The following is a 57,671-nucleotide window of genomic DNA, read 5'->3' as shown; positions in this document are numbered from 1 at the left end:
CTGTTCCAGAGGGCCTACTACCGCTGGCAGGGCCTCCAGGGTGAGTTCGACCGACTCGTCGACGAGCAGGACCAGCGCGCCCGCGAGGCCGACACGCTGCGCGCCGCCATCGACGAGATCGAACTCGTCGCCCCGCAGCGCGGCGAAGACGAGTCGCTCAGCGAACGCGCCGAACGCCTCGGCAACCTCGAGGAGCTGCGCATCGCGGCCGCCCAGGCCCGGGAGTTGCTCTCGGCCGAGGAGAACCCCGACGAGATGCCCGACGCCGTCGCCCTGCTCGAGTCCGCCCGGCGCCAGCTCGAACGGGCCGGGGAGCACGACCCAGCCCTGCCGCCCCTGGCCGAGGCACTCGCGAACGCCGGCTTCCTGGTTGCCGACATCGCCGCGCAGCTCTCCAGCTACCTGGCCGGCCTCGACGCCGATGGCGCCCGCGAACTCGAGGTCGTGCAGGAGCGCCGCTCGGAGCTCACCGGCCTGGCCCGCAAGTACGCGGGCGGCCTTGACGAGGCCATCGACTTTCTCGACACCGGCAGTGCCCGTCTGCTCGAACTCGACAGCGACTCCGACCGCATCGACACGCTCCGCACCGAAACGGATGCTGCACGCCAGTCGACTGACGGCCTCGCCGACCAGCTCACCGGCATCCGTCGCGCTGCCGCAAAGGCCCTGGGTGCGGCCGTCACAGCCGAACTGGCCGCCCTGGCCATGCCGAACGCGTCGCTGCTGGTCGAGGTCGACGGCCGGGCCGAGATCACCGCCACCGGACGCGACCTCGTGAAGATTCTCCTGCGCCCGCACGCGGGGGCGGAGCCACGGTCGCTGGCGCGCGGGGCCTCCGGTGGCGAACTGTCCCGGGTGATGCTTGCGATCGAGGTCGTCATCAACGCGACCGACCCGGTGCCGACCTTCGTCTTCGACGAGGTCGACGCCGGCGTGGGCGGCGCCGCGGCGATCGAGATCGGCCGCCGGCTGGCCCGGCTCGCCGAAACCGCCCAGGTGATCGTGGTCACCCACCTTGCCCAGGTGGCCGCGTTCGCCGGCAACCACCTCAGCGTCGTCAAGGACAGCGACGGCTCCGTCACCGCCAGCAGCGTGCGCCAGCTGCACGGCGACGAGCGTGCCGCCGAAATGGCCCGCCTGCTCTCCGGCCTGCCCGATTCCGCGAGCGGACTCGAACATGCCCGGGAGCTCATGAACCTCGCCCGCGCCAACCGATAGGTCAGCCCTCAATGCTAGAGTCGAAGCCCGTGGTGGAAAATAAAAGCACGGACGAATCAGTACGCAACGACACGACACGACACATCTTTGTGACCGGTGGTGTCGTTTCTTCTTTGGGCAAGGGCCTGACGGCGGCAAGCCTCGGCAATCTCCTCACGGCCAGCGGACTCCGCGTGGTCATGCAGAAGCTCGACCCCTATCTCAACGTGGACCCCGGCACGATGAACCCGTTCCAGCACGGCGAGGTCTTCGTGACCGACGACGGTGCTGAGACCGACCTGGACATCGGGCACTACGAGCGGTTCCTCGACATCAACCTCAACCAGGCCGCGAACGTCACGACCGGTCAGGTCTACTCGCAGGTGATCGCCAAGGAACGCCGCGGCGAGTACCTCGGCGACACCGTGCAGGTCATCCCGCACATCACCGACGAGATCAAGCGCCGCATGCGCCTGCAGGCCAGCGACGAGCTGCGCCCCGACGTGATCATCTCCGAGATCGGCGGCACGGTCGGCGACATCGAGTCCCAGCCGTTCCTCGAGGCGGCACGCCAGGTGCGCCACGAACTCGGCCGCAACAACGTCTTCTTCGTGCACGTCTCGCTGGTGCCGTTCCTCGGCGCCGCGGGAGAGCAGAAGACCAAGCCCACCCAGCACTCCGTCGCCGCCCTGCGTTCCATCGGCATCCAGCCGGATGCGCTCGTGCTACGCAGCGACCGGCCCGTCTCCGACTCGAACAAACGCAAGATCGCGCTGATGTGCGACGTCGACGAAGACGCCGTGGTCAACGCGGTCGACGTGCCGAGCATCTACGAGATCCCCACCATGCTGCACGATCAGGGCCTGGACAAGTACATCACCGACCGCCTCGGCCTGCCCGTCACCAGCGTCGACTGGACCGGTTGGCAGAAGGTGCTCGACGCCGTGCGCGAGCCCCAGCACACCGTCACCATCGGACTGGTCGGCAAGTACATCGACCTGCCCGACGCCTACCTGTCGGTCACCGAAGCGCTGCGCGCCGGCGGATTCGCCAACCAGACCAGGGTCCAAGTCACCTGGATCGCCTCCGACGACTGCGAGACCGAGGAGGGCGCGAACCGCCTGCTCGGCGAGCTCGACGGCATCTGCGTTCCCGGCGGCTTCGGCGTGCGCGGCATCGAGGGCAAGCTCGGCGCCCTCAAGTTCGCCCGCGAGAACGGCGTCCCCGTGCTCGGCCTCTGCCTTGGCCTGCAGTGCATGGTCATCGAATACGCCCGCAACAAGGCCGGCCTCACCGGCGCATCCTCCTCGGAGTTCGACGAGGACACCGAGTTCCCGGTGGTCGCGACCATGGAAGAGCAGGTCGAGATCATCGCGGGCGGCGACCTGGGTGGCACCATGCGCCTGGGTCTCTACCCGGCCGTTCTGGCCGAGGGATCCATCGTGGCCGAGCTCTACGGTGCCTCCGAGGCGTCCGAACGTCACCGCCACCGCTACGAGGTCAATAACGCGTTCCGCTCTCAGATCGCGGATGCCGGACTGTGGTTCTCGGGCACCTCACCCGACCGCCACCTGGTCGAGTACGTCGAGCTGAAGCGCGAGGAGCACCCGTTCTACGTGGGCACGCAGGCGCACCCGGAGCTGCGCAGCCGGCCCAGCCACGCGCATCCGTTGTTCCGTGGCCTGATCAGCGCGGCCCTGGACCGCCAGCAGGCCAGCCGCCTGTTCGAGGTCGAAGCCAAGGAAGATGCCTGAGCCGTGACCCACCCGTCTGTGCCCGCCGCCAATGTGACCGCTTCTGTGACCGCCGAGAAGTCCGGCGAATCGGCCTCCGCCCCGCTGGCGGATGAGCCGGCCTTCGCGGCGGTCTCGGACAGCGCGATCGTTTTCGACGGCAAGGTGTGGGATGTCCGCCGCGACACCTTCGGCTATAACGGCTCCGGCATCATGCGCGAGTACCTGGACCACCCGGGCGCCGTGGCGATCCTCGCCCTCGACGAGCACAACCAGGTGCTGCTGATCAAGCAGTACCGACACCCCGTGCGCACGCGCGACTGGGAGCTGCCGGCCGGGTTGCTCGACGAAGACGGCGAGCATCCACTCGTCGGAGCGCAGCGCGAGCTGGCCGAGGAGGGCGACCTCGTCGCCACCGAGTGGAATGTTCTCGGTGAGTTCGCCACCTCGCCCGGCGGCAGCAACGAGGTCATCCGCATCTACCTGGCGCGCGGCCTCGCCGCGGCTCCGGAGGTCTTCGAGCGTACCGAGGAGGAAGCCGACATCGAGGTGCGCTGGGTGCCGCTTGATGACTGCGTCGATGCCGTGCTGGCCCGCCGGGTGCAGAACCCGTCGCTGGTGATCGGGGTGCTCGCCGCCCAGGCAGCCCGCGCGCGTGGCTGGAGCACCCTCGGGGCGGCGGATGAGCCGTGGCCGCGGCATCCGGTCAATTGGGACCACACGGTGTGACCGGTTGGCCTCGTCTGGTGGTGTGAGCGGTGCGGCTGGTGTTCCTGCTGGCCGGGGCGTCACGGGTGTGGGCGGTCCGCCTGCTCCGGGAGTTGCCGGTGGGGTCGTCGCGGCGGCCGTGGACTCGTATCTGCGGCACGTCGCGATCGAGCGCGGTCTGAGCACCAATACGGTGTCCGCCTACCGGCGTGACCTGGCCATCTACAGCCGGTGGCTTGCCGCGGTCGGGTTGACCGGACTCGCCGACGTCACCCGGCAGCACATCTCCGACTACGTGCGGTTCTTGGGATCCCGCGAGGAGTCGCCGCTGACCGCGGCGTCGATCGCGCGCATCCTCTCGACCGTGCGCGGGTTTCACCGATTTCTGCTCGAGGAGGGCGTGGTCGACACGGATGTCGCCCACGAGTCCAAGCCGCCCAAGCTCGGCACCCGGCTGCCCAAGGCCATTTCGATCGAGCAGGTCACGCTGTTGCTCGCGGCGACCGACGGCGACGAGGTGCACAACCTGCGCGACAAGGCGCTGCTCGAGCTGCTCTACGCCACGGGCGCCCGCGTCTCGGAGGTGGTCAACCTCAATGTGGACGATGTGCTCGACCCCGAGGTGGTGCGCCTCACCGGCAAGGGCGACAAGCAGCGCATCGTGCCGGTCGGCAGTTACGCGCGCGCGGCCATCGACACGTTCCTGGTGCGGGGGAGACCGCTGCTCTCCGCCCGTGGACCGGCGACGCCGGCCCTGTTCCTGGGCCTTCGCGGCAAGAGGCTCAGCCGGCAGAACGCGTGGTTGATCATCCGTGCCGCGGCCGAACGCGCCGGCCTCGAGGGGCACGTCTCGCCGCACACGCTGCGGCACGCCTTCGCGACGCACCTGCTCGAAGGCGGGGCCGATGTGCGCGTGGTGCAGGAGTTGCTCGGCCACTCCTCGGTGGCCACCACCCAGATCTACACGCTCGTCACCGCGGATACCCTGCGCGACATGTACACGACGGCGCATCCGCGGGCGCGGGTGTCCCGTTCCGTCCCCCCGGTGGTTGAGTCACCCCGCGGTGAAGGTTGAGCCCCCGCCGGTCCTGGACGAGCTCAACCCCGCCTGACTGTTCCCGTTTCGGACAACTGTTGCCCGTGTACCGGCAACAACTGTCCGGAACGGCAACAGTGGCGGCCGGCGCCGCCGCGCGCCGCTGACGTTTGAGCTTTCCGGGACATTTTGTTCGAGCGGCCACCGAAGGCTGCGTCTCGCGTTTTCTCCGAAGTTACGTGACGACGGATGCCGAGAGCCGCCCACGCTCGCGGCTGCGGCGGCCCCGCCGGTGGTTGAGCCTGCCGAAACCCGGTGACCTGGCCGTCGAACCCGCCCGTCGGCATCCGTCACCGTCGCTAGCTTCGGAGTTTTTCGGAACCCGCCGGTCGAGCGGCCACCGAATGCGGCGTGTCGCGATTATCCCCGAGGTACGTGACGCCGGCTGCCGAGAGCCGCCCCCGCTCTGGGCTGCGGCGGCCCCGCCGGTCCGGGATGCGTAGCCTAACCCCGCCTAACTGTTGCCGTTCCGGACAACTGTTGCCCGCGTACCGGCAACAATTGTCCGGAACGGCAACAGTTGCGGCCGGGTCCGCCGCGCGGGGCATCCGTCACCCGCGTCGCCACCCGCGTCGTCACCCGCGTCGCCACCCGCGTCGCCACCCGCGTCGTCACCCGGGTCGCCACCCGCGTCGTCACCCGTCGGCGTCTCGGCGCCCTCCCTGGCATAACTCCTGCAATTTGGCTGCCGGGAGCCGGTTCCACCGTGTTTTCGGGCCTATTCTGCAGGATTTGCAGGAGTTATGCACGAGGGGCTACACACCAGGCCGGCGGCTGACCAGCGGAAGCCAGCGCAGACCCCGCAGACGGGCGCGGGTCGGTGCGGCCGACCTCAGAGCAGGCGCAGCCCCGACGCAGTGATGATCGGCTCGCGCTGCCCGCCGGAGTGCACGATGTGGCCACCGCCCTCGTCGACGGTGAGCTGGCTCGCGTGGCAGCGCAGGGCAGCCGTGACCGTCGCGAGGTGCGCCGACAGGTCGAACCACTCGGCAGCACCCGCACCACGCGCATCCGAAGTAGCACCATCCACCCCCACCTGCACCACCTCGGCAAACGCGACCCCCGCCGCCCGGCTGCCGGCCAGCGCCGCTTCATGCATGCGCACGTGATCCGGATGCCCGTACCCGCCACCGTTGTCGTAGCTGATCACGAGGGCAGGCCGAAGCTGCCCGATCAGCGCGGCCACATCCGCGGTCACTTCGGCCAGGGGCGCCCGCACCAGGGCGTCGCCGTCGATGTCGTCGGCCGGCCCGGCCAGCCCCGGACGAATCCAGGTCATGCCCGAGTCCCGGTACGCGCGCGGCGCGAGGCCCGCGGCGCGCGCGGGCGGCGTGCCCAGCCAGAACCGATCCGCGAAACCGATGCCGAGGGCCGCCGCGGCGCAGGCGAGCTCCCGCTCGCGTTCCCGGGTGAGCGCATCCGTGCCCTCGAGCACCGACAGCGGCCCGCGCACGACCTCGCCTTGCTCGCCGCGCGTGGCGGTCAGCAACGACACCCGGATGCCCCGGGCCGCCATTTCCGCAATCAGCGCACCCGTCGCAATGGTTTCGTCATCGGGATGAGCGTGCACGAACAGAACAGTGGGAACACAGTCCAGCAGACTCACGCGCTGAGCAGCGAGGGGCGGCGGTCGCCGGCACCGGGGCGCACCAGCGACCGGTACACGGTCACGAGGCCTTCTGCCGACCGCGGCCAGTCCAGGTGCTCGGCCCGCTCGCGCGCGGCGAGCGAGAGACGCCGGGCGAACGCGGGGTTCGAGAGAATCTGCGTGAGTGCGCCGGCCCAGACCTTCGGATCGCGCGAGTCCAGCACCACGCCGGTGTCGCCGTCGAGCACCGCCTCGCGCAGTCCGCCGGCCGCCGCGGCGACGACGGGAACACCGCTCGCGGCCGCTTCCAGCGCCACGAGCCCATACGTTTCGGAGTGCGAGGGTACGAGCACGACGCGGGCGCCGCTCAGCAGCAAAGCCAGGTCCACGCGGGACTGCGGACCCACGAAACGCACGTTGCGCTCGATTCCGTGCCGGGCCGCGAGGGACCGAAGTTCGTCGATATAGCCGTCGTAGTCGGCTGACGCGTCTCCGGCGATCACGAGTTCGGGCCGGATCGGCTCCGGCACGGCCGCGATCGCCTCGATCGCGAGGTCGAGGCCCTTCAACGGCTGCAGGCGCCCCGCGACGACCGCGTACCCGCGGATGTCGATCGGTCCAGAAAGCTCGGCAGCCCCAGCCGCGGCGGCACCGACACTCCGGATGTCCGTGGGCCGGAACAGAATCCCGTCCACCCCCGGCAGCACGATCGAGATGCGCTCGGGCGCACCGCCGAGCCGCTGCACGATGGTGTCGCCCTCGGACTCGCTGATTGCGACCAGGGCATCCGACTCCTGCGCCAGCCAGGCCTCGCCGGCCATACGCCCGGGGGACTCGGGGCGTTCGCCAGCCGACAACGGCGTCGACGCGTCGGCCGCGATGCTGTGGAAGCTCTGCACGTGCGGGATGCCCCGGCGGCGCGCGAGCGGGAGCGCCGCCATACCCGAGAACCAATGGTGCGAGTGGATGACGTCGTAGGGTCCCAGCGCATCCATCTGCACGCGGAACGCCTCGATGAACTCCTCGTGGTCGCCCTTCGGCACGGGACGGGCCGGTCCGGCCTCGAGAAAGCGGAGCGTCACCCCGGGGCTCAACTGCATCGTCTCCGACACGGGGGAGGAGCGACGGGTGAGGATATCGACGTGGTGGCCGGCGGAGGCGAGAGCCTCCGCCTGGTGCCGCACGACCACGTTCATGCCCCCGGCGTCGCCCGAGCCCGGCTCAGCTCCCGGGGACGTGTGCAGGCAAACGAGCGCGATTCGGAGGGGCGTAAATGGTTGAGGCACCTGAAAACCTTAACGCAAGAGCCTGTGACTCACCCGGTTCCACAGATCAGAGACCGATCACGGACCGATCACGGACAGATGACAGGCCGAGACACGCCGGATTCACGCGGCAGACCTGCGGTTTTCGGCGATCCGTGCCGCAACATGCCCGATCCGATCGCTACAGTGGGGACAGTGACAGGTGTAAGACGGATCGAGGGCATCTCAGTGGCGCGCAAGCAGGATGACCGGACACGACTTTCCGGTTTAGACGAGGTACCGGTCGGTGCGACCGGTCGACCCAAGCGCGACTTCGACGAACCCGCGGTTCTGCCCAGTCATGGCCCGGCGCGCATCATTTCGCTGTGCAACCAGAAGGGCGGCGTCGGCAAGACGACGACCACCATCAACCTGGGTGCCGCCCTCGCCGGCTACGGCCGCCGCGTGCTGGCCATCGACTTCGACCCGCAAGGCGCCCTCTCCGCCGGTCTCGGTGTGCCCACCCACGACGTCACCACCATCTACGACCTGCTGCTGAGCGGCTCGGTCAGCCCGCACGACGCCATCCAGAAGACGTCGGTGCACAACCTCGACATCATCCCGGCCAACATCGACCTGTCCGCCGCGGAGGTGCACCTCGTCAACGAGGTCGCCCGCGAGCAGATCCTGGCCCGCGTGCTGCGCAAGATCTCCGGCGACTACGACGTCATCCTGATCGACTGCCAGCCGTCGCTGGGCATCCTCACCGTCAACGCGCTCACGGCCAGCCACGGCGTGCTCATTCCGCTCGAGTGCGAGTTTTTCGCCCTCCGCGGTGTGGCGCTCCTGATCGAGACCATCGACAAGGTGCGTGACCGGCTCAACCCGGCCATCGAACTCGACGGCATCCTGGCGACCATGTTCGACTCCCGCACCCTGCACTCCCGCGAGGTGCTCGAGAGGGTCGTCGACGCGTTCGGCGACAGTGTGCTCGAGACGGTCATCGGCCGCACGGTCAAGTTCCCCGACGCGAGCGTCGCCGGCGTCCCGATCACCGAATTCGCACCCGAGCACGCGGCCGCCAAGGCCTACAAGCAGGCGGCGCGGGAACTGATCCAGCGTGGCGCCGTCGCCTGACGCGGACGCACCGAAGTCGTTTTCGGTCGCCCTCGGCAACTTTGAGGGTCCGTTCGACCTGCTCCTGTCCCTGATCGGCAAGCACGAACTCGACATCACCGAGATCTCCCTGAGCCGGGTCACCGACGAGTTCATCGCCTACCTGCGCGGCCTCGACCAGGACGAAGAGCTCGATCAGGCCACCGAATTCCTGGTGGTCGCAGCCACCCTGCTCGACCTCAAGGTCGTCGGGCTGCTGCCGCAGGGTGAGCTTGTCGACGCCGAAGACGTGGCTCTGCTCGAGGCCCGCGACCTGCTGTTCGCCCGGCTACTGCAGTACCGGGCCTTCAAGAGCGCGAGCGCCTGGTTCCAGGGCCGGCTCGACACCGAGTCCACCCGGCACGTGCGGGCGGTGCGGCTGGAGGAGAAATTCCGCCGCCAGACTCCCGAGCTGGTCTGGACTCTCTCCCTCGGCGACTTCGCCGCCCTGGCCGCCCTCGCACTCACCCCGCGGGTTCTGCCCGGCGTGGGGCTCGACCACCTGCACGCGCCGCTGGTCAGCATCCGTGAACAGGCGGCCTACGTGGTACGGATGCTGCGCGCCGCCGACACGCTCACGTTCCGCGAGCTGATCGTGGGCGCCGAGGTGAAGGGCGTCGTGATCGCCCGTTTCCTGGCCGTGCTCGAGCTGTACCGCCTCGACGCCATCTCTTTCGACCAGCTCGTGCCGCTCGGCGACCTCAGCCTGCACTGGAGTGCCGAGACCTGGACCGATGACACCCTCGCCAACCTCGGAGCCGACTATGAGCATTGACACGACTATGAGCAGTGACACGACTATGAGCAGTGACACGACTATGAGCAGTGACACGACTATGAGCAGTGACACCGCCCCCGCAGCAGAGAACACAGAAAACACAGAGGGCACGGATGCCCCGCGCCCCCCGCTCGAGCGCACCCTCGAGGCCATCCTGATGGTCGCCGACGAACCGCAGGGGCTGCTGCAGCTCGCGGCGGCCGTCGACGCCACGCTGGGCGAGGTGCGCGCATCCGTCGCCCGGCTCGTGGCCGACTTCGACGGCCTCGCCGGCACCGTGCGCCGCGGCTTCGAGCTGCGCGAGGTGGCCGGCGGCTGGCGCATCTACGTGCGGCCCGAGCACGATGTGACCGTGGCCGACTTCGTGGTCACCCAGAACCCGAGCCGGCTTTCGCAGGCGGCCCTGGAGACTCTCGCCGTGATCGCCTACAAGCAACCGATCAGCCGCGGGGCTGTAGCCTCGATTCGTGCCGTTAATGTGGATTCGGTCGTGCGCACACTGCTCGGCCGCGGTCTGATCACCGAAGCGTTCACCGACAGTGAGACCGGTGCGATCAATTACGGCACCACAGACCTTCTGCTAGCCCAGCTCGGAATCAACTCGCTCGACGAGTTGCCATACCTATCGCCGTTGCTCAATGACGGCGCGAACGGATTTGAGGAATTGCCATGACAACCGACAACCAGGGGATTCAGGGGACACCCACCAATCTCGAGGCCGCCGCCGACGGCGTGCGCCTGCAGAAGGTCATGGCCTCCGCGGGCGTCGCGTCCCGACGGGTCTCCGAGGAGATGATCGCCGCCGGCCGCGTGCGCGTGAACGGCAAGGTCGTCACCGAACTGGGCCGCCGGATCCACCCCGACTCCGACCTGATCATGGTCGACAACGTCGCCGTGCAGCTGGACACCAGCCGCCGCTACGTGATGCTGAACAAGCCCGTCGGCGTCGTCTCGTCGATGCAGGACGAGAGTGGACGCCCCGACCTGCGCGAGTTCACCGACCAGTTCGAGGAGCGCCTGTTCAACGTGGGCCGCCTCGACGCGATGACGAGCGGCCTGCTGATCCTGACCAACGACGGCGATCTCGCGCACGTGCTCGCGCATCCGTCGTTCGGGGTCTTGAAGACCTACATCGCCAAGGTCGAGGGCCGCGTGTCGGCGCAGACCATCCAGCTGCTGCAGAGCGGCATCGAACTCGACGACGGGCCCATCTCCGCCGACAAGGCGCGCATCCTGACCAGCCCTCCCGGCGACGGCTTCAGCCTGGTCGAGCTCACCCTGCACTCCGGCCGCAACCGCATCGTGCGCCGCATGATGGAGTCCGTCGGCCACCCCGTCGTCGACCTCGTGCGCCGCCAGTTCGGCCCGCTGCACCTCGGCACGCTGCGCGTGGGCGCCGTGCGCGACCTGACCAAGGTCGAACTCGGGCAGCTGCTCACCGTGTCGCGGGCCGAAACCAAGATCTAGGCCCAGGTCAGGAGTCCCAGTGGTTGAATCTCGCCTGATCGGGCCCGTGCGCGTCGTGGGCGCCGGCCTGCTCGGCACCAGCATCGGCCTGGGCCTCCGCGCGCGCGGCATCGACGTCATCCTCGCCGACGCGTCGCCGACCAACCTCAGCATCGCCGTCGACTACGGCGCCGGCCGCGCCGCCACTGCCGGCGACCTGCCGCAGCTAATCGTGGTGTGCGTGCCGCCCGACGTGACGGCCGAGATCGTCGCGCGCGAGCTGGCCGCCCACCCGCAGGCGATCGTGACGGATGTGGCGAGCGTCAAGCTCGCCCCGCTGCAGGAGTTGCGCGCGCTGGGGGCCGACGTGTCCCGCTACATCGGCGGTCACCCGATGGCCGGCCGCGAACGCGGGGGACCCCTCGCCGGCCGCGCCGACCTCTTCGTCGGCCGCCCCTGGGTGGTGGCCGCGCACGACGCGATCAGCTACCAGCAGGCCACCGCGATCGACGACCTGATCCTCGACCTCGGCGCGATCCTGGTCGAGATGAGCCCCGAGGAGCACGATAGTGCGGTGGCGCTCATCTCCCATGTGCCGCAGGTCGTCTCCACGATCATGGCGCGCCGGTTGACGGATGCCGCCGGCTCGGCCCTGAACCTCGCCGGCCAGGGTCTGCGCGACGTGACCCGCGTCGCGGCCAGCGACCCCGAGCTGTGGGTGCAGATCCTCGGCGCGAACGCCGAACCCGTGCGGGACATCCTGCTTGCCTACCGCGACGACCTCGACCGCTTCATCGACGCCTTGGAAGCCCCCGCCGCACCGGGCGCGCGCCGCAAGGTGGCCGAGGAGCTCGCCGGCGGCAACGCCGGGGTGGCCCGCCTGCCCGGCAAGCACGGCCAGGACCGCCGTTTCGTGTCGCTGAGCGTGATGGTCGACGACACCCCCGGGCAGCTGGCCCGCCTCCTCAACGAGGTCGGCGAGGTCGGGGTCAACCTCGAAGACCTCCGCCTCGAGCACTCGCCGGGCGCCCAACTGGGCCTGGCCGAAATTTCTGTACTCCCTGAGGCCGTTGGTCGCCTCACCGAAGAGCTGGCCGCCCGCGGCTGGCGGATTGCTGGTTAATCATGGGTCGTCACTCAAGCCCCCACATCGTCGCCATCGACGGGCCGGCCGGCAGCGGCAAGTCCAGCGTGAGCCGTGCCGCCGCCCGCCGCATCGGTTTCGACTACCTCGACACCGGCGCCGCCTACCGGGCCTTTGCCTGGTTCGTGGCCGACCGGGGCATCGACCCGGCCGACACCGACGCGGTCGTCGCCGCCCTGGCCGACTTCGACTATTCCATCGGCATCGCGCCGGATGAGTACTTCGTGCGGGTCGGCGAAACGGATGTCACCGACTCCATTCGTGAACCGGCCGTCTCTGCCGTCGTCTCCGCTATCGCCAGCATCCCGGAGGTGCGCACGCACCTCACCGAACTGTTCCGCACCATCGCCGCTCAGTCCCAGCGCACCGGAATCGTGATCGAAGGCCGGGACATCACCACCGTGGTGGCCCCCAAGGCCGAGATCCGCATACTGCTCACGGCTTCCGAGGAGGCTAGAATGGCTAGGCGCTCTGCGGAAATATCGACCCAATCGGCTGAAACCGTGGCGGAGCAGCTGCGATCGAGGGATCGCGCTGACTCACAGGTTGTCGAATTCATGAGCGCCGCAGACGGTGTGACCACCGTCGACTCCACCCATCTCGACTTCGAACAGACCATTGACGCGGTCCTCGACGTCATCAATACCTACCGCGAGGCCATCGCATGACCAACAACAACGACTTCGACGACACGATCCCCGACCCCGACACCGAACTGGTGACGCGCCTGGACGATCTCGACGACGACCTGGTGACGCAGCGCGCCGCCGCCCTCCGCACCGGATTGAACGAGTACGACCTCGCGGACGAGGACTTCGACGTTCTTGACACGGTGACGGAAGACCCCGACGCCATCCAGTACCTGCCGGCCCTGCCGGTCATCGCCATCGTCGGCCGCCCGAACGTGGGCAAGTCCGCGCTCGTGAACCGCATCCTCGGCCGCCGCGAGGCCGTCGTGGAGGACACCCCCGGGGTGACCCGCGACCGCGTCACCTACAAGGGTGAATGGCACGAACGCCGCTTCAGTCTCGTCGACACAGGCGGCTGGGAGCCCGACGCCAAGGGCATCGACGCATCCGTCGCCGCCCAAGCCGAACTGGCCATCGAACTCTGCGACGTCGTCATGTTCGTCGTCGACGCCAACGTGGGACCGACCTCCACCGACGAGGCCGTCGTGCGCCTGCTGCGCAAGGCCGGCAAGCCCGTCTTCCTTGTCGCCAACAAGGTCGACGACATCCGCCAGGAGCCTGAGGCCGCGAGCCTCTGGGCGCTCGGCCTCGGCCAGCCCTGGCCCGTCTCGGCCCTGCACGGCCGCGGCGTCGCCGACCTGCTCGACGCGATCCTCGAGGAACTCCCCGAAATCTCCGCCGTCGCCAAACAGGAAGTCGGCGGACCACGCCGCGTCGCGATCCTCGGCCGACCGAACGTGGGCAAGTCGAGTCTTCTGAACAAGGTCGTCGGCGAGGAGCGCGTTGTTGTCAACGAGCTAGCCGGAACCACGCGCGACCCCGTCGACGAGCAGGTCGAGCTCGGCGGCAGGGTGTGGCGCTTTGTCGACACGGCCGGCATCCGTCGTCGCGTGCACCTTTCGCAGGGCGCCGACTTCTACGCCTCACTGCGCACCAGCGCCGCCCTGGAAAAGGCCGAGGTGGCCGTGGTCCTGATCGACGTGACCGAGGTGATCAGCGAGCAGGACGTGCGCGTGATCGACCTGGTGCTCGAATCCGGTCGCGCCCTCGTGCTGGCCTTCAACAAGTGGGACCAGATCGACGACGACCGTCGCCGCTACCTGGAACGTGAGATCGAGCAGGACCTGGCGCACGTTTCCTGGGCGCCGCGGGTGAACATCTCGGCCAAGACCGGCCGCCACATGGAGAAGCTCGTTCCGGCCCTCGAGACCGCTCTCGAAGCCTGGGACACCCGCATCGCCACCGGCAAGTTCAACGCGTTCCTCGCCGAGCTGGCCGCGTCGCACCCGCACCCCGTGCGCAGCGGCAAGCAGCCCCGCATCCTGTTCGGCACCCAGGCCTCCAGCCGCCCGCCGACCTTCGTCATCTTCACCACCGGGTTCCTCGACCCGGGCTACCGTCGCTACATCCAGCGTCGTCTGCGCGAGGTCTACGGCTTCGAGGGAAGCCCGATCAACATCAGCATGCGCGTGCGCGAGAAGCGCAAGCGCTAGCCGCTCCGCGCGTCACAAGGCCCCGACCGGGAGATGTCTCATCTCCCGGTCGGGGCCTTTTCGGTCGTCTGAACCACCAGCTCCATCACGACCCGGCCTTTCCGCACCCGCGCCGCGGGCCTGGGCGACAGCCGCGCACAGCCGCGCCGCCGCAACTCCGCGCCGCCGATTCCGACCCGCACCACGATGCACGTGACCGGCCACACGGATGCGTCGTCAGGCTTCTGCCGTCTGCCCTCGGTGACCACCTTCGCCCGTTGCAGCCGCGAATACGCCGGCTTCGGCTCGACCGCGCACCAACCGACCGGTTCTCCGTCGAGAAACGCGATGACGCCCGGCCCGGGCGCGCTGGCCTGCACCTGCTCCCGCAGCATCCCGGCGCATGCTTGCGCTGTGGCCTTCTGGAACTCCCGGTTCGGTAGCTTGAAGTACTGGCACCAGCATCGTGCCTAGTCGCCGCGGGCGGCGAACACCTGGCTCACGTCTTCCCGCAACACGGATGCGGCGGCTTCGACCCTGGTCTCGCTGTCTGCCGGCATTCACTCACGCTCCGCCCGCGCCGTCGCTGTGCCACTGCGTCGGTCGCCCGTGCTCGGTCAGCACCGCGACTTTCCCACCGCGGCCCCAGACGGTGCGCGAGTGGTTCCCAGACGCGGTAGGATATTCAAGTTGTCTCCCGCTGATTCTGTTCGTTGGAATCGTCGCAAGAGCGGCGGGCTGTGGCGCAGCTTGGTAGCGCACTTGACTGGGGGTCAAGGGGTCGCAGGTTCAAATCCTGTCAGCCCGACCAAAGGGCCGTTCGCGAAACTCTTCACGAAACGGTCCGGTCGAAACAAAAAGAAATCGCTCCTGAGGCTTCTCAGGAGCGATTTCTGGTGTAAGGCGTTCTCGCGTCCGATTCTGGTCGCGATTCTTGAATTGTGAGCGGGATTTCGGTTGTTCAGTCTGTCTTCGGGCGTTTTCACGCGCGGCGGATTGTCTCGGATGCTGGGTGGTTGCCCTCTCGGGCAGTATCGGTGGCCGCCTGGGTGGCTATCTCCTCAGGGGTGGCCCGCCGGTCCCGTCGACTGAGCCTGGTGGTTTCGCTTTGTCTGGGCGGAGAACTCCGGGCGGGTAGGTGTCCGTGTAGGGGTTATGCCATTCGCGATCTCGGCGTCGCACCAGGGCGACCGCGGGTTCGCCACGGGACTCGCTCTTCGCTTCGGCTTTGATCTTGTCGCTGATGAACGCTGCGATCTTGCGGAGGTTGAAGTTTGTGAGCAGCATCGTCACGATGATCTGGGCAGCTCCGAGTCCGCGCACCCGGCGTCGTCCCGCGGTTTCGATGTCTTCGGTTCCGCCGGCTTTGACTTGTGCGTTGAGGGATTCAATGGAGTTGCGGGCGTGGGTGTGGAACTCAGACCACTTCTCGGTTCCATATTCAAATGCCTGATTGTTTCGGCGGTTCTTCGCGGTGTCGAAGGAGACGGAGTGTTGCTGGCAGATCTTGTCTGCGAAGTCAGGTACGTCGTCCGGGTCGACACCGGGGCGCTCCTTGTCAGTGACGGTTTTCAGGAGTTCTCGGAGCGGGCAGGTCACCGTCGGGCTCGGGCCGAGCGCAGGACACCGCAACACGACTCGTCCTTTCGCATCGGGTTTCTCTTTCTGGTGAAGCTGGAATGCTTTGCGGCTCTTGATCCGGGCTTGATAGGTTTCTGTGTCGATGATTCCGTTTTTGAGGTCTATCGTCGCCTCCTGAAGGGGCTTGGGGGTTCCAGGACAGTATGTTCCGCCTTCAATGTAGTCAGCGCCGTGGTCTCCTCCTTGGATCCCAAGGCGGTCGATGCGGTAGTCCGTTGAAGGTGTGTAGCCTTCGGCGAACGCGGGGTCATGGAGGCGAGCTTGAAGCGCGTTCGCAAAGTAGTCCTTATCGGCGTCGCAGACTCCGGGTTCTAGCCCGGTGGATGCTGTGGTGCCACGCATCAGGGAGACCGCTTCTTCAGCGACGTTGATGTTCGGCAGGCTGAGAGTTGCCGCCACTGCGAGTCCGGGGAAGCGGTGCTTACCGGGGGTTTCTGCATCTACTCGGACGGCGATGTTGGCTTCCCAGCCCCATTTGTAGTTTGTTTCGGCTTTGCCTTTCGTGGGGGCGGTGGGGTCCGTTTGGCCTTTGGGGGTGTCCGTTCGTGGTCCGGTGCGGACATGCCAGCCTGCGAAAGCATCGACAGGACCGGGTTTCAGTGATCGTTTGTCGACGACTTTCGCCTCGTCTGCCACGCGTTTGGACAGAGTATTGCGCGAGTATCCCTTTGTAGTTGGGGTTTCGATGTAGGTCTGGTCCAATGAGATGTCGACCTTCTTTGAGGCACGTCGAATGCTTCGTGGCTGTTCATCGAAGGTCATTTTGAGGAACAATCTAGTGAATTCGTCGAGTCGGGCTTTCCGTTTTTCGGCTAGTTCAGCATCGTGTGCTGCGATGATCTCCTGGATTTCGGTGTAGGTCTTCGACTTGCGACGTTCCTGCGGGAACGGGTCCATCAGGTCGTTAATGCGGTGGAAGGCCCTGCACGTGTTGGCGTACCAGCGATTCTTTTCCGCGACGTGACCGACGAATCCGGTCATGGGGCGCTCGAGTCCGAGGAGTTCACCTGACGCGTCGCTGAGCCGGTACATGAACAGGTCCCGCAGCGAAGTCAGAAAAACGGCGGAGTTATCTTTGGCCAGCAGCATTATCCCGGTGAGAAGCGCCCGTTCCGAGATGAGGGACGGACGACCGCCGATGCTGAAGGGGGTCGCGTCTTCGTCGCTCCAGTCCTGCAGTCGCTTGAGGATACCGGTCTTCCGAACCCGGCTCTCCGCGAGTTTCACGGTGTCGTCGTCAATGAGCTGGTGGATCCGACCGCGGCCCATGACCTCGGCCTGCGTCATCCCGCCAAGATCAGGGTCGTATCCGTTGAATCCGTAGTCGATGTTGCCGGTGCTCATCGGGCGACCTCTTCGCCGATGATGAGGCCGACGTAGTCAGCGACGTCGAGGGGGCGAGCGTGCTCGAGGTGGTCGTGGAGGCTGGTGCTCGTGCTGAAACCGGCAATGGCCATGAGTATCGGCAGAGGGAGCCCGTTGTCGATCTGGGCGACAACCCAGGTTGAACGAAGCCGCGACACCGTGGCCCGAACCTTGCAGGGATGATCGGTCAGGAAGGTTTGAATAGCGCGGGGCCGGTACTCCTCGAAACGGTAGGCGCGGAAAATGTATTCGTCAGCCTCCGTGCGCCCGGCCAGGCTGCGCAACAGCGTGCGGCTCCACGGGTTCCGAACCGGAACCTGGCGCGCGTGCCTGCCGGGGATGTTCACGAAGACTCGGCCGTCGATAACATCGACGTCGCCAATACGCATGTCGATGATCTCGTCCGTGCGCAGTCCAGCACCGCCGGCGAGTCCGAGGAGCGCCTGCGCGTTTTGTCGTTTCAATGATGTGGTGAGGCTCGCCGCCCAGCTGTGCATGGACGCGACCTCAGCGCCGGTGAACGGGCGGCGGCTGGGATTGCGATGCAGTGAAGGGAGACGTGTGACGTCGGTGTCGGCCAGGGTTTCGGCAATGGTTCCGAGCTGGCGCACGAGACCCCACCGGTGGGCTTTGGAATGCTTGGGAAGACGTTCCTGCAGATACCGGTAGATGAGGTTCTGCGTGTACACGCGCTCGACGGTGAGCGTAGTGCCCGTTGAGGTCCACACCCAGGCGTTGAACCGGGCCGACATCGTCATCAGCCGCCGCACGGTCTCGAAGGTGCGGGGTTGCATCCGGATGGCGTTCACGATCGTGAACTCACGCACCGCGTCCCATTGCACATGCGAGAGCTGCGGCCGGTAGCGGATGATGACGTGCCACACGTGGTCGGGAAGCTCTGGGTCCAGGGCGCGGAGGTGGGCGTAGGCCTGGGAGTCGGTGAGGAATTTGTCGTTGAGTCGGTTTTTTGTAGTCACCCAGAGTGTGTGTGCGGCGGATTTTCGGGGCCAGCAGCGGATTTCTCTGAATCGCACCATTCTCGATCACCGCAGCGCAACCAAAGCCCTGATCAGAGCTTTTTAGTGAGTGATTCGCGAAAAGGTGGGATTACCCCCGTTCTGGGGGTAAATATGGCTAGTTTGTCGAGGGCTGCCAGGTTTTTCAGCCCTGAGATCCGCAGTAGTTCCTGGGGTGGCGTGCCGCCGCGAAGGTGGTCGAGCAGCCATGTGGCGCGCATGCGACTGGGGCGCACATCCAGGTCGGTGCGGGCTCGAAGTAGGAAGTCCGTGACCTGGCCGGAGGTCGCGCTGAGTCGACGGGGCGGAAAAGCCAATCGTTGGGTTGGAGGTCCTCGAGGATCCGGCGGAGAGGGCGTTCCCAGTCGGGACGAAGGGGGACGACCCGGGGCCGGCTCTCCCACACGATCACCTGAATGCCACCGGTCCTGATGTCGAGGTCCTGGACGCGAACACCGAGGAGCTCCCGCGAGGCCAGGCCGGCCCCGAGGCCGAGGGCGAGGAGGGCAATCGCGTCTCGGCGCCGATGTTCGGTTCCCTGCGATGTAGCCCAGCTGTTGAGCGCCGCGACCTCTGGGGCCGAATAGGGTTTCGTGGGTGCCGACCGGGAGATCGGCCGGTGACTGCGGTTGAGATCGGCGGGGTTCAGGTTTTCGATCATCAGCCAGAGCGTTGCCCGGTGAGTGGCTCTGCTGCCTTTGGTGTATCTCGTCATTGCCAGATGGATGAATTCTTCGACGGTGGCCCGGCGGAAAATGCGTTTCCGTTCAAGTGGCGTGCCGCGGCTCTGCCAACACCACAAGACGAACCCGACGGCAGCGGGGTAGAGCGAGCGCTCCTCGCGACCCGTTGCTGCTGCGGTGTCGGTCACGGCGGAGGTGATGAACTCGCCAATGACGTCCCAGTAGGGCAGCGCGTTGATGGGCCGGTAGTCGTAGGGCGGCTTCTGGTAGTCGGTCATCGCCGGATCAACGTCTTCGGCACGGAATCAATGCGGACAACGGGGGTGGATTCGCGGGTCGTCAACCACACGCCCGGCACATTCAAGTTGATCAGCAACACCATGGGCCGACCGATGTGACACTGGACAACCTCGAGTAAATCGATGTCGTCGCCGTCCTGGCGCAGGCGATGGGGCGATTGAACCCCGGGACTGGTCACACGTCGAAGTAGCCGTCGGTCGAGGTCGAGCCAGTAGCGAGTGGCGGAGGCCGTCGTTACGACGTAACAGCCGGTTGCGTCATCCGTCAAAGTATCCACGCTGTGCTCCTTCCGGGCCCGACTAGCCCATTTCGCCGATCACTCCGCGGGTGCGGGTGCGGGTGCGATGCTCTGGATCGTGGTGGACAGCTGCCAGTAGTTCTCGACGAAGGCCGACTCGTCATCCTCGGGATTCATCAACCAGTAGCCCCGTGCGCCGACCCCGCAGCGCACGATCTCACGGAGCGGCCGCGTCCGATCGTTCACGGTTCGACTGGCACCTTCGCCGGGGACTCGGGTGACCGTCATCGCGTCCAGATCGAATCGATACGTGGAACTCAGCGTCGTCACAATCCAGCGGCCGCCCTCGGCACCGGTCAACTCCTCCGTCCGTTCGCTGGCCATCACTTGGGGCGATCTGCCGGTTGAGCGGGCACAGGTTCAATGCGCACGACGGTGCTGGAACGTTGCCAGTAGTACTCAACGGTCTCAATGTCGGGGCCTTCGGGGTTTAGGAGCCAGTAGCCGAGCTTTCCAACCCTGCACTCCACGATCTCCCTCAGCGGGCGAGTGGGCCCATTATCCGTGGGGACGGACGAGGGATCGGGAAACCGAAACCTGTCGATGGTCATGGCGTCCAGGTCGATCCGATAGGTCGAGTCCTCAGTCGTGATGAGCCAGCATCCGCCTTCGATACCCCACAGGAAATCCGGTCCACTCGCCCCGCAGTCGCCTGCAGCGCCTTCAGCCATGTCAACCATGCCGCACCCCGTTTCTCTCGGACCGGGTGTCCATTTGTCGGACCTCTCGGGCCTGCTTGAAGGTCAACGCTACGAAAGCTGCCGATTTCAATCAGCCGACTCAGCGACAAACCCGACCAGCCCCGTGGTGAAAGGTAGGACACACGGGAGTCTTCAGCGGCTTCAGCAATAGGCTGCGAGGCAAATAGCCACGTGGAGGTGGACCATGGCCGGAGCAGAGCGTCCCGGGGAACCGGACACCTCGGGGGTTTCCGAGCCCGGTGTGTGGCGGCTCAGGCGTGCCATGGCGGCGAGCCCGGATGTGGTTTCGCCGCAGCTCGCGCGCAGCCTGCAGGCGACAGAGAACATGTGGCGCAGTATCGCCGCAGAGTTTGGGTTGCTGACCAGCGGGCAAGTCGCCGAACGTTTGGGAGCCAGCCCGTCAAACCGGACGCTGGCGGCCAGACGACGCGCTGCGCATCAGATCGCCGGCGTCGTCCGTCGGAACGCCGTCGTGTATCCGGGTTTCCAACTCGATCGGACCCACGGAACGATCATCCCGATGATGGCGCGGCTCATCGAACTGGCGGCGGCAAATGGTTGGTCCGAAGAGAATTTGCTGCTATGGCTGTGCTCTCCGACGACGGCATTTGACGCGGAGGACCGTCCCGTCGATCATCTTGAGCAACCGGATGCAGTGTTGCGTGCGGCCAAGAATCAGTTCGAGGCCCGGTGGTGACGGTGTTGAGGCTGCCCGTGCAAACCACGGGCTTTCGGCGACCCCATACAAGAAGTCGCTCCTGAGCATCCTCAGGAGCGACTTCTTGGATTCGGCTACGTCGTAGGCGCAGCACCTTCCTCACGGGTGCACCGGGCTGCCCGCTGACGGTTTCCGCGACGCGCGTTCGTGGTTGTTTCTAACACCACTGTGTTCGAGGCCTGATCCTGGATTTCAACGCGTAAGTACGCGGCGATTGTGCGCAGGTTGTAGTTGGTGAGCAAGATCGTCACGAAGACTTGGGCAGCAGCGAACCCGCGCACAGTCCGGCGGGAGGCGTCGTCGAGACTCTCGAAAACAGGGTTTTTGACACCGGCGTTCAGGCTTTCAACGGAGTTCCGTGAGTGAGTATGAAATTCCTGCCACTCCGGGCTCCCATACGTGAAGGCCTGACGCTCACGCAGACCGTCGTATTTGTCAAAGGTCACGGACTTCTGGGTGCAGATCTTGTCGGGAAAGTTCGGAAGGTCGTCCTCGTCGACGCGAGGGCGGTTCGAGCGGACGTTGCCTCCTGGAATGTCGCGCAGTGGGCAAGTGACGGCCGGGCTGGCCCCGACGGCGGGGCACATCATGCGGACCCGGCCCTGGTCATCGGCCTTGCCCTTGGGACGAAGCTCGAAGCGAACGCGTTCCTGAATGCGACGTTGAAATGTCTCTGCGTCGATGGTGCCGTTGACGTGATCCCTGGACGCGTCTTGGAGTCTCGTGGGCATGCTGGGGCAGTAGGCCTTGCCTTCGATGAAGGTTGATCCGAAATGGCCGCCTTGCACTCCGAGTCGCTCGACGCGGTAAGCGGTCGACGGTGTGAACCCGAGGTTGAACGTGGGTTCGTGGAGGCGTTCGACAGGAGAGTTGGCGAAGTAGGCCTTGTCGGCATCCGTGATGCCGGGTGCGAGGCCGGTGCTGAGGGCAGAACGCATCAGCGAAACGGCTTCTTCGGCCACCCCGATGTTGGGCATGCTCAGGGTTGCACTGATCGCCAGCTTGGGGAATCGGAATTCCCCGGGGGATTCCGAGTCGACGCGCACGGCGATGTTGGCAGCCCAGCCCCAGCGGAAGTCGCTCCTGCCGTTGTGAGCCCTGCCCAACCACCATCCGGCGAACACGTCGACAGGTGCTGGCTGACGGAGCAGAGGATCGGTGCCAATTTCGTCCGCAACCTTCTGGGCCAGGGTCTTTTTTGAGAACCCGCCGGTGGTGGGCGACGCGATGAATGTCTGCTCGATGGCGAGGTCGATGCGGCTGGTGGCCTGGCGGAGGTGCCGCGGCTGCTGCATGAATGTCATGTGCAGGAACCCCTCCGTGAATTCGTCCAGACGGGCTTTCATCTTCTTCTCGCGGTCGGAGTCGTGCGCATCCAGAACGGCCTGGACCTCCGTGTAGGTGGACGAAGTGTTCCGTTCCTGCGGGAAGGGATCCATCAGGCTGAGCATGCGGTGGAAGGCACGGTGGGTGCGGTCCATCCAGCGCTTCACCTCTCGAGCGTGACCTACGAAACCAGGTGCCGGCTCGGAGAGGCGCAGAAGCGTGCGGGACTCGGCGGGCAGCCGGTGTTGAAAGACCTGTGCGAGGGAGCTGATCTGGAGCGGACCGTGTTCGCTGGCGAGCAGGAGAAACCCAACCAGGATGGCGTGGTCAGAGATGAGGGGGAGTCGTGCGCGGGCGCCGGTGACGTGAGCATCTTCGTTTCGCCACGCATCCAGCTTGTCGAGAATGCCGGTCTGGAGAACCCGGGAGTGGGCCAGAGCGACCTGCTGCGTAGTGAAGACATGGTCTGTGCGACCGCCGGAGTGGATTTCGGATGCGCTCATGCCGCCGCAATCGGTGGTGTCCGGTGTGCTGGAGTCAGCTGTCATGGTTGCCCGCAGCTTGGAGAGACGGTTGTTGTCGGAGTTGAGGTTGTCGGTGAATCGGTTGTTTGTCATAAAACATATGTGTGCGGCGGATTTCGGGCCCTGAGCAGAATTCGGCCATATTCGTCATCGTCCAACCCCCTGCCTGAAGGTAATGCCTGATCAATTGCAGAAAAAGAATTTCAAAAGAAATTCTGAGATTGTCGGATCCGTCGATATTGGAACGCCTCGCACCACAACCGTAGGAAGAATTCGCGGATCAATCCGCCGATTCATGGACGAAGTTCCATGAGTCTGCGACCGACCGCGCACCTTGGGGCTGCCCCGCGCATGACCTCGTCGAGGCCGCCACCCCGGTGGCCACGACGGGCTACCGATGAACGGCACGAATTCCCAAGAGAACCTGTACGCCAAAGCCGAGGCGCTCTGGCTGAAAGATCCAGATCCGGACCCACGCTCGGCCTGCTACGCGGAAGCCGACAAGAACAGTGCACACCGCGACGCTTCCCGACCGACCACAGCCAAACGCCCAGCCAACTGGGTCTCAGCGCTGTATGGCTACGAAGACTACTGGCGTGAAAACGGGCGAACCCCGCGCGAGCGCACCCGAAACCTTGCCACCCCCCCCGCGGAAGAACGGCGCCGGGGCGAGTGGGCCCGATACCAGCGCCGCTTCGAAGACAAACTCTGCCGATACCAGCTCCTTCGGCTAGACGTCTCACCGGCATTCAAGTGGGATCCCCACGACCAGGCATGGCAGGAAAACTTCGACGCTTGCGTCCAACACGTCGACCTGACCGGGAAACTGCCGTACCTCAACGGTGCAGACAAGGTGGAGTTCGCGCTGGCCCGATGGCTGGGCCGGCAGCTCCGACAGTTGCAGATGGGGACACAGCCCGAGAGCCGGGCCGCACAGCTCACTGTGCTCATGGCCCTGCAGAACACCGGATCCGGACTCCGCCACTCCCGCTGAGAGCGGGACACTCGAAAGACCGACTCGTCGACAACGGATGCCCGGCGTGCACCCCACAAGGAACACCGCACCATAATTTGGTCACATGGCCGTTCACGAACCAGAGTCCCGAAGCGGGTGTCTCACGCTCGGTGATCGCCGAGCGTGGGACAAGACAGCGAGGGCGCTGTGATGACAGCGACAGGGTCGGGCGCACTGTCCGCCACCAGTCGCATCGGCTTCCTCGGCGACACCCACGGTGACATGCAACACGTGCTGGCCGTGGCGAAAACGATGTCAGACCGAGGGATCGAACTCTTGGTGGTCCTGGGTGATTTCGGTTTTCTGTGGCCGGGGCGCAACTGGGGTATCGATATTGACAAGCTGAGCCGGCGCCTCAAGATGACGGCCCAGACCCTCGCGTTCGTTGACGGCAATCACGAGGACTTCGACCTCCTCTACAAGTTCCCGGTGGCCGATGACGGGCTGCGCTGGATCCGACCGAACATCGTCCACATCCCGCGTGGTTACAGGACCGTGCTCGCAAGCGGCGCCACCCTTGCTGCCCTCGGCGGCGCCAACTCGGTCGACATCGGCCACCGAGTCTTGGGGCGTTCCGTCTGGGTGGAAGAGTCGATCACCAACGCTGACCTCACCAAGCTCGGCCCTGACCATGCCGACGTGCTCATCGGACACGATGCGCCTTTGGACCTCCCGTCCCTAGACGCGTGGCTGGCGGCAACAAACCACGGGTGGCCACCAGCCGGCCTCAAGTACTCCGCCGAAGGACGAGCCATGTTCCATCGCGGGTTCCAGCAGGCACGGCCCCGGCTCTACCTCGCCGCCACTACCACCGGCACATCGATGAACTGGTCACCTACGGCCCCGGCGACCTGGAATTCCAGACACGTGTCGTGATCCTGGACCAAGGCGGATCAGCATCCGGGGTCAGTCAAGCCATCCTCGACGTGCGCACCCTTGGACTGGAATTCATGACCCGGGATGGTGGCAAAGAAGGACGCACGGACTGAAAGCGGATGCGCCCGAGGATGGCGGAGGCCGCCGCCGGCACTCCGAGGCCGGGTATGTCACACCTGTGGAATTGGAGATGCAACACTCATCACAGGCCGCAGAGATCCAACTCGCCGCTCAACCCGTGTCCACTCTCCGGGTCAAGGCCACGGCCACAGGTCATGGAGAGTCGAGATGCGTGACTATCTACAGCAATGCTGGTGGCACCCCATTGTTCGATTTGAAGCAACACAGGGCAAAAGGATTCCCTACAATCGTCATCTCCTTGAATAGAGACCGCGCCGCCGGCGTTGTTGGTATGGCCTCCGGCGCTGCGCTCGGCGCAGGCTACGAACTTCGCGGCAGTAGGGTTGTTCAGAGATACGCGCGGGGCGGGCCGCGGGAGCAAGGGGTAAGTGGATGGCGCTCGAGATAGCTGGAGGTGGCTCAAGCGCCGTCGCCTCGTCGTCGCATGCGGCGTGTGCGCGTTTTCGTGGCACGGATCCGCTGATCACAGGAATGACGCGCAGGAATCTCGCGAAGGCTGTCGGATTTGCTGACGCGTCGGGATCAATTCCGCAAGCGCGGTGGATGCGCGCGATGACGTTCGAGCGACTCGTGCGCAACGAGGACTTCGCGGGGAAGATCGCGACGCGGACTGTCGGTGCGCTCGAGCTCGGCCGGCCGGCTGAGGTCGTAACTGTAGACGCGCACATGAACGTCGACACCACGGCACGGGTGCTCGAAGCCGCCCACGATCGGGCGATCAGAAAGGGTGCCGCGACCCTCGTATTTCAGCTGGCGGTGCCGTTTGTCGGCTTCGAGGACACGCGCGCCACCGATGTGAAACCTGACTTCGCGGTGGTGGCTCCCGCGGTCCATGACCGAAACGTGTCGTGGCTAGTCATGGGCGACGCGAAAGACTACGAGCGGGTGCGGTCGCGCATCGACGACGCACGCATGCTGAAGGGATTCCTCCAGGTCGCGGTTGGTGCAGAGTCGGCGCGGGCTTGGTCGCGCCTGCCCGCAGGCATGGCTGTGCACACGTTCGGCGTACTCGCCGTGCCCCGGAACGCGTTCCTCCAGCCCGAGCCGGTAGTCGAGAACCTGCACGATCACCGCGAAGAGGTCAACCTCCGAATAGAGGAGCGTCGGCGCGAGGCCGAATTGTCGGGCCACACGCCCGACCAGGGCGTGACCTCGCTCGTGCAGCACCTCGAGGCCACCTTCGACCCGGCAGCATGCACGACCTGCACCCTCTTCTCTTACTGCCGTGACGAACTGCGTCGCTCGAACAATCCTGGCGACCTGTTGATCGAGCTCGGCATTGGCCGCGGCATGCGCCGCCATGCGCTCGGCCTCGTCGACGGCGTCACCGAGGTCGGCCCCGTGCCGGCATCGACAGTTGCGAGCATCGCGGCCACCCTCACGGGCCTTGCTCAGTTGACAGGGCAGCGCCGTGTCGACCAAGCAGGCATGCCAGGCATGGTCAGCGTCGTGCTCGCGAAATCGGATGCGGCGTCGCTTGGCGTTCACGGCATCGGCGTGCAGCGAGTCACGGCCGACGGGCGCGAGGAGTGGGAGTACACAACCTTCGACGATCCACAGTCGCCCGAAACGCGCCGGCTCGTCATGCGGCGCGTCGGCAGCGCGCTGAACCGCGCGATGCGCGACCAGCGCAAGGAGGCACACGGGGGAGCACCCGATGCCGTTCACCTTGTCGTGCCCGACAATGTCACGGCGGATGTACTCGTATCGATTGCCGACAATCTCGCGGGCGTCGAGCTGAGCCGCCTGCGCTGGCAGCGGGACAAAGACCAGGGGCGCCCTGCGCTGACTTACGACGGGGAGCCAGCAACTGTGCCTCGCCCAATCTCTGAGGTCGAGCGCACCGCCATCGCCCTTCTACTCGAGGACGACCGTTCCCGCGCGTTTAAACTGCGCTCTCCGGTCATTGACGTGCGTGCCGTGCTGGCGCGCCACATCGTCGTCGGCGGACCCCTGGCAAGCGCTGGTCGTCTTGACTACCTCGTCGGTTGGGCCGAGGCACACGAAAGCGCCCCGATCGATCATCGCGCTTTTGCTGACGAGATCGAGGACTCGGCGCACACTCCGGGCGCTCGACTGGCGAACGCGACATCCGACGCGATCCACGAGGCGCTCGTCGGTAGCCGAGGCAAGCCGAGCGACGCTCCAGTTGCCGACCCTGAGCTATATGTGAGCCTCGTGACTGAGGAGCTGCGGTACAAGGCGAAGATCCTCGATCGGGCGCTCGACGCACTAGAGGGCCTCCCGTCATCGACATTGCGTGCGGCGTACCGCGCGATCGAGTCGGATGCGCAGGAGGTGTGGCGTCGGCGCCTCACCCTGCACGCGTCGGATCTCGTGCGCTTCGGCCGCACGTACCGACCGTGGCGCAACTCACTTGTGCCAATGATTGAGAGCGACGGCACGTGCGCCTCGCAGCTTCTCGCGCTGTCCAATCCGCAGGCCGCGAATGACCTCGCGTCCGACGCCGGAAATCGGTTCCTAGCGTTCGCCAAGGTCGTTTCCGCGGATCCGCTGGTGTTCGACGTTGACTCACGGCGCATCGTCGACGGTTCGCGGGTGGCGCTGCTCACCCGCAACGACCAAGCGTGTACAGAGACGCCCGGCGTTTGGGCCGACACGAGCCCGGGGGGATCATTCAAGATCAACGGGCTCGCGATAGGCGCGCTCGAATGTATCGATAAGGACATCCCGCAGCGACTGCTCTGGGAACCGCAGACCGTGCCGCTCCTCGAAGAGGGCGATGAGCTGGTGATCGCTGACTTCGCGTGGTTCTCCGACCTCAAGGGTAATGGGGTGCTGTCAGTGAAGAAGCCACAGTCCGACAAGACGTCGGCGCCTAAGTCTGACTGCTTGCCCGAGTCCTACGGCGACGACTCGCAGGCGCACAGGTGGTGCTGCCGCCCGCATGAGGACCGCGAGGCGGAGTACTCGGATCAGCTCGCCGAAAAGCGAGCGCGGGGTGAGTTGAACCCCGAGACCTGGCCGCCGGTGCGCGACGGCGACGCGTTCGAGGTATCGGCGGCCGGAGCAGTGGCGGGCAACCCGTTCGAGCTTCCTCCGGAAAACGCGCCCGACGATCAGACGATGGATGACCTGGAGTGACTGTCATGCAGGACGGGACTAGCCACTTTCGGGATCCGCTCGTCGTCGCTTCGAGCCAGGTCCATCATGAGGACGCGGCAGTACTCAACGACCGCGTCTCCGACGAGGCCAGCGTCGAACTCGCCGACATGCTTTCAGGAGCATCGCCCATGGAGCGCTTGCTGCTGAAGGCAGCCGCGGGCGCAGGCAAGTCATACGCACTGAAGCGGCTCGTCGTCGAAGCGACCCAGCATTCGCATGGCCACAGGATCGCGATCACGGCGTTTACGAACAAGCAGGTGCGTGCGCTTGCCGTCTCGCTGGGCGAGTCGCTCGGTAGGGACGCCGTTGCACTGCTTACGAGCAAGGCAGCGTTCGCTGAGACACCGGGCAATGTGCTCAACGCGGCGACGGTCGTTACGTCAACGAAGGATTTGCCGAGCGATGTCAAGGCCGTGGTCGCCACGGTCGCACGCTTCGGGTCGCTGGGCGAACTGAAGCGACTGCGCGACCACTTCGGTCCCGGTGCGAACGGAACAGCACCATTCGACGTGCTGTTCGTCGATGAGGCGTGGCAGATTGCGCATCACCTGTTCGACAAAGTCACGAAGCTCGCGCCGTTGTGGGTGGGCGTGGGTGACGTCGGGCAGCTGCCGCCACTCGAAATCGGCGAGAACCCGTGGAGAGGCGACCCCGGCTACAATCCGTACCGCGCGTGGCCGACCGACTATGACGACGCGCGCACGTGGGCTCGCGAGTTGCCGGCAGTATGGCGTCCGGCCTGGGGACACCTTGCCCTCTGGCGCGCGTTCTATCCCGAGTGGTCGTCCCTCGATTGCGTCGCGGGACCGGGTGACCGGACGATTGACGTCGGTTCGATGGAGGACGGCGTTGCTGAAATTTGGCGTCAGGTGGGTACAGGCGTGCCTACCCTGCTCGAGGTCGCCGGGCTGCCCGATTCCGAAGCCGCCGACATCGACCTGCCGCTCATGGGTTTCGTCGAGGCGCTGGTCGACGAGTTCTTTGCTAGCGAGGCGTCGCTCGTCTCGGCAGTGTACGACAACGACGTGCCGGGCCGCCCGACGGGCGCGTGGGCGACGACGCGCCCGCGAGGGGAGCAGCCAGATCCACTTGTCACGATCCTTGCGACGCGCAACCAGTCGGTCGACGATGCCACAGAGGTGGTCGATCGACTGCAGCGGAAGTACGACTTGACCGACAGGGACATTGTCGCGTCAACGGTCGACTCTTGGCAGGGCCAGACGAGCGGTATCACGATCGCAGTGCACCCGCTGAACGGGGCGAACGAGCTCGACGCGTTCAACTCGGCGTTTGGCCGCCTTGCCGTTGCGTGCACGAGGGCGACCCACGGCCTCCTCATGGTGGCGCGGCCAGGGCTGGACGAGCTTCTCGCGAATGCTCCCGCACGACCGGGTACGCCGTTCGGCGAGCCTGGCACGCGCCAACTTCCTCGGCAAACCCACGCGCGTATCCTCGCGACGTTCGCGCGAGGGGTTATCGACGTGTCGGATGACGAGTGACCGCCAAGATGGATGAATCGAACTTTGTGCCCAATCCCGATGAAGGAGTGCCGTGTCCCGCCTGAATGATCTGCTGAGGCGGCTCGAGACCGTCGATCGCGCGCTCGGCCAAGACTTGAAACGCGAGGTCGACGCCCTCACCGACCGCCGCGCGTTCGGTCTCAACTTCGAGCGCCACGCGCCAGAAGCAGTCGAGCTTCCCGGCCGCCCCGTTCGCCGCACAGATAAGGTGCGAATCCTTGCGCCGCGCGGCTCGAAGGTAAGCATTGGTGACCAGCGGTTGTGGCGCGTCGTGGCAATCGCGAAGGACTTCGCGGGCACGCGCACGGGAACGCTCGAGCTCATAGAGGACGAGACGGAGACGACCGAGGCGCTCGTCGATGACCTAGTTGTGGTCGCCGAAATCCGCGACGCAATCTACCCCGGGCTCGTCTCGACCGGAAAGGTGGAGCGCGGCGGCGATAAGCCGTACCACGCCGTCATCAACGCCGAGAACTACCACGCGCTCCAGACGCTGCTCTTCACCCACCGCGCGAAGGTCGACGCAATCTACATCGACCCTCCCTACAACACCGGCGCGAAGGACTGGAAATACAACAACGATTATGTCGAGGGAGAGGATCTCTACCGGCACTCGAAGTGGCTCGCGTTCATGGAACGCCGGCTCAAGATTGCGAAAGAGCTACTAAACCCAGCCGACTCAGTTCTCATCGTGACTATCGATGAGAAGGAGTATCTCCGGCTGGGGCTGCTGCTGGAACAGACGTTCTCCGACGCGCGGATTCAAATGGTGTCCGCGCGAATCAATCCCTCGGGGGTGGCGCGCGGCGGCGAGTTCCGCCGAAGCGACGAGTACATCTATACCGTCCGAATCGGCGAGAGTGTTGTCGAGCCCGTGGTACTTGGCCCAGAGTGGGAGATTGAACAGAGGCGCGGAGCGAACGAGGACCTGGCGTGGAACAAGCTTCGCCGTACTGGTACAAACACCGCTCGGACCGATAGGCCCAACCTGTTCTACCCCTTGTTCATTCGGTCGAGCGATCGCCAACTCGTCGGTGTCGGTGAGCCCCTGCCGCTCGATGCTAGTCTCGAGACCGTTTCAGGGCCGGAGGGCACAACAAGTGTGTGGCCGATTCGAGCCGACGGTTCTGAGGGGAACTGGCAGATTGGACCGGCTAGCGTCCGCACCGCCCACCAGCGCGGCTTCGTTCGGATTGGCAATCCGAATGTCCGCGGCTATGCGGTCTACTACCTCAAGGCGGGCGAACAGCAGAAAGTGAATTCTGGATACTTCAACGTAACTGGCCACCGGCCCGATGGGTCTGTGATGGTGGCTCGCGGCGAAGGAGCAGATAGCGGGGTGGTGCCCACGACACAGTGGGTGGTGACGGGTCATGATGCGGCTACGCACGGTTCGCGTATGCTCCTCTCTATGATCCCGGGTCGGAAGTTTCCGTTCCCCAAAGCGTTGTATGCGGTCGAGGATGCTCTTCGATTCTTCGTCTCGAAGAAGCCCAATGCCGTGATCCTCGACTTCTTTTCCGGCTCAGGTACCACCGCTCACGCGGTGATGCGCCTGAATAAGCAGGATGCGGGACGACGCCGCTCGATCAGCGTCACTAACAACGAGGTCGCAGCCGACGAACAAAGGCGTCTGCGGGCAGCGGGCCTTCGACCCGGGGATCCCGAGTGGGAGAAGTGGGGAATCTGTGACTACATCACAAAGCCCCGCGTCGCAGCGGCGATCACCGGGAAGACGCCGGATGGCGATCCGATCAAGGGCGACTACAGGTTCACTGACGAATTCCCGATGGCGGACGGCTTCAATGAGAACGTGGAGTTCTTCACCCTCACTTACCAGGCGCCACTGCGTGTTTCATCGAATCGCGAGTTCGCACAGGTTGCGCCATTGCTGTGGCTGCGAGCCGGTTCGGAGGGGCGAAGGATTGAGGACATCACGGCGGGCTGGGATGTTGCCGACACCTACGGTGTACTCGCAGACCTGAACCAGTCGGGCGCATTCCTCGAAGCCGCCGCTGGGAAGACCAAATTCCGGACGGCCTTCATTGTGACCGACGAGGATCGCCTGTTCGAGGCGGTCGTGCGCGAGCTGCCCGATAACGTTGAGCCGGTGCGTCTGTACGAGGCTTACTTGCACAACTTTGAGATAGAGACACGCCGGAGCACGCTATGAAGTTCACGCTGAAGGACTACCAGGAGGATGCAGTCGACGACGTTCTCAACACGCTCGAGCGTGCCCGCGCGGCGTGGGTGAGGGACGGCGACGAGACCTCGATCGCGCTCACAGCTCCGACCGGTGCAGGGAAGACGGTCATGGCTGCTGCAGTGATTGAGGCGCTGTTCTTCGGCTCGGAAAAGTTCGACGTCGAGCCCGACGAGGGCGCGGTCGTACTGTGGTTCTCAGACGACCCAAACCTCAACGAGCAAACGCGAATGCGTCTCATGGATGCGTCCGAGAAGTTCACGTCGTCCGATCTCATCGTGATCGAGCCGCCGTTCGCGCAGCCTAAGCTCGACCCGGGGCGCGTTTACTTCCTCAACACGCAGAAGCTGTCGAAGAACTCAAAGCTCACCCGCGGCCACGTGGCCGACGAGAGCCAGCTCGACCTGACCGAAGTCCGTACCCCCGACCTGCAGGGATACACGATTTGGGAGACGATCGCTAACACGATCGCCGACGAGGACCGCACGCTGTACCTCGTGCTCGACGAGGCGCACCGTGGGTTCAACACGAACACCAGCCGCGACAAAACCACGCTCGTGCGACGCCTCGTGCAGGGTCATGCCGGGTACCCACCGATCCCAATCGTTTGGGGCATTTCGGCGACCATTGAGCACTTCCGTACTGCGATGACAGAGGCCGACGCGTCGAAAGACCGTCGCGCATTCCCGCCCGTTATGGTGGATCCTACGCGCGTGCAGGAGTCGGGTCTTGTTAAGGACATCGTCAGCCTCGACATCCCCAACGAGGCGGGCAACTTCGACACCACGCTTGTCAAGCTCGCGGCGCAGAAGCTGGTGGCCTCGTCCGGGCGATGGGCCGAATACTCGAGGGACCAGGGCTTCACCGAGAAGGTCGTCCCGTTGCTTGTACTGCAGACACCGAACACCCCGGACCCTGACGAGATTGGTCGCGCACTCGACGTTATCGCCGAGGTGATGCCCGAGCTGCACAGCGGCAACGTCAGCCACGTGTTCGGTGAGCATTCCAGACAGCACTTCGGCCGCTGGGCCGTCGAGTGGATCGAGCCGCAACGCGTGCAGGAGGCGTCCGCCGTGCGCGTGCTTATAGCAAAAGACGCGATCTCGACAGGGTGGGACTGCCCGCGTGCCGAGGTCATGTTGTCATTCCGTCCCGCGAAGGACAACACGCACATCACGCAGCTTCTAGGTCGGATGGTGCGCAGCCCGCTCGCGCGCCGCGTTCCCGGTGACGAGGCGCTTAATGCAGTGGAATGCATCCTGCCGTTCTTCGACCGCACCACAGCCGGTAAGGTCGTGCGGTATCTCACAGGACAGCTCGACGAGATGCCAGGTACCGGTGGCACCAAAAAAATCCTTCTTGATGGTCGTGAGCTGCGCTCCAACCCCGCGATCCCTGAGGCTGTGTGGGAGCTATGGGACACCCTTCCCACGCAGACCCTCCCGAAGCGCGGTGCCCGTCCCGTCAAGCGTCTTGTGGCTCTCGCACAGTCGCTCGCGATGGACGGCGTGCACCCACGAGCCCTCGCCGTTGCCGAACGTGAGATGCACCTGGTACTCGACACGTATGCTACGCGCTATGGCAGCCTGCTCGACGAGCAGATCGACGAGGTGTTGCGCGTCCAGCTGCAGCAGATTCTTGGTACCTCGACGTCGACCAAGCTCACGTACCGCGACTTCTCCATGCGCGCGGACGATCGGGCGATCCGGTCGGCGTTCGAGGATGCGAAGAAAGCGTTCGGTGCCGACATCGCCCATTCCTACGTGAACTATCTCGCGGGAGAGGGCGAAGACGACGAACTGCGCGACGCCTACGTACGCACGGCCGCGCTCGCCATGATCAAGGAGATCCGCGAGAAGGTCGACCAGGAGTCGACCGAGCTGGTTGACCGCTGGTTCGCGCGGCACCGCGTTGCGATCAAGGCATTGCCCGACGTGCGCCAGCAGGACTATGAGGACATCCGCGCGATGACCACGGATCCACAGCGCGGGGAGCTCGGCCGACCTCGGTCACGCTTGGAAGACTTCATGGTTCTCGAAGCCGACGACCAGCTAGCCGACGCCCCACTTATTGGCCTGCACCTTATGTCTGACGCCGACGGGATGTTCCCGATGTCGTCGCTCAATGCGTGGGAGAAGAAGGTCGTGCTCGCCGAGCTCGCCGTGCCGGGTGCGGTCGGGTGGTACCGCAACCCGCCGCGGTCCGCATTCGACTCACTGGGCATCGCCTACCGCGACGCACAAGGCAACTGGCGCACGATGTATCCCGACTTCGTGTTCTTCCATAAGGTCGGCGGCGAGGTCAAGGCGTCCATCGTCGACCCGCACGGCACCCACCTCGACGACGCCGTCCTCAAGCTAAAGGCACTCGCGGAGTTCGCGCAGGAGTACGGCGACGCGTTTCACCGGGTAGAGGCTGTCGCTGCGGTCGGGAATGCAATGAAGGTGCTTGACATGACGATCCCCGCGGTGCGCGACGGGGTGCTTCACGACGACAAGTCCGCGATCGATTTCTACAAGGCCGACTTCGCGATCGAGTATGGCGTGTGAATTGTGAGGGGCCGGACGGCCCTCGCCGGCCCGTCACCGCTGCGGTGCGGCCGAGCATATGTTTCGCACGTCGCACTCGCGGCATTTGCGGCGGCCCGGCTTCGGCTCGAAGTCGCGCCGGCGCAGGCTGTCGAGCGTCGCGATAATCTGAGTCTCAGCTTTCGTGACGGCGTCTTTGTCGATAGGAACGTCGAAGCGCCGCTCGGCTCCGAGGTCGTGTATGAAGGCGGCGCCAACGTCGAGCCCCTCGCGGCGGCCGGCTTCGGAGTAGATCTGCAGTTGTAGAGGGTCGATCTGCCCGCCCGTGGACGTCTTGTAGTCAACAATCGCGAGGCGACCGACCTGACCGCCCTGGTTGTCGTAGATCACGTCGGCCCGGCCAGAGATCACGGCCCCGTCGATATACAGTTCGAACGGACGCTCGGTCGCCCATGTCCGCAGCAACTCCGTCGAGTGGTCGTTCACGTAGCGCATCACGAGTTTGCGTGCTTTCTCGCGCATCTCTTTGTGACCGGCTTTGTTGGCGTAGGGCAGGAAGAATTCGGAATCGAGCAGCTGGTCGACCTGATGCGCCGTGGGTACTGTGCCCGTTGCCTGCGTTCGCTCGGCCAGTACGCGCATTGTGTGGTGTACTGCGTTGCCATAGCCCATTTCCGGCTGGATCGCCGGCATGAAGCCAAGCTCGTTCTTTAGCAGGTAACTGCGCGGGCACGACTCGAACGTCGCGAGCTCGCTGTAAGTTATAGCCAGGTCAGCTCCGGACAAGAATCCCTTGCTCGTCGCCGAGGTCGGGGTCCCTGCCGTGTCGTAGGCGTTCACGACCTCTGCGTAGTAAGGCGATGCAGCGCGGTTCTTTCCGCCGTTGAGGCGAGAGAAGCTCGACAACAGCACCGCGTCGCGGGCACGCGTGATTGCGACGTAGAACAGGCGGCGCTCGTCGGCGTCGGTGCCCTCATAACGCTGCTCGTCGAAGCGGCCGAGCAATTCCTCGGGCCAAACCTGGGCGCGTCCGCTCATGCTTGACGGGAAACGCGTCTTCACTAGTGACGGCAGGAACACGACAGGCCACTCCAGACCTTTCGATCCGTGAATAGTGCCCAGCGCGACACCGTCGTCGAGGTGGCCCTCCTCGCCAGCGAAGTCGTCGTAGTTGCTTACCGCGTAGTTCGTTAGCAGGATCGCGAGATTCTTGTAGAACCACAGACCGCCGCTGCGTCCGCCGACTTGCTCGCCAGGCTTGGCTTGATCCCTCCGAGACCGCCAGCTGACGCCCTCGTAGTCGGCGAGCACGGTCGTGAACCGGGCGATCGTGCCAAGGCGATTGCGGGTGAGTTCATCGGACAGGTCCCACTTCTTAACGCCGAGCATCCCCATCAGCTCGTAGAAGTCGCGCACGAGACTCTCGTTGAACGAGCTCGCCAGAGCTTTTTGCTTCCAACCCTCGAGGTGCGCCGAGAGCTTCGGGCGCGTCTCGTCGGGGAGGTCGAACGCGGCGGTGTAGTCGTCGACCAGCCGCTCCAGGGTGATCCGCTGCCGCTGCCCGTACTTTGCTGTGGTCCAGTCGATGTCGCTGATCCACGCGTAAGTTGCACCGAACACTTGGGGTTCGGACTGTGCGAACAGGCCCGAACGACCGCCCGCTTGCACGGGGATTCCGGCCTTCGCTAGGGCGTCCATCAGTGCGGGGTACGCTGCCCGACCGCGTACGAGCATCGCCATGTCGCGGTATGGGAGGCCTTTCGTGTGGAGGTCCACGATCTGGCGGGCGATCTCGTCTGCCGCGTCGTGCTCGCTGCCCGGGTCGCGTGAGAGAGCGACACTCGATCCGTCGGCCTCGCGGAACGGCAGCATCTGTTTGGCGATGCGGCCGGGTATCGTCTGCGCGAACAGGTTCGCGACCTCGACGATGCCGGGGCGCGAACGGCGGTTCGTGAGGAGCTTGAACTGAGCAACGGCTGGGTACCGGTCGGCAAACGTAACGATGTTCGCGACCGACGAGCCACGCCACTGGTAGATCGCCTGGTCATCGTCGCCCACGACAACGACGTCGGCGGTGCCATGCGGCTTCGCGAGCAGCTCAACTAGCTTCTCCTGCGCGGGGTTAACGTCCTGGTATTCGTCGACGATGAGGTGGCGCAGGGGAGCAGTGACCGCTGCCAGGACCGTCGGATCGGCAAGCGCTTCAACCGCGCGCACAATCTGCGTGCCGAACGACATGAACTGAAAGCGGTCGAGCGTCGCGTAGTACGCATGCACAGCGGTTTGGAAATCACTCGCCGGTAGCGACTCGACGTCAATTAGCTCGTTCTCGATCACGTCAATGCCGCGCTGGAACGTCCCGATGCTCTTGAAGGTTCCGTCATTCGGTGTCAGGTCGTTGATGCCGATGAACCGGCACTCCTGGTAGACAAAGTTTGTTAGTTGGCTCGCGTCGAGCGGCGTGTACGTCTCGTAGCGCGGCACGTGCGTCTGCAGCATGCGGAAACAATAAGCGTGGATCGTACCGACAAACAGGCGACCCAGTTGATCCGTTGCCTCGGCGCCCATCCGGGCGGTAACGCGCTCGCGGATACGCTCCTTCAGCTCGGAGGCAGCCTTCTCGGTGAATGTGAACGCCACGATCGACTCGGGAGCCTCGCCGTCGGCGAGCAGCGACGCCACGCGCTGCGAAACGACCTCGGTCTTGCCAGACCCGGCCGCCGCGATGATCTGGATGTGGCTGCCTCGATGTGCGACCGCCTTCGCGGCGTCGCCTTCAAGCTGCGGGATATCAGAGCTTGTCACCGAGGGACCTTGAGTGACAGGGGCGATTCGAAGGCCGGGCAGGATGGGTGTAGGCAGGGGAATGGCGAGGGTCGCTGCCTTGGCAAGCGGGGAGACCGCGGTGAATGGCTTCGGAATCTGAATTATCGCCGTCTTGGCAGGCGGCACCCACTTGAACTTCACTGCCACCCCTGCTCGTCGGTCTGGGGTCAGCCTATCGTCGAGGTCGAGCATTCCCCGTCGCCCCCACCGTCAGGTTTACGACGAACGAGTTTGAGAATTCAGCCTCCTCCGGCAGGCGCAGGTGGTAGCCGATCCGGTGCGGTCCGCACCGCAGGGTGAAGCGCCGCGTGATGATGCTATGCTCCGTGCGCTTGGCCGACGAGCGGTCGGCCAGGCAGGCCAGACCCGTCGCCCGGTAACGGCACACACGTCGCGATCCAGATGCGGGTGTTGCTTGCGGCGACGCCGACCGGTTTTGTCCGGCAATCGGTTCGCTGTCTGGTCCTTCAGCGTCGACTTAGCCCGTTGGGACACTGTTGGTCAGGCTGCCTTTGGGAATGACCTCTTTGAGGACGACTGGGAGCGCCTCAGAGAATGTCAGGGACGGATGCTGCGCATGGGTATGACGATGCCACCGAGACGGATGGCGTGGCTGCCCGTCTATCATCCAGACGGTGAGGCCAAGAAAGTCGATCTCAGTCTGGAGCCACGCCAACTGATCCCGGAAATGGTACCGAGCGGCACCTGATGGCTCCTGACAGCCATAGGCCAGAATCACCGCATCAGCGGTTTTGAGGGCTGCGGTCAGTTCCGAGCGGGCAGCGATCCATCCCTCGGGTTCGACGCCGGCGATGGTTATGCCGCGAGTGCGATAGGTGGAGATGGAGAACACGTTGGCGATGGAGACTGTTGAGTGGCCGAGCGTCTCCTTTGCCAGTTGCACTCGTTGGAGCGTGCGCGCCCCGCTCGTGGTCGGAGGGTTCGAGAGGATCACCAGGAGGTGACCATCCCGAAGTGGAGGAGTTGGGAGCATCGCTTATCGAACCCTTATGGGGTCGACTGCGGTCTCGCGGGTCCTGTGGCCGACCTGAGCCAGCGTCTCTCCCAGAATGTCGCATTGCCTCCCAAGACTTACTCGAAGGTTGTTCACAGTCTGTCGATCCAGGTGTCTTCCTCGCGGTCTGCCCAAGCGTTGCCTGTGCGTTCGGTTCCCAGGGCACGAGTCCGCTCTGCGAGCCCGAGAATGAGCTGCTGTGCGTGCGAAGCCTGCAACTCGTCGGGGGAGCGCACCCGTTGGGCAGTGAGCTGAAAGACGACCTCGAATTGCGCTCGCGCGTCCAGCACTCCGAGGCATTTAAATGCCTCGCGAATCGTGCTGCGTTGCTCTGATGAGATCATTAGGGGCATGGCTGCCGAGACCGCGGGAGGGCCGCCAAGGTCAAACAGCGAAAGTTCATCGGGCATGTGAATGGTTCCTCTGGAGGACTGGGCATTTGCGAATTGATGTCAAGACGAACTTCAACGGTACCCCGGGGAAGCAGGTCGCCCTCGGCCACGAACTGGAGACTTCCTGCCGCTATCGGCCAGGCAGCGGCAGGAAGGCACTAAGCGAGAGTGCGAGACGCTCCGTCGATCTACCGCACGCCCGGGATTTCGCCGAACTGGGCCTCAAACAGACGCGCCCAGGTGTGCGCCGCAGCCATGTCGAGCCCAAAGATGGGTGCACCCACGAGCGCGCCGGGCAACCGGTAGATGGCCACACCGTTCTTCGTGCCCAGGTAGTCGACACCAGCTCCGACGCGGGCCCTGAGGGCGACGAGGACCGAGTGGGCATTGCGCTTCGTGCTCCGGGTGGCGAATGGGACGTGTGTCAGCCCGGTGTCCGCGCTCGCCGCAGCACTCTGAAGGTCTGCGAGCAGTCGCACCATTTCCTCAGGGACGAGATCCGTGTCCCCGAGCCACAGCTGTTCGATTACCTCGGTGCCCGTCATTCCGTCCCGCAGCTGCGCGAACGTTTCGTAACCGTCGATGCTCCAGACCTCGACCGTGACGCCGACGGGCATGGAGGGCTGCAGCATCCCGGTCAGGTGCTGGGCGATGTCGGCCGGACACGTCTCTGCGTCAAAGAGGTCAGCGATTTTCGCTGAGATCGAGGTGGGCTAGCGGGGTGGTCGTGTTCTTCATGGTGCTCCAGGGGTGTGAGCGGCTCGAGCAGGATGATACGACTCTTCGTGATGAAGCTCACCCGGTCGATCGAGACGTGGAATAGAGGACCGGCTGGTCGCTCCACCGAGTACATGCGCGGGATGGGGTCGCCGGCGCGCGGGGATTTCAGTGGCGGGCTGCCGGCCGAGCCGCAAGGCGTCCCGGTGATGATGTGCGACGAGGCTTCGGAGGCTATAACGGGGGTGGGTGGCCGGTCGCTGGCCCGGTTGATCCGGGAAGGTGCCTGTCCCGGGGAGTGCGCCGGGGCTTGTCATATGAGCCCTTATCGGCACAACTTCGCCTTCATTCCACTCGAATTGAGGGGTCGGCGGGTAAGTCTTAGCCGAGTTCGCACAACGCTTGAAATCGGTCACTCCCGATCGGAATCTCCGCATTGATCTCCCGGGACCACGAGGAGTGGGCGTGCGACCAGTTCTTGACGGTGACCGGTCCGTTTTGGGTGAAGATCCTTGCTTTCAACGGGTATGTGGAGGGCCACGTTCCAACTGTTACAACGAGGTCGCCGGCAAGCTCGCCGCTCGGGGCGCCACCGCTCCATGTGCACGTGTATCGACCGCCGGGGAACGCGTTCACATTGCTCAGAATAAAGACAGCGGCGATAGTGATGGCGACCCACACCCAGGGCCGCTTGAGGAACGGTTTTAGGGGCGCATTCGTCGCAGATTGGACAGACATGGGGTTCCTCGCGGTCAGTGGGTGGACGTACGTAGGTTGGTGATTCTCGCGGGCGAGATCAGCACAACGGCGAGCACTACTCGTAGATCGATATCAGACTTGGGTCTTCGAGTTCGATCTGGGCGACCCCGTTGTACACGGTAATGAGGCCCGACGTGCAAAGCCGCGAACCGTACGCGATGGGTTCGAGTCCACCGACATCCCAGACGACGATCTGGAAGCGCTGTGGATCGGGGTAGTCGAGCCCGAGGTTGAGGAAGAGATCGTCATCGGAGTAGCCGTTCCCAGCGAGCGGTCCGCAAACGCGCTGCTCGGTTCCGGCGTAGCCGACCGCCTCGTTCCAGGCGATTCCGCCGCCGGGCTGTTCGACCGGCGCGGGCGCAGCGGCTGCAGCGCTTCCGCTTGTGCAAAGTCCGTCGGCGCGCAGCAGGTCGATGGCTTCCAGCACGAGGTACTGGTTGAGTTCGTCGCAGGAGTCAGGTCCAAGCGTCCCCTGTGCTGAGACTCTCGCCGAGGTGTAATCGACGAGGATGTTGTATTCGTGCGAGCAGTTCTCGGTTAGCCATTGAAACTTCGAGTCGGTCGCGCCAGAGGTGTCATCGATACGCACGCTCTGCAGAGCGCTCGCAAGTACCTCGTCGCAGTCGGGCATCTGGTTTGACTGGTTACTGCTTCCGTAGCTGCAGCCAGTGAGGAGGAACGCCGATGTAAGAATGCCGACGGCAATCCATCGCGCAGCGCGCAGAGTCTGGGCCACGGCTCTCCTTGGTTCGGCTTTGGACGTTTCCAATAGGAGACTAGGCCCTCGGACGTGGCCGGCAGTGGCCGAGACGTACCCCCGTTCTGGCGGCAGACCGACTTCGCCACACGCCGACTTCTGGGGCATCGACTGAGTCGAAAGGCGACACCGGGCGGACGCTCGATTTCAGGAGACTGCCCTGGTGCCGGCCATGATCATAAAGATCGCGGCCATCGGAACCGGCGGAACGGCGGCGGCAGCGAACTAAGGGACCCTGTCCTATACGCCCTCGGCCTCTCCATGCGAAAGGCCACACTCGGGCCGGTTCTGGATTGGCCTGCTTTCCTGCACGCCAGCAGAGAGGCCTGTCGTGACGTAGTACATCGCGCCGAGGGACACTTCATCGATAGACGTGGATACGGTCGTTTCCAGACCGGATGCACAGGCGTCGCCGGTCATCAGGGTGAAGTTGGCGCACCAGGTCTATTCACCCGTGCAGTAACTCCTCTGAGCCATATTGAGATGCACGGCATCAGATATGACAGCGGACACACCCCAGTTCTGGGGCGACCCGCACTCGAAAGGTTGAGACTGACCGAACGTCCAGGAAGCTCCTGTTCACCGCCGGAAGGAGACTCACCACGGCGTCCACGGATTTCGGGAAACGTCTCTCGTGACCGCAACTAACCCGCCCTGCGGGGGCATGGAGCTAGATTGACGGCGACAGCACCGTCGGAGCAGCGACGCTCGATCTACTTCGCAGCTTCTCGGTCGTGCTCGCCGTCGGAAGGTTTTGTGCCTCCTCCGCGATCACACGGCCACAGCCGACGAACTGCGGCGAGTCAAAACCGCCATTAACCTACGCTAACCTAACCCGAGAGGGGTCGGTAGGGGCGACAAATCAGGCAGTGTCGTCTCGAAAAAAATGGGGGAACAAGCCAGATGAGAGCACTATTCGTTGGGCTGGTGGTAACCGACCACTATGACGGCGGTGGTCACACTGACCATGACACACCGTCCGTTATCGAGGCACTGTTTCGAGAGGGGATAACTGCCGTCCCAACGGTGTGGCACGATGAACGTACCGATTGGTCCTCTTTCGACGCAATAGTCATTCGTTCGCCTTGGGACTATTCCAATCGATCGTCAGAGTTCGATGATTGGTTGCAACGCGTGGCCATGCAGACTCGCGTCTTTAACAATCCAGAGCTCATCAGATGGAACTTGAACAAGCGCTACCTCGATGAACTTCATTCATGCGGTATCCCGATAATTCAGACCTCGTACTGCACGGACCTTCGTGAGGTAATAACCTCTGTTCACTCGCTCTCGTCCTCCTGGCAGGTTATCAAGCCCTCAATCTCAGCCGGCTCGCGAAACACGGGGCTTTTCCGTAAGGAAGATGACGCACTATTCGGCCTCGCTCAGCGCATCCTCGATGCTGGCAAGGAAGTCATGATCCAACCTGAGGTTGCGTCGCTCTCTGCCGGACGAGAAAAGGCGTTGTTCTATTTCGGCGGACGGTTCTCACATGCCATCACGAAGGGAGCGCTACTCGCTCGCGGCGGTGGTTTTCTGAGTGGCTCCTATCAAGAGACTCCACGATCCGCGAGCGCCGAGACGGAGGAACTCGCCCTTGGGGACCTATCAATGGCAGCCATTCGCGAGATGAGTCGCAGACATGAATGGGCAAGCGACGGCGCAAACCCTCCTGTTTACGCGAGATTCGACGTGGTTATTGATGAACAGCAGGGTCCGCTACTGATCGAGGCTGAACTGTTCGAGCCATCTCTTTACGTGCACGACAACCCACAGGCTGCGCGTCAATACGCAAAGGCAGTAGCGGACCAACTAGTACGTGTGAGTCCGTGAATGGTTCAGAATCACTCGGATTTCGCGAACGCCGAACCTCACCACCTCGTGCACTACATGCTGCTTGCCAATCCTCCGGTCTATCTGGGTACCGCCGTAGATTCAGCGATAGGGTCGCCGCTCTATGGGATGGGTCGCACGACAACGCGTGAAATCCCCAGCGCACGCAGTTTTGAGGCTGCGTGGACATCAATGGTAGGCGGCGGTATGCCCGACGCAGCCGTAAGTCAGGGTCGCGGGTACTAGATGCGCACGGATGCCAGACTCGTAATCGAAGCGATGGAAACTTCCATGTGCCCCGAGGTGATCACCTGGGTAAATGACAAGACAACACACTTCCACTGGACAGGGAACACATGGGCATACCCAGTTGGAACCGCAGATTTCGAATCGCACGTAGTGACGATTCAGGCAGATCCTGACCAAAGCGCTTTCGCGTTGCGTGACCCGCAGAGCCAGCGTTTGATTGGCTACTTCGAGATCGGAAGTATCGACGTGGCCAATCACTTTGGTCGTCTCGAGCGGTTCCTGATCGGCCCCCAAACCGCGAGGGGGCGAGGGCTGGGTCAGGCTGCGATGCGCGTTATTGAAGACCAGTTCTTTGAAGACGCACGCTTTCATCGCTTCGAGCTCGTCGTGGCGACTGACAATTTGCCCGCGATTGCGTGCTATCAGAGAGCAGGATTTCAAGTTGAGGGCTTTTTAAGAGAGTCCCGGAGTTTTGGAGACGAATGGCGGTCGGTGCTGATCATGGGCATGTTGCGCAGTGAATGGGAGGCGTCGCGCTGATGGAAGGTGCAGCAACTTGGGCAATTACCGGAATCACGACACTCACTGCCATCCTCGGCGTTGTGTTCGCGTGGCCGAGTTTCTCCGACTGGCATCGTCAGCGGCGTACTGAAGCTGAACCTGTCCATAACTTCGAGTCGACCTCGGCACTTGCGATGATGCAAGCGCGGCAAACGATCCGGGTCGGGTGCATTCCATTTCCACCCTTAATCAGCTATTCCCGATCAGCAGGAGGAGCCGCGGGGTTATACGCAACGGCGTTTGACGACATCGGAGTCCGCAACGGGCTCACCATTGAGTACGTGCCCGTCAGAAATGACGACGCGATGCGGCAGCTCAATGAAGGGAAGATCGATGTGGTGGCATGTCTCCTGGAGACTCCGGAGCGCGCCCGCAATGCCTCCTTCACCGCACGAATTCACCAGATGGCAATTTGCGGTGTAGTTCGTCGTGACTCAACGAAGATCAAAACCCGGGCAGACCTGCGAAGGGCAGACGTGAGGGCGATTGTCGTTGAAGGCGAGATCGGCGCTGAAGTGGCACGAACTCATCTCGGCATGTCAGCGGATAATGGTCGACTGCAAGAGATAGTCACGAATGATGTCTCGTCAATTTTTGCCCAGGTGATGTCGCGTCATGCTGATGTCGCCATCACCGACGGCGTAACTTGTGCCGACTATCTCTCCGGGAACGAGGACGCACAAGACTTGCTGATGATCCGCTTTATGGAAGATCCTCTCTGGCTTGTCCCGTGCGGTCTGATGATCAAACACGAGGTCGATGATTCCCTGTCGTTATGGCTGGACGAACAAGTTCGGGTCTCTCTCCGCGCTCCACTAGCTGAAGCAGCCAATCTCGCTTTGCTAGATCGATATCGCAACCTGCTGCGCGAAATGTGACTGGTAGTGCAGACCATCTGGCCAGGCGGCCCGCTGGGTACTGAACGAACCAGGGCAGACGTGGGATGGAGGACCGGCTGGTCGCTCCACCGACAACATGCACGGGATGGGTTTGCCGGCGTGCGGGAATTTCATTCGCGGGCTGCCGTCCGAGCCGCAAGGCGTCGTGGTGATGATGTGCGATGAGGCTCCGACGATGGTGGGTGGCCGGTCGCTGTCCCGGTTGATCCGGGAACGCAGCTTGTCCCGGCAACCACACCATGGCACGTCCTGCACTCGCACCCACGCGAGGCGGCGAATCTGTGTGACCTTCGCCCTGATGGCAGGGTCGTCGGGTTTTCTCAGACCGCGGTGATGGGTAAGAGATCAAGCTGCCCACTAATGTCGGTGCTCGCCGATAGCATTCTGAAGAGCCGTACCTGACGGCAACGGAAGGACGGTGGACGGTGACTGAACCAGACAGCGGCGACCCGTCCCGACTGAGCTTGTACGCCCACTTGCACACCGAGCAGACGGAGCAGTACCGCCGGATCATGCGGCTGCTCTCCGGTGACATCATCACCCGGGAGATGAGCGCCGCTGAGATCGCGTCCGAGCTGACGATGAGCGGGTTCTCGATCACCGAAGATGAGGTTGAAGCGCGCTGCACCCAGTTGAAGGGGTGGGGCAACGTCATCCCCTCCGTCCGCAACTACCGGGTGACGACGATCGCGGAACTGCGCCGCGCGAAATCCCGCTACCAAGCCTCCAAGCTCGGCACGCGGGTCACCTCCCAGTCTGACGCGATCGTCAGCGCCACCGACGGTGCCAAAGAGGTCGCCCGGGAGCTCATGGGGGTGATCGCGGAGCAGCTGACCCGGCTGCTTGAGGAGAGCGCCGGTGGGAACAACCCGGACCTGATCGCGGCCGCGGTCACCACCACGTTTAACTCCCACCGGGAGTTCCGGGACAGCCTGCGAGACTTCACCGCGTACCTCGCCGGGATTCTGTCCCGGTACGACATCGTCGGCGACGAATACCTGGCGTTGAAAACCACGCTGATGCGCTACATCGACATCCTCGGCACCGACGTCCGGCAGCACGCCCCACGCATCTCCGCGCTCCTGACCCAGCTGCAGCCGCAGATCCCTGGCGTCCTGGAAACCCTCGCCCTCTGGCAGACGCTGACAGCGAAGGACACCGAACTCAGCCAGGGCCGCACCGAGTCCGACTGGGTTTGGCTTGGCGAATGGTACGCCGCTGACGGGGAGACATCCGGGCCGGTGGCGTTCCGGGCGGCCACAGAGCAGGCCCTCGGGCAGCTGTTGGTGAACGCGAAACGCATCGTCACGGACGCCGGTTCGGGTCATTCCCGGCGCGATGACCTGCTCCGGCTCGCCACACGATTCCACGTCACCGAGGAGGAGGACGCGCACCGGCTGTTTGCGGACTCGTTCGGGGTGTACTCCTGGCGGCATCTGCTGCTCGGCGATGATGAGAACGTCCCGCCGTCCGCGAACACCTCCTGGTGGAACGCCCCAAATGTGGAAGTGCCCGTCACGCTCCGGGAGCGCGGCGACCGGTCAGCGCGCGGCCGCACCGCCACCATCCGGGATGCGGTCCTGGAAACGCAGCTGGCGTACCAGGAGGAGATCATGCAAATGCAACGCCGGAAGCTGGCGGCGGCGGAGCTGATCGCGGCCGGCACCCTCGACGGGGTGCGCCTCTCCTCCGGGGCGCAAGAGCTGCTGCACACCCAGCTGACGTTGCTCGACCAGTCCACGGACACGTCGGAGAACCTGGAGGCGCGGTTCCGCCTCAGCCGGGAGCCGATTGCCGGGGTGAGCACCATCCTGTTCGAGGAAGGGGTGCTCACCGTGCACGGGCATCGGCTGAGCGTCACCTCGGCGCAGGGCCAGGTCAGGGAGGAAGCGGCCGGATGAGCGACGCGGTCGGTTACGAAATCCGGGATGCCGCCCGGCATTTGGAACGGCACACGTTCCTCACCCAAGCTCTCCACCCGGACGTCTTCCTGCTGGTGCGCCGTCATTCCGCGGAACTGAAACGACGGTTCGGGGAGACGCTCGGGTACCGGCTAGTGGTGGAATCCACGTTCGCCCGGCTGCTGAAACCGCCGCTGCCCGACACCTCTCCGGTCCGTGCGCTGCACGGCTCTGCCGGCCCGGTCGGCCCGCGCGTGTACCAGTACGTGTGCCTGCTCGCGGCAGCGCTGCAAGCCCCGGGGGCGGCTAACCAATGGCTGATCTCCGCGCTGGTCGCGCAGGTGCGCTCCGACGCTGCGACGGCCGGGATTGTCACCGGGGACTCGTCCACGGAACGCCGTGACCTGGTGACGGCGGTGACCCTCCTCGCCGGATTCGGGGTGGTGGAGGAGACCGACGGCTCAGCGACCGCGTGGGGCGCCGGTCGGGACCCGGAAGTGCTGCTGAGCGTGGACCAGACGGCGTTGTCGTACCTGCTCGCCAACCCGCTCATCGGGGAGGCTCGGGCCGACCGCCCCGCTCGCACCCTCGCCCGCCGGCTGGTGGAGGACCCCATCCTGGACCGTGCCCTCCTCACCGATGAGGAAGAGCGGTTTTGGTCGCGGGACCGCGGGACGTTGGAGCAGCAGCTAGAGGAGCTGTTCGGGTTGCATTTGGAGGTGCGCCGGGAAGGCGCCCTCGCCTGGGATTTCGCTGATGACGCCACCGACGAACCGTTTCCCGGGGCCGGGGTGCCGCGTCAATTGGCGTTGATGTTCGTCACCGAACTGGTCGGGACCTGCCAGCCCGGCAGCGGCGGCGCGGTCACCGTCACCGTCGAGACGGTCGACCAGATCATCACGGAGATCCTCGACACGCACCGCGGGCATCTGCGGTCCGACTTCGAGCCGTCCGACCCGGCCGCCCCCGCCCGGGCGACAGCCGCGGTCATCAGCATCCTCCGCGCGGTCGGGCTGCTCACCGTCGGCCCGGGCACCGTCACTGTGCATCCGGCGGCCGCGCGGTACGGCGCGACGGTCACCCGTCGGGCCGCTCCACCGAAAACAGTGGATGCCGGGGCGGGCTCCGCGGACCTCTGCTTGTTCGACGCCCTGGAAGAGGAATCATGAACAACGCCATCGTCACCGACCTCGCGGCGACCGCCAGAGCGCCGGAGTTCGAGGACCGCTTCCGACTGGCACGCGCCGGGATCGTCAACGTCCACAAGTTCGCGAACGTCGAGTTCCCGTGCGCCGGCGGCCGGGTCGTGTTCCGGGGCCCGAACGGGTCAGGGAAATCCCGGGGCATGGACATGCTGTTCCCGTTCCTGCTGACCGGAGATCGCCGCCGGATGGGTTCCGGCTCCTCCGGGGCGGTGACCGTCGACTCGCTGATGCGGGTGATGCTCGGCAAGGACAGCAACCGGGTCGGGTATGTGTGGGCGGAGTACGTGAACGGGGACGGCGACTACCGCACTGTCGGCGCGTACTTCAAGTACTCCCGGAACACCAGCACCTCCGACGTGCACTTCTTCATCACTGGGCTGCGGGTCGGGCATGAGCTGCACCTTATGGATGACACCCGTCACCCGCTGTCCCGGGCGCAGCTCGGGGAACTCGTCGGCCCGCACAACATCACCCAGCAGAGCACGGAACACGGGAATCGGGTCGCCCAGGAACTGTTCGGGGTCACCGATGACGCCGGCCGGGCCCGGCTGGCGGCCGCGTTCGGCGTCATGTACAACCTCCGCTCCCCGGATTTCGGCGCGAAGTACCGGGCGAAGGACGTCACCCGGCTGTTGACAGATTCGCTGCCGTCGATGCCGGATGCCACCATCCGCTCCGCCGGCCTGTCGCTGGATAACCTGCAGGACACCCGGGAGCAGCAGCACGACATCGAGGAGGCATCCCGGCACGCCTCCGAGACGTTGAAGGAGTACCGCGGGTACGTCACCACCGTCCTGCTCAGCGAAGCCCAGGGGTTGACGGTGGCTGTGGCGTCGGCGGAAGCCGCGGCCGCGGCGGAGCAGAACGCCCGGGACCTGGAAGGCGCCGCGCAAGCCCGGTGGCAGCAGAAGACGAGGGAAGCCAGCGAGCTCAAAGAGCAAATCTCCGACCTCAGCGCTCAGAAGTCGGCGTTGGAGAAGTCTCCGGCGTATAAGAGCGCGCTGGCGTTCGTGGACCGCCGAAGCATGGTCGCGGCGTTTCAAGGCACAGCGGCTTCCGAGCTTGGCTCCTGGTGGCGCCTGTCCGCTGGTGTGGACGCGGCGGTAGGACGGGCGATGGCCGCAGCCGGCACGGCGGCGGAGACCGGCGACAACCTGGCCGAGGCTGTCCGGGCGGCCGGTGCCTGCGCGGTTGACGCGGGACTCTCGCACACGTTTCCGGCCGTGTCCGTCATCGTGACGTCTGGGCCCACCCGCCCGGTCACCGTCCGGCGAACAGTGGAGGACGAGCCTGTTGACCACGTGTCCGGCGGCACCCCGGCGGTCACCATCACCCCGGCTGACCTCGACACGGTCACCGACAAGCACACGGTGCTCCGCACCGCCGCGAACACCAAACACGGTGTCGCCGAGGCACGTCTGGAAACCGCCCAGCACCTGATCCACGATGAACGTGCCGTGGAGTCGCTCGAGCGGGACACCCTGAAAGCGGAGCGCGCGGCCCACGTTGCCCGGGACGCCGCGCTGGCTGCGGCGACGCAGGCAGAAGCCGCCCGGGACACCCTGAGCGTCGCGTGGGCCGGGTGGGCGCGGCACCCGGCCACAGGCATCCTGTTCGGTGACGTGGACTGGGCGGCGACGAACCTGGCCAGCATCCTCGCCGACGGCACCCTCCCACCCGTGCACGAGCTGGACGGGGTCGCGGAGAGCGTCGCCGCCGACGCCTTCGACCGCGTGGCCGTCACCGCCCAGCAGGTTCGGGACCGCCGCTCTGCGTTCACCGTCGAGCAGAAGGTACTCACCGCGGATCAGGATGCCCTGGTGGACCACCGGACACCCACGCCAGAGCGGCAACCGTGGGTGACCGTGGTCGACGGACCCTCGTTCTGGGAGACGGTGGACTTCCGCCCTGGCGTGCCCGAGCGGACGCAGGATGCGGTGGAGAGCGCGCTTCGTGCCTCCGGGATTCTCACCGCCACCGTCACCGAGGACGGCGTGCAGCCGGTGATCGGGGAGCTTCTCGTGTCCGCGCGCGGGACGGCAGCCGCACGCCCGCTCAGCGAAATTTTGACCGCTGACCCGGCCGCCCCGGGGGTCGCGCAGATCCTGGATCGGCTCGGGTTCAACGACCCCGCCCACCCGGTGAGCGTCCACGAGGACGGGTCCTGGCGCACCGGCCTCCTCGCCGGACGTTCCCCGGTCACCCCCGCCCGGCACATCGGCGCCACCGCCCAGGAGCGCGCGCGGGTCACCCAGCTCGAACAGATCAGTATCCGGCTTGGTGAACTCGCCGACCTCCTCATCGTGTGCGATATTGATGCCGCGTCAGCCGCCGCGTTGCGGACGGCGATGCGCGCCCAGGTGAGCGCCGCCCCAACCGCAGCCGCGGTCATCCGGGCGGACGCGGCCAACAGCTCGGCGGCGACTGCGGCAGATGCCCTGTGGTCGGCCGCCGTCGCCGCCAGCGCCGAATCGCTCCTGGCTCGGACAGCCTGGGATGACCGGGAGGCCGTCCACCGCCGCGCCTGCCAGCACTCTGGGCTCCCCGCCACGGAGCCGGCCCTGCGGGGGTGCGTCCAACAGTTGCGCACCACCGTCGGCTCTTGCGACACGGCCATCGCCCTCACCGGGACGCTCACCCGTCAGCTGCGGGCGTTTGAGGCGGCGACCGGCGCTGCCGGCGCTGCGATCACCGCCGCCGACAGCCAGCTTCTGCTCGCCGAGCAGTCAGGGGAGCGGTGGCGCGCCGAAGCGGCCGTCATCCGCAAGCTCGAAGCGACCATCGGAGTGAGCGCCGAACAGGTCATGGCCGAACTCGGCACTGTCGACGCCCAACTTGGGACGGCGACCACGATGAAAGCCAAGACCGACAGTGAAGCGTTGGAGGCGGCAACCAAACGCGGTGCCGCGGTCACGGTCGTCGACAACGCCTCCGACCGGGCCGTTGCCATGGCCGAGAACGCTGCTGACGCGGCCGGCCACGTGCACGCCATCCTTCGCCTCCCTGGGGTCACCGACGCGGTTTCCGTGGCGGGCACCCCTGACCAGGCGGCCCCGGCGGAGCTGCTGGCGTGGCTTCGGGCGAGCATCGCCCGGCAGCGCACCGTGTCCCTGGACGATGTGCATGCGGCTGTGGACACCCTCCGCGACCATGTAACCCAGATGTTCGACGTGCACCGGACTACCACCCACGGTGTCCTGCTCGTGGAGCTGACCGGCGGGGAAGGCACCCACGCCCTGCCTGCCGCCGCTGCGGACCTAGCCCGGCGCGCGGAGACCGGCCGGCAGGCGATCATCCAGTCGGAGGCGGAGGTGTTCTCCCGGTTCATCGTCGACGGTGTGGCCAATGACATGCGGAGGGTCATCCGCCTAGCTCGCGACACCATCCGGGATACCTCCGAACTGGTGTCGCAGCACCGCACCAGCAACGGAATCGGGGTGCGACTCCGGTTCGTCGGCAAAGACGATGTCACCGACGCGGTGAACCGCATCCGCGATCTGGTGGCGATCCCCGATCAGGTGCGCTCGGCCGCCGAGAACGAGGAGCTTTCCACCCTGCTCCGGCAGACCGTCGAGGACGCTTACAACGTCAACCGCGCCGAAGGGTACGGGAAAGCGCTCACGGACAGCCTCGACTACCGCAACTGGTACATCGTCGAACCGATTGTGCTGGGGCCGAACGACAAGCAGGAGCGCACGTTGAAAGGCGCGAAACTCTCCGAAGGGGAGCTGCGCTACGTCACCTACCTGGCGTTGATGTCCGCGCTCGACTCGCACCTGAGCGCGCTGCCTCCGATCGCACCCCGCCTGATCCTCCTCGACGACGCGTATGCGATGGTGGATGATCATGGGCGGCGCATCCTCACCTCTATCCTCGTGGAACGGGACATCGACTTCATGATGACCGGATTTGACCTCTGGCTGCACTATGCGAACCTCGACTCGTTAGATGAGTACGAGATCCGGTCCACCGGTGAGGAGTCACCGACAACCGCGGTCCGCTACCACTGGGACGGGCAACGCCACCGTCTCCGGGAGGTGTGATGGACGCGATCCCGGAGCCACTGCTCAACTATCTGTCGAATCCATCGCTCACCGGTTTCTGGGCGGTGGTCAGGAAGAGGTTGGAAGCCAACCGGTTATCGGCGACGGGTGTGGTGACCGTGGACGTGGATGCGGACGGCGCCGACAGGCTGAGCGGCCTGCTGCGCGCGACGGACGTCCGCCCCGGCCGCATCCGAGTGGGACTGGGCGCCCTCGACATGGCGTTACGGCGGTCCGCGCCGCAGGCGAACCTCGCCGATGTGACCGCTGCCGTCACCGGGTCCTCGCTCACCGACCGCCGGCAGGCCAGGGAGGACCGGACAGCGTCCACGGCGGAGCTCCTGTCCGCCCTCGACCAGGCGGCCGGTCTCGTGTTCACGCCGGTCCAAGCGCACGCTTTCGTGGAGGGGGTCCGCCGGTCCGGGATCCTCACCAAGATCGGACCGTTGGCGGTGGACGCGATCGCCGGGTTCAAGATCGGGTGGGGTGAACTCGCCCGCGCGCTCGTGTTCGATGACCCGGACATCGGATCCAGTCCGGTGTTCGGGCTGGGGGAGTTGGCGACCACGGCCACCGGGACAGCGCACGGGTTCGATGAGGGGAAGCCGGCCGCCCGCCTCATGGTCCGGGCGCTGGCCGTGAAGTTCGAGGAGCCGCCACCGGTCTCCGGTGAGGACACCCGCCGCCTGTGGGAGCGTGCCGGGGTCGCCACCGATGACGTGTCCGGGACGGCGATGACCTGGGGACTCCGCCCGCCCGGGGGCTCCCGGTGGGCGGTGATGATGCGGGAGCGCGCCGACCTCGGCCTGGTCACGCACCTGACGACGCAGGAGCTGCGAACTGCCGGCGACCTGACGTTGGCCGAACTGGGCTCCGAGGTGTTCGCGTGCGAGAACCCGCAGATCCTCTCCGCTGCCGCGCGCTCGGCTGTCGGCGCCCCGCTGGTGTGCCTGTCTGGGCAAGGGTCCGCCGCCGGCTGGCAGGTGCTCCGCGCACTGATCCGCGGCGGGGCGACGGTGCGCTACCACGGTGACTTCGACTGGCCGGGGATCCTGATCACCGGCCGGGTGCTTTCCGCCGGCGGGGTGCCGTGGCGGATGGGCGCTGACGACTACACGGCCGCGGCGACCACCGGGCCGTTCGAGCCGTTGGACGGTGCCCGACGGCCGACCCCGTGGGACGAGCAGCTGTCCGGGGTGATGGAACGGACGAACGCCGCCGTCCACGAGGAAGCTGTCGTCAACATCCTGCTCGGCGATCTGCTGGCCTAACTCGAGTGATCCCGTCGCGGGAAAGAACGCCTCTCACCACCGTGAATATGCGCTGTTAATCGCGGTGCGTGCGCGGGGGAGCCGGAAGGGGACCCCGCACACGATTCCGTCGTTGTTAACAGTCGTCTGCACATCGGCGCTGCTGACCGATTGCAGGCTGACCCCGTGCAGTGTCGCCGTGGTTGTCGGACAGTGCGTGGAATCCGAATCTCAACGCCGACCGTATAGTTGCGAAGCTATACGGTCGCGGCCTGGGCGACACTCAGGGCTGGGAACCCGCGGCATGGACTGGCGGGTTTCTGACCTTCGGACAGATGCGCCCTCATCGGCTTGCTCCGGTGAGCTGTCTTACCGGCCGGTGGAGACGACAGCCCCGCTCGGTTCGCTACGTAGCTGTGTGGCGTGGCCCGATGACAGCGCTTTGAAATTAAGGCGGCTTCCGCCTTCGAAGTTGTCGGTTCCAGGAGCGTCGCCCTTCTCAGGTTGCCTGTGTCAGTTGAAGGTCAATTGGGTCGTGGACACAACCCGAGTCGAAGATGTTGAGCTCCCTGAGCTGCCCTGCGGCTGTTGATGCATCTGGGGTGAAGATCACGACGGCAAGAGTGTGCTGTGCGCGCGAGCAGCCCACATAAAGCAGGCGGCGAGTGCGGTCGATTGTGCTCTCGAGGCCGGCAGCGATGTTTTCGCGGTCCTTGTCGGAGAGCTCCTGGAGACCGAGAAGCTTGTTGTAAGAGAACATGTTCCCGGCGGCGGCGTCATCTTCCAGAAGTACAAGCACACGACCGAACTCAGCCCCCTTCACCCCCTGATGCGTGGCGTAGACCGAATGCTCGTCCAAGTAGCTTTGGTAGGAGAGAAGCTCTCGTGCTGGGACTTCCAAGAACCGGGCGATTGCATCACTTTCTGGGCGGACGCTGGTGGTCGGATCGGACGCATCACCGATGCTAGACGTTTGGCTGATGAGCGACTCATACTCCTTGAACCTCTCGTCGAGCGCGAGCAGCCCGGTTCTGGTTGCATGCTGGAGAACGGTCCGCACGGTCGCGTCGCTGTCTGGTCGCAACATCTCCGCAACCAATTCAGCGGCCGCGGAGAGTGCCTTGAGTACAGAATTTGGGTTCTGGCTCGCACCGATGTCGAGAATGAGAGGGCTCTGCGCACGGATGAGCTGAATCTGCGGGAACTTCTGTCTCGCCCACACAGATTGGGCGAGCGGGGTTAGGTAATCCACGAATGGAAGAATTGTCCAGGCAGTGCCTTCGGCGATGCCGGTCTTAAGAGCGTCCGTACTCTTATCGTGGTGGGAGGAGAAGAGGGTCTCGAAGCCGAGCCGTCGAGCGGCCAGACGGTGCTCAATGACAAGGATCCGCACATCGGGGGATCGGTGATCCTCGCTCCACTCCGGATCGTGGGTATTCGTTGCGAGCCATTCTCGAACCCTAGTTAGGTGGCTGTTACGCTCCTCATCGATCGGGAGCACGAACAGATGCGCTTCGCCTGGCACATATTCGTCTGAGTCGCCGTTTCGTATGCGTCGACCGCCCTTCTGGATGAGTGCACCAGCGACTTCGCGTCGAATGTTGTTGATGACCGAGAGCACAGCAGTGGGGCAGCGGAAGTTTTCAGGTTTGTCGATCTGTTCCCATCCGGACTCCAGAGTGATGTCGCCAGCACCTGTCGCGTAGATCTGTTGCATGGGGTCGCCGAAGAATCCAATGCAGAGGTCGCAGGATGGATCGGTCGACAGCTCTTTTAGCGCTGCTACCACCTGGGGGAATGTGTCTTGGCTTTCGTCCACGAAGATGAACGGGTACCGCTGCGCGAGCAGCTTCCGGAGCAGGGGTTTCTCGAGGATGAGTTGCGGAACCATCTTGATGATGTCGTCGTGACCGAGGATTCCCCTGTCGTAACGGCTGCCAACACCGTAGGTGAACAAAGTCACAGTGTTCAGAGCAGCCTTGTTCCTTTCCAGACGCTCAATCTCAAGCCTGTTCTTCTCGATCGTCTTCGCCTGGGTGCGGGGTTTGGCGTTGTGCTCGTGTAGGGCAGCGATCTTCTCGTCGATACGGTGTTCTACCCACGTCGACACATCTCGCTTGAAAGGTTTGATCACCGTCCAGAGGAAACTATGGATCGTGGACACATGGAAAAGGGGATCCTCTTCGATCTCGCCGTGGATCTCGCCGGCAGCCACTTCGGTGTAGGTGATGCAGGCGACTTGTTGTCCGTTCTTTCTGAGCTCCGCACCGTTCGTTTCACGAAGGTGGGCGAGCGCTTTGACGAGTGAGGTGGTTTTCCCGGACCCGGCGCCAGCGTTCATAACGAAGCAAGTTGCGGTAGGGCGTGCGAGAACCTCGCGGAGCTTGATGTCTGCGTCCGTATCGGGACTGTCGATTCGGCCAGTCATGGCACAAGGACCTGTTCGGTCGCGGGCGTGGTGGATGAAGGGTTGATCGTGGCGTCAAGCCAGGTGAGCCCTTCGACGATGTAGCTGGGGGACTGCCACTCCTCTGACGACAGCATGAGGTCCAGGGCGAATTCGGTCTTCTTGAAACTGGAGCTCTTCACTCGATCGTGGATTTTCCCAACGATGTCGGTCAACGTGGCTGTCGTGTGATCGAATCGTGCGGGCAAGAGCGACCGTAGACGTTGCTTGTCGCTCAGTAACCATTCCAGGTTCTCGTACGCGAACGTCTCCTCGAACGTGCGCCCGGTCGCCAGGATGGTGGTCCCGTCTTTGGTGACATTGCTGGAAGTCTGGTAGGCAACACGGAGAAGTGTCGGATTGTCTGTTCCGAGGGAGAACTCCTTGGCGGTGTCGTTGAGGCCAAGGAGTTCTTTGACCGTGTTCTTCCGGGGGTGCCAGTCTCGCAGGGTTGCGTTCGAGGTCACCGCCAAGGGAGTATCTGCGGGGCACGACGTGCCTGGTGTTACCCCAGACTGCCCGTCGTCCTCGACGCTCTCCTTCGCGGTGTCGATGTCGGAACCCTCGGACGCAGCCGAGGGGGTGACACTGTCGAGGTCGGTGATCACCAGAGTGGGGAGACCGAGCAGAGCGAGGAGGGGATCGAACTTGTGGGCAAACGCGCCGCCGACCTCAAGAATTGTGAGGTAGTTGGACGTCAATGAACGTTGGCTCTTTTCGATGATCGAGGGCAGCAGAAGGCGCTCCACGTTTCCCTCCACGAGGATCACCGCGTCCGCGAAGAAGAGATCACAGTGTGTGAGCTTCATATACCGCTCGAGGAAGTTCTTCGTGTTCTTTTCGAGAGTGTTCAGCTTTGAAACGTCGCGAACCTGAGACTCGTGTCTTCCCGTGGAGGATTGGACGCGTCGGAAGTACCTGATTGGAGTGAAGCGACTTTCGTTGATGACATGAGCCGAGTGTGTTGTTACCACGAGTTGGGTGGTAAGGCCGCTGTCATCCGAGATGATTTCTTGCATCTTGCTGATGAAGACCTGTTGGAGTTGAGCGTGAAGGTGCGCTTCAGGTTCCTCAACGATCACCAAGTGGACAGGTGTTCTCTCGTCCTGGGCGACCCACTGCTGGTGGAAGTCCAGCATCTTGATGACCATGTAGATCAGATTCTTGAATCCAAGCCCGTTGTACTTCTCCGGGAGGTGGATCCCAACTTGATCCCCTTCCGCGCGGGGGAGCGAATACTGGAGGGACGTGTCTTGCGCCATGATCTGGTCCGCCGTGAAGCTGGACCTGATGACGAGCTCGGGATCTTCGATCCCTGGATAGCCCAGTGCGTTCAGGCTACTGAGGGTGGATTCGAACACCTGCGCGAGGTGGTCGTTGAAGCTTGCCTCTGACACATGCAGAGCCTGGAGGACGCTGGTGTCTGTCTCGAACTTGTCGAGGTTGCGTTGGTAGAACTGGCTGAGGCTCCTAGACAGGTCCTTCGTGCGTGAGTTGGCCTCAGAGTCGGAGAGAAACCGTTGGGCATCCAGATAATCAAGCGTTAGCAATCCGTCAAGGGTTGCGGCCGCCTCACCCTTCAAGTTGGGCAAGTGGTGTGCGATCGGCGAGCACTTGGACTGCTCTCCGTCGGTGATTCTGTGCTCGAGAACGAAGTAGGCCAGTTCGTATTCGGAGTGCAGTTTCTTCTCGAGGTACTCCTGGAGACTGCTGGGCCAGGGGTGATATGACTGTTCCGCTTTCAGCCCTGCCGCTATCTTCGCATCGCGATATCGGGAGAGTAACTCTGCGTCATTGCGAGGTCGATACTGCAAGCGAATCCCGACGGGCTGATCATTCCAGTCGAGACTGGGTAGGAGATCCACAACCCGGTAGAGCTCATTCTCCGTCACGTCGAACCACAAGTCGAGGGTGATTGCGGGGAGTGGTGGTTCCTGACCCGGCTCCGACACTGCGATCTTCCTCAGGGCTTCCAGGCAGCTCGCGCTGAAATCAAAGACGGTGAGGCCCTTGGCGCGACCATTCACCAGCAGGCGAAGGACACTGGCGGCGGATGTCTTGCCGCTATTGTTCGCGCCGACGAAAATAGTTGTACCGGTCTCAAGATCGATTGAAACGTTCTTCAGTCGACGGAAGTTGCTGATTTGCACTGTCTTCAGTTGCACGGATGCCCCCATTGCTCTGCCATCCCCCCGTGTCGCGCAGAGTGCCCGATGGTGTTCCGCCGATGGCCTTGTCCGATTGTCTCAGACCTAGAGAAGCCTCCGTCCGCCCAGTTCAGGACGCATCGGTTGGCACCGGTGTACCTGCGGCCCGCCGCTTCGGCGTTGAACGGATTATCCAGTTCGGAGGTTTCGGTAGGCTCGTAGCTGTGGATCTGGACTGACCGGAGGCTCGCTGAAACCCGAGTTGACATCAGGATCGCGGAGATCCATCGAGATCGTTCGGAGGAAGTGACTGCGGCGATCCCATCTTCCCGGCACGGGCCGGGATCGGCGGGTTTCGGACAAGCGGGAACTGGACTTATCCGAAAGGGTCCTAATCCTTCACGGAACTGAGCCTTGGCGAGGGCCGCAGCTGTGATGAT

Annotated in this window: 42 protein-coding genes, 1 tRNA gene and 1 pseudogene (1 of these 44 running past the window's edge); 26 read left to right on the top strand and 18 right to left on the bottom strand. The window is 64.6% G+C overall.

Translation table 11 applies throughout. The annotated features are described in order from the left end of the window. The 4 genes from recN to xerD all read left to right on the top strand — a co-directional run. Positions 1 to 1,218, top strand: partial view of a DNA repair protein RecN gene (gene recN / locus CXY82_RS05505; RefSeq protein WP_104170028.1) — the 3' portion only. 480 nt of this gene lie to the left of the window's left edge; the window shows 1,218 of its 1,698 coding nt (coding positions 481-1,698); its start codon lies off the left edge, out of view; the stop codon is at positions 1,216 to 1,218. Positions 1,219 to 1,229: 11 nt separating this feature from the next. Then, positions 1,230 to 2,951 (top strand): CTP synthase, encoded by a 1,722-nt coding sequence (locus CXY82_RS05500; protein WP_104170027.1) that lies wholly within the window; start codon positions 1,230 to 1,232, stop codon positions 2,949 to 2,951. A gap of 84 nt (positions 2,952 to 3,035) precedes the next feature. Continuing rightward, complete coding sequence (locus CXY82_RS05495) at positions 3,036 to 3,659, top strand: NUDIX hydrolase (protein WP_233199221.1); 624 nt, start codon at positions 3,036 to 3,038, stop codon at positions 3,657 to 3,659. Between the two features lie 22 nt (positions 3,660 to 3,681). Beyond that, positions 3,682 to 4,713 carry a site-specific tyrosine recombinase XerD gene (xerD, locus tag CXY82_RS05490; protein WP_370443683.1) on the top strand — a complete coding sequence of 344 codons (1,032 nt, stop codon included), beginning with the start codon at positions 3,682 to 3,684 and terminating at the stop codon, positions 4,711 to 4,713. An 853-nt stretch (positions 4,714 to 5,566) separates the two neighbouring features. Here the strand turns inward: xerD and CXY82_RS05485 are convergent. Next, entirely contained in the window at positions 5,567 to 6,304 is a 738-nt protein-coding gene (locus CXY82_RS05485; protein ID WP_233199217.1) for a PIG-L family deacetylase, read from the bottom strand. Positions 6,305 to 6,336: 32 nt separating this feature from the next. After that, positions 6,337 to 7,608, bottom strand: coding sequence for a glycosyltransferase (locus CXY82_RS05480; RefSeq protein ID WP_233199216.1), 1,272 nt, complete (start codon positions 7,606 to 7,608; stop codon positions 6,337 to 6,339). 174 nt (positions 7,609 to 7,782) lie between these two features. Here CXY82_RS05480 and CXY82_RS05475 point away from each other — a divergent pair, with 174 nt between their 5' ends. The 7 genes from CXY82_RS05475 (at position 7,783) to der (ending at position 14,271) form a co-directional block, all read left to right on the top strand. Beyond that, the gene (locus tag CXY82_RS05475) at positions 7,783 to 8,703 is read left to right on the top strand and encodes a ParA family protein (RefSeq protein ID WP_369827950.1); all 921 of its coding nucleotides are present in this window, start codon (positions 7,783 to 7,785) and stop codon (positions 8,701 to 8,703) included. Continuing rightward, positions 8,687 to 9,496: a ScpA family protein gene (locus tag CXY82_RS05470; RefSeq protein WP_104170023.1), complete on the top strand. Its 810-nt coding sequence runs from the start codon at positions 8,687 to 8,689 to the stop codon at positions 9,494 to 9,496. Before CXY82_RS05475 ends, CXY82_RS05470 begins: the two co-directional genes overlap by 17 nt. A 61-nt stretch (positions 9,497 to 9,557) precedes the next feature. Continuing rightward, complete coding sequence (locus CXY82_RS05465; protein WP_104170022.1) at positions 9,558 to 10,172, top strand: SMC-Scp complex subunit ScpB; 615 nt, start codon at positions 9,558 to 9,560, stop codon at positions 10,170 to 10,172. Then, positions 10,169 to 10,966, top strand: coding sequence for a pseudouridine synthase (locus CXY82_RS05460; protein ID WP_104100394.1), 798 nt, complete (start codon positions 10,169 to 10,171; stop codon positions 10,964 to 10,966). The genes CXY82_RS05465 and CXY82_RS05460 overlap by 4 nt, the downstream gene beginning before the upstream one ends. Before the next feature lie 19 nt (positions 10,967 to 10,985). After that, positions 10,986 to 12,068 carry a prephenate dehydrogenase gene (locus tag CXY82_RS05455; protein WP_104170021.1) on the top strand — a complete coding sequence of 361 codons (1,083 nt, stop codon included), beginning with the start codon at positions 10,986 to 10,988 and terminating at the stop codon, positions 12,066 to 12,068. Between the two features lie 2 nt (positions 12,069 to 12,070). Next, positions 12,071 to 12,757 (top strand): (d)CMP kinase, encoded by a 687-nt coding sequence (gene cmk / locus CXY82_RS05450; protein ID WP_104170020.1) that lies wholly within the window; start codon positions 12,071 to 12,073, stop codon positions 12,755 to 12,757. Next, positions 12,754 to 14,271 (top strand): ribosome biogenesis GTPase Der, encoded by a 1,518-nt coding sequence (gene der / locus CXY82_RS05445; protein WP_104100397.1) that lies wholly within the window; start codon positions 12,754 to 12,756, stop codon positions 14,269 to 14,271. The genes cmk and der overlap by 4 nt, the downstream gene beginning before the upstream one ends. A 38-nt stretch (positions 14,272 to 14,309) precedes the next feature. Here der and CXY82_RS05440 read toward each other — a convergent pair whose 3' ends face one another. After that, positions 14,310 to 14,645: a hypothetical protein gene (locus CXY82_RS05440; RefSeq protein WP_104170019.1), complete on the bottom strand. Its 336-nt coding sequence runs from the start codon at positions 14,643 to 14,645 to the stop codon at positions 14,310 to 14,312. A 339-nt stretch (positions 14,646 to 14,984) separates the two neighbouring features. Between CXY82_RS05440 and CXY82_RS05435 the strand changes: the two genes are divergently transcribed. Next, positions 14,985 to 15,061 (top strand) — tRNA-Pro (locus CXY82_RS05435). A 242-nt stretch (positions 15,062 to 15,303) separates the two neighbouring features. Here CXY82_RS05435 and CXY82_RS05430 read toward each other — a convergent pair. The 6 genes from CXY82_RS05430 to CXY82_RS05405 form a co-directional block, all read right to left on the bottom strand. Beyond that, positions 15,304 to 17,235, bottom strand: a complete 1,932-nt coding sequence (locus tag CXY82_RS05430; RefSeq protein ID WP_104170018.1) for a hypothetical protein — start codon at positions 17,233 to 17,235, stop codon at positions 15,304 to 15,306. Beyond that, the gene (locus CXY82_RS05425) at positions 17,232 to 18,233 is read right to left on the bottom strand and encodes a tyrosine-type recombinase/integrase (RefSeq protein WP_158252130.1); all 1,002 of its coding nucleotides are present in this window, start codon (positions 18,231 to 18,233) and stop codon (positions 17,232 to 17,234) included. The genes CXY82_RS05430 and CXY82_RS05425 overlap by 4 nt, the downstream gene beginning before the upstream one ends. Before the next feature lie 184 nt (positions 18,234 to 18,417). Then, positions 18,418 to 19,233 (bottom strand): site-specific integrase, encoded by an 816-nt coding sequence (locus CXY82_RS05420; protein ID WP_104170016.1) that lies wholly within the window; start codon positions 19,231 to 19,233, stop codon positions 18,418 to 18,420. Further along, positions 19,230 to 19,532, bottom strand: coding sequence for a hypothetical protein (locus tag CXY82_RS05415; protein WP_104170015.1), 303 nt, complete (start codon positions 19,530 to 19,532; stop codon positions 19,230 to 19,232). The genes CXY82_RS05420 and CXY82_RS05415 overlap by 4 nt, the downstream gene beginning before the upstream one ends. Positions 19,533 to 19,571: 39 nt before the next feature. Beyond that, complete coding sequence (locus tag CXY82_RS05410) at positions 19,572 to 19,877, bottom strand: hypothetical protein (protein ID WP_104170014.1); 306 nt, start codon at positions 19,875 to 19,877, stop codon at positions 19,572 to 19,574. Continuing rightward, positions 19,877 to 20,233: a hypothetical protein gene (locus CXY82_RS05405; protein WP_104170013.1), complete on the bottom strand. Its 357-nt coding sequence runs from the start codon at positions 20,231 to 20,233 to the stop codon at positions 19,877 to 19,879. The genes CXY82_RS05410 and CXY82_RS05405 overlap by 1 nt, the downstream gene beginning before the upstream one ends. A gap of 205 nt (positions 20,234 to 20,438) precedes the next feature. Between CXY82_RS05405 and CXY82_RS17250 the strand changes: the two genes are divergently transcribed. Further along, complete coding sequence (locus CXY82_RS17250; RefSeq protein WP_158252031.1) at positions 20,439 to 20,951, top strand: hypothetical protein; 513 nt, start codon at positions 20,439 to 20,441, stop codon at positions 20,949 to 20,951. A gap of 95 nt (positions 20,952 to 21,046) precedes the next feature. Here the strand turns inward: CXY82_RS17250 and CXY82_RS05390 are convergent, their stop codons facing one another. Next, positions 21,047 to 22,915: a hypothetical protein gene (locus tag CXY82_RS05390; protein ID WP_104170011.1), complete on the bottom strand. Its 1,869-nt coding sequence runs from the start codon at positions 22,913 to 22,915 to the stop codon at positions 21,047 to 21,049. A gap of 304 nt (positions 22,916 to 23,219) precedes the next feature. On the opposite strand from CXY82_RS05390, the gene CXY82_RS05385 reads away from it, so the two are divergent. The 6 genes from CXY82_RS05385 (at position 23,220) to CXY82_RS05360 (ending at position 34,252) form a co-directional block, all read left to right on the top strand. Beyond that, the gene (locus tag CXY82_RS05385) at positions 23,220 to 23,816 is read left to right on the top strand and encodes a hypothetical protein (RefSeq protein ID WP_104170010.1); all 597 of its coding nucleotides are present in this window, start codon (positions 23,220 to 23,222) and stop codon (positions 23,814 to 23,816) included. 171 nt (positions 23,817 to 23,987) lie between these two features. Beyond that, positions 23,988 to 24,713: a metallophosphoesterase gene (locus tag CXY82_RS05380; RefSeq protein WP_104170009.1), complete on the top strand. Its 726-nt coding sequence runs from the start codon at positions 23,988 to 23,990 to the stop codon at positions 24,711 to 24,713. A gap of 513 nt (positions 24,714 to 25,226) precedes the next feature. Beyond that, complete coding sequence (locus CXY82_RS05375) at positions 25,227 to 27,959, top strand: hypothetical protein (protein ID WP_104170008.1); 2,733 nt, start codon at positions 25,227 to 25,229, stop codon at positions 27,957 to 27,959. Between the two features lie 5 nt (positions 27,960 to 27,964). Further along, entirely contained in the window at positions 27,965 to 29,479 is a 1,515-nt protein-coding gene (locus CXY82_RS05370; RefSeq protein ID WP_104170034.1) for an AAA family ATPase, read from the top strand. A 52-nt stretch (positions 29,480 to 29,531) separates the two neighbouring features. After that, a complete protein-coding gene (locus CXY82_RS05365; RefSeq protein WP_104170007.1) occupies positions 29,532 to 31,673 on the top strand; it encodes a site-specific DNA-methyltransferase in 2,142 nt (713 codons plus the stop codon). Further along, positions 31,670 to 34,252 carry a DEAD/DEAH box helicase gene (locus tag CXY82_RS05360; protein ID WP_104170006.1) on the top strand — a complete coding sequence of 861 codons (2,583 nt, stop codon included), beginning with the start codon at positions 31,670 to 31,672 and terminating at the stop codon, positions 34,250 to 34,252. Before CXY82_RS05365 ends, CXY82_RS05360 begins: the two co-directional genes overlap by 4 nt. Positions 34,253 to 34,285: 33 nt before the next feature. Here CXY82_RS05360 and CXY82_RS05355 read toward each other — a convergent pair whose 3' ends face one another. From CXY82_RS05355 to CXY82_RS05330, 6 genes and pseudogenes are all read right to left on the bottom strand, one after another. After that, the gene (locus CXY82_RS05355) at positions 34,286 to 37,249 is read right to left on the bottom strand and encodes an ATP-dependent DNA helicase (protein WP_199180887.1); all 2,964 of its coding nucleotides are present in this window, start codon (positions 37,247 to 37,249) and stop codon (positions 34,286 to 34,288) included. A 58-nt stretch (positions 37,250 to 37,307) separates the two neighbouring features. Further along, positions 37,308 to 37,475: pseudogene (locus CXY82_RS18525) on the bottom strand (IS481 family transposase); the annotation flags it as partial. A gap of 60 nt (positions 37,476 to 37,535) precedes the next feature. Next, complete coding sequence (locus CXY82_RS05350; RefSeq protein WP_104170005.1) at positions 37,536 to 38,051, bottom strand: DUF1643 domain-containing protein; 516 nt, start codon at positions 38,049 to 38,051, stop codon at positions 37,536 to 37,538. A 113-nt stretch (positions 38,052 to 38,164) separates the two neighbouring features. Beyond that, positions 38,165 to 38,482, bottom strand: a complete 318-nt coding sequence (locus CXY82_RS05345; protein ID WP_104170004.1) for a hypothetical protein — start codon at positions 38,480 to 38,482, stop codon at positions 38,165 to 38,167. A 170-nt stretch (positions 38,483 to 38,652) separates the two neighbouring features. Continuing rightward, positions 38,653 to 39,096, bottom strand: coding sequence for a hypothetical protein (locus CXY82_RS05340; RefSeq protein ID WP_104170003.1), 444 nt, complete (start codon positions 39,094 to 39,096; stop codon positions 38,653 to 38,655). A gap of 899 nt (positions 39,097 to 39,995) precedes the next feature. Beyond that, entirely contained in the window at positions 39,996 to 40,676 is a 681-nt protein-coding gene (locus CXY82_RS05330; RefSeq protein ID WP_146069057.1) for a hypothetical protein, read from the bottom strand. Between the two features lie 924 nt (positions 40,677 to 41,600). On the opposite strand from CXY82_RS05330, the gene CXY82_RS05325 reads away from it, so the two are divergent. From CXY82_RS05325 to CXY82_RS05295, 7 genes are all read left to right on the top strand, one after another. After that, positions 41,601 to 42,530: a RimK family alpha-L-glutamate ligase gene (locus tag CXY82_RS05325; RefSeq protein WP_146069056.1), complete on the top strand. Its 930-nt coding sequence runs from the start codon at positions 41,601 to 41,603 to the stop codon at positions 42,528 to 42,530. 246 nt (positions 42,531 to 42,776) lie between these two features. Continuing rightward, on the top strand, positions 42,777 to 43,319 hold the full coding sequence (locus CXY82_RS05320) for a GNAT family N-acetyltransferase (protein WP_104169999.1): 543 nt from the start codon (positions 42,777 to 42,779) through the stop codon (positions 43,317 to 43,319). Further along, on the top strand, positions 43,319 to 44,218 hold the full coding sequence (locus tag CXY82_RS05315) for an ABC transporter substrate-binding protein (RefSeq protein ID WP_158252128.1): 900 nt from the start codon (positions 43,319 to 43,321) through the stop codon (positions 44,216 to 44,218). The genes CXY82_RS05320 and CXY82_RS05315 overlap by 1 nt, the downstream gene beginning before the upstream one ends. 446 nt (positions 44,219 to 44,664) lie before the next feature. Then, the gene (locus CXY82_RS05310; RefSeq protein ID WP_146069055.1) at positions 44,665 to 46,140 is read left to right on the top strand and encodes a DUF2397 domain-containing protein; all 1,476 of its coding nucleotides are present in this window, start codon (positions 44,665 to 44,667) and stop codon (positions 46,138 to 46,140) included. Next, a complete protein-coding gene (locus CXY82_RS05305) occupies positions 46,137 to 47,309 on the top strand; it encodes a TIGR02678 family protein (protein ID WP_104169996.1) in 1,173 nt (390 codons plus the stop codon). Before CXY82_RS05310 ends, CXY82_RS05305 begins: the two co-directional genes overlap by 4 nt. After that, positions 47,306 to 51,388: a TIGR02680 family protein gene (locus tag CXY82_RS05300; protein ID WP_104169995.1), complete on the top strand. Its 4,083-nt coding sequence runs from the start codon at positions 47,306 to 47,308 to the stop codon at positions 51,386 to 51,388. Before CXY82_RS05305 ends, CXY82_RS05300 begins: the two co-directional genes overlap by 4 nt. Next, positions 51,388 to 52,659 (top strand): TIGR02679 family protein, encoded by a 1,272-nt coding sequence (locus tag CXY82_RS05295; RefSeq protein WP_104169994.1) that lies wholly within the window; start codon positions 51,388 to 51,390, stop codon positions 52,657 to 52,659. The genes CXY82_RS05300 and CXY82_RS05295 overlap by 1 nt, the downstream gene beginning before the upstream one ends. Before the next feature lie 478 nt (positions 52,660 to 53,137). On the opposite strand, the gene CXY82_RS05290 is transcribed toward CXY82_RS05295, so the two are convergent. Beyond that, positions 53,138 to 55,066 (bottom strand): UvrD-helicase domain-containing protein, encoded by a 1,929-nt coding sequence (locus tag CXY82_RS05290; protein WP_104169993.1) that lies wholly within the window; start codon positions 55,064 to 55,066, stop codon positions 53,138 to 53,140. Continuing rightward, positions 55,063 to 57,249: an ATP-dependent endonuclease gene (locus CXY82_RS05285; protein WP_158252127.1), complete on the bottom strand. Its 2,187-nt coding sequence runs from the start codon at positions 57,247 to 57,249 to the stop codon at positions 55,063 to 55,065. Before CXY82_RS05285 ends, CXY82_RS05290 begins: the two co-directional genes overlap by 4 nt. Between the last annotated feature and the right edge of the window lie 422 nt (positions 57,250 to 57,671).

Origin of the sequence: Cryobacterium sp. M23 (assembly GCF_002929655.1) — a bacterium.
GTDB lineage: Bacteria > Actinomycetota > Actinomycetes > Actinomycetales > Microbacteriaceae > Cryobacterium > Cryobacterium sandaracinum.
Note: the sequence above shows the minus strand (reverse complement) of the source record. Positions and strands in the feature narration are given on the sequence as shown.

Coding starts and splice junctions, on each gene's coding strand:
- CXY82_RS05500 (WP_104170027.1), top strand. CDS start 1,230: ATGCTAGAGTCGAAGCCCGTGGTGGAAAATAAAAGCACGGACGAATCA.
- CXY82_RS05465 (WP_104170022.1), top strand. CDS start 9,558: ATGAGCAGTGACACCGCCCCCGCAGCAGAGAACACAGAAAACACAGAG.
- CXY82_RS05460 (WP_104100394.1), top strand. CDS start 10,169: ATGACAACCGACAACCAGGGGATTCAGGGGACACCCACCAATCTCGAG.
- cmk (WP_104170020.1), top strand. CDS start 12,071: ATGGGTCGTCACTCAAGCCCCCACATCGTCGCCATCGACGGGCCGGCC.
- der (WP_104100397.1), top strand. CDS start 12,754: ATGACCAACAACAACGACTTCGACGACACGATCCCCGACCCCGACACC.
- CXY82_RS05440 (WP_104170019.1), bottom strand. CDS start 14,645: ATGCTGCGGGAGCAGGTGCAGGCCAGCGCGCCCGGGCCGGGCGTCATC.
- CXY82_RS05430 (WP_104170018.1), bottom strand. CDS start 17,235: ATGAGCACCGGCAACATCGACTACGGATTCAACGGATACGACCCTGAT.
- CXY82_RS05420 (WP_104170016.1), bottom strand. CDS start 19,233: ATGACCGACTACCAGAAGCCGCCCTACGACTACCGGCCCATCAACGCG.
- CXY82_RS05410 (WP_104170014.1), bottom strand. CDS start 19,877: ATGGCCAGCGAACGGACGGAGGAGTTGACCGGTGCCGAGGGCGGCCGC.
- CXY82_RS05405 (WP_104170013.1), bottom strand. CDS start 20,233: ATGGTTGACATGGCTGAAGGCGCTGCAGGCGACTGCGGGGCGAGTGGA.
- CXY82_RS17250 (WP_158252031.1), top strand. CDS start 20,439: ATGGCCGGAGCAGAGCGTCCCGGGGAACCGGACACCTCGGGGGTTTCC.
- CXY82_RS05390 (WP_104170011.1), bottom strand. CDS start 22,915: ATGACAAACAACCGATTCACCGACAACCTCAACTCCGACAACAACCGT.
- CXY82_RS05385 (WP_104170010.1), top strand. CDS start 23,220: ATGAACGGCACGAATTCCCAAGAGAACCTGTACGCCAAAGCCGAGGCG.
- CXY82_RS05380 (WP_104170009.1), top strand. CDS start 23,988: ATGACAGCGACAGGGTCGGGCGCACTGTCCGCCACCAGTCGCATCGGC.
- CXY82_RS05375 (WP_104170008.1), top strand. CDS start 25,227: ATGGCGCTCGAGATAGCTGGAGGTGGCTCAAGCGCCGTCGCCTCGTCG.
- CXY82_RS05370 (WP_104170034.1), top strand. CDS start 27,965: ATGCAGGACGGGACTAGCCACTTTCGGGATCCGCTCGTCGTCGCTTCG.
- CXY82_RS05360 (WP_104170006.1), top strand. CDS start 31,670: ATGAAGTTCACGCTGAAGGACTACCAGGAGGATGCAGTCGACGACGTT.
- CXY82_RS05355 (WP_199180887.1), bottom strand. CDS start 37,249: ATGCTCGACCTCGACGATAGGCTGACCCCAGACCGACGAGCAGGGGTG.
- CXY82_RS05350 (WP_104170005.1), bottom strand. CDS start 38,051: ATGCTCCCAACTCCTCCACTTCGGGATGGTCACCTCCTGGTGATCCTC.
- CXY82_RS05345 (WP_104170004.1), bottom strand. CDS start 38,482: ATGCCCGATGAACTTTCGCTGTTTGACCTTGGCGGCCCTCCCGCGGTC.
- CXY82_RS05340 (WP_104170003.1), bottom strand. CDS start 39,096: ATGCTGCAGCCCTCCATGCCCGTCGGCGTCACGGTCGAGGTCTGGAGC.
- CXY82_RS05325 (WP_146069056.1), top strand. CDS start 41,601: ATGAGAGCACTATTCGTTGGGCTGGTGGTAACCGACCACTATGACGGC.
- CXY82_RS05320 (WP_104169999.1), top strand. CDS start 42,777: ATGCGCACGGATGCCAGACTCGTAATCGAAGCGATGGAAACTTCCATG.
- CXY82_RS05315 (WP_158252128.1), top strand. CDS start 43,319: ATGGAAGGTGCAGCAACTTGGGCAATTACCGGAATCACGACACTCACT.
- CXY82_RS05305 (WP_104169996.1), top strand. CDS start 46,137: ATGAGCGACGCGGTCGGTTACGAAATCCGGGATGCCGCCCGGCATTTG.
- CXY82_RS05300 (WP_104169995.1), top strand. CDS start 47,306: ATGAACAACGCCATCGTCACCGACCTCGCGGCGACCGCCAGAGCGCCG.
- CXY82_RS05295 (WP_104169994.1), top strand. CDS start 51,388: ATGGACGCGATCCCGGAGCCACTGCTCAACTATCTGTCGAATCCATCG.
- CXY82_RS05290 (WP_104169993.1), bottom strand. CDS start 55,066: ATGACTGGCCGAATCGACAGTCCCGATACGGACGCAGACATCAAGCTC.